Below are 53,769 nucleotides of genomic sequence, written 5' to 3'. Positions count from 1 at the left end.
GAACCTTCCTCATGAAGGAGAGGGCCCAAAGGGTGGCAAGGAACCCCAAAACCGGAGAGAAGGTTACCGTTCCTCCGAAGCTCGTTCCTGCCTTCAAGCCCGGTAAGGACCTCAAAGAAGCCACAGAACAAGAGCTCAAGAAGAAGAGGAAGAAGTAAACTTTCGGGGGCCTTAAAGGCTCCCCCTTACCTATCCTGCATGTCCATCGAGTCTATCTCGTCTTTGAGTCTCCTCTTCAGGGCCTCTTTGGAGAATATCTCCTCCACAAGTGCGTGGGCAACTGCGTCCCGAAGCTCCTCGTAGCTCATAGACTGGGCCCTTGAACGGAGCTCCCTGAAGAAGGGGTGCTTCCTCAAAAGGGCAAGGAGCTTCTCCTTAGAGTCGGCCTTCTTAAAGTCAAGGTACATCTCAAGGTGGTCTGCACAGAACTCCTCTGCCCGTTGTCTTAGAAGCTCGTCAAGGTATCGCTCACTCCTCCTATCCCTCATTCTCCACCTTCATCTGGTTCTATTAATTAAATTTAATTCACCAGTTTGAAAATTCTGTTAAAGCGTGGCACGTGCCTGTGGGGGTCCCAGGAGAAGAAGATGATGCGGGCTATACCGACAATCTCACTCCCCTTCACAAAGCCCCAGTAGCGGCTGTCATAGCTGTTGTTTCGGTTGTCGCCCATCATAAAGTACTCCCCCTTGGGGACAACGAAAACCGGCGTAAAGTCCCCTTGAGTCCCCGTTTTCAAGATTAGGTGCTTCTTCACGGTGCCGTTACGGCGGGGCAGGAACTCGTAAAAGAGCTTCCCCTCGTACTCAACGCCGTTTTCGTAGTAGGAGAAGCTCCCTGCAGGCCGGTACTTACAGGGCTTCCCGTTGATGTAGAGCTTGCCCTCTTTCACCTGTATCCTGTCGCCGGGAACGCCGACAATCCTCTTTACGTAGTAAACCTCCCTGTTGAGGGGAAAGTGGAAGACAACAACGTCACCCCTTTCGGGGGGCCTGAAGCGGTAGGTGACCTTATCCACCAGAATAAAGTCGCCTATCAGAAGGGTAGGAATCATGGAGCCGGAAGGTATGTGGAACGACTGGACTATGAAAGTCCGTATAATAAGTGCCAGCACCAGGGCAATCGCAAAGGACTTAAGGTTCTCCACGAGCTTGTTGTTCATGGCTTTCTCCGGCTAAAATTTGAAGCCAATTATACAAACGGAGAAACAGATGCGACTTCTCGTTTTACTAACATTTGTAGCCCTTACAGCAACGGCGGCTGCCCAGGAAAACGGCGTAACCCTCTCCTACAGTGAAACCTCCGGAAACTCAAACACCTCTACCCTCTCGGTATCCTACAGCTGGGAGAAAACCCTGGGCAAGTGGGACTTCAGCTCAAACGGAAACTTCCTCTACAAAAAGAGCTCCGGGAAGGAGACCGCAAACAGGCTCAACGCCCAGGCAAGCACCGGCAGGAAACTCAACAGGAAACTGTCGCTAACGGTTAACGGCTTCATCTACTCAGACCGGTTCGCCGGCTACGACTTCCGGGGAGGCATCGGTCCGGGAATCTCCTACCAGGTAACAGAGAGTCTCCTTTTAAGCTCCTCGGTTACCTACACCTACAACAACTACACTAACGGCTCAACCGACAGGTACGCCCAAGGTGAGGCTCAGGTGAAGTACAGCCGCCGGTTCAAGAACTTCACCCTCTCCCAAAGCCTCAACTACCAGGTCTCCTTTAAAAACTCCCAGGACTACTTCATCCACTCCGAGAGCACGGTTTCCGTGCCCCTCAACAGCCGGCTTGCTCTGAACGTCACCTACCTAATAGACTACCAGAACAAACTGCCCGACGGCGTTGAGTACCACACCGACAGGACTCTCCTTACGGGGGTTACCTATAGATTCTAAGAAGCTCCTGTGGGAAATCCTGAAAGGGGTCGGGAAGGAGGGCAGAACCGTTACCTACGGGGAGCTTGCCCGCAGGCTCAACCTGAAGGCCGGCAGGAGAGTAGTTCCAGAGAGAGGGCCGGGCCTGGGCAAGGAGCTGGGGAAGCTCCTGAGAGAGCTGTGCAGGTGGAGCTACAAGGAGTACGGCGTTCTGCCGGGCTCAACGGTTGTAAAACAAGACGGAAAACCGGGTAAGGGCTATTTTAAATTCTTAAGCTCCCTCGGAATCCCTCCGACAGAGCAGAGCTGGCAGTCGGAGCTTAACCGCTTTTTCAACTTCTGCAGAGGTGGAAATGGGAATAACACTTATGCTGATTATCCTCCTGATAGTGGTGGCCATCTTCCTGATAAAGGGTTCAAGGAAGGTGGCAACGAAGAGGGGCGTGGAAGTTAAAGGGCTCGACGGCTCAACGCTGCTATTCTCAGAGGAAGGGGTCTCCTACTTCAAAAACGGCGAGTTCACATTCCTTCGCCACGACCAGATAGAGAGCTTCTCCTTCGAGAAAAAGGGAGGCGAGATATACGAAGTTGTGATAACCGGAGCGGGAAAGGAGATAAGGGTTCCGGTTCGCAGGGCCGATATCAGCAGGCTGTTCAGAACCGCCCATACCGGTACTGTAGAGCCCGTTTTCCCGTGGCTCGGCCTGATTCTCGGAACTGCGGCCGCAGTGCTCGGAGCCGAGCTCCTGGGCCACGCATTAGCGTCGGAACTCGAGCAGAGCCACAACCAAAACGACCAACCCCAAGAGGAAGACAGAGACGAACTTCAGGACTTCAACCTGGCAACCCCAACGGAAGAGTTCGACTACTTCGACACCGGAGAGTGGAGTGACGACGACTTCGTATAAACCCCTCCTAACAGATGAGTTCCTCAGGGAGCTAAACAGGGTCAAAAAGCCGGCGGCGTACCTGCCGCTGGAGCTAAACCTCAGGGCCCCCAAGTTTGAAGAGCGGGAGGTTCGCTTTGTCATATCCTACCCTGACCTCTACGAGGTGGGCTCGGGCCACATAGGGGGAAAAATCCTCTACCACGTGATAAACAACCTCACCGACTTTGCCCTGATGCACAGGGCCTACCTGCCAAGGCCCGACATGCAGGCCCTAATGGAGGAGAGGGGAATACCCCTTTACACCATAGAGGAGCAGCGGCCCGTAAGGGACTACGACATGTGGGGGCTCTCGTTCTCGTCGGAGCTCACCTACACCAACGCCCTCAGGATAATGCAGCTTGCCCAAGTTCCAGTGTACAGCGGGGAGCGGCTCGAGAGGGAGGAGCTTCCCCTCATCTTCGCAGGGGGCCCGTGCACCTACAACCCGGTGCCCCTGTCGCCCTTCATAGACCTGTTCGCCATAGGCGACGGAGAGGAGACCTTAGTTGAGCTGGCCCGCCTCTACAGGGAGGTAAAGCGGCAGGGGGGCACCAAAAAGGACTTCCTCGCCGAGGCCAGGAAAGTTACGGGAGTTTGGGTTCCCCTATTTGGCAGGTATCCCGTTAAAAAGGCTGTATTCACAAGGGTGCCCGAGGGCTTCTACCACACGTCGCCCCCCGTTCCCACGGTGGAAACCGCCCAAGACCGCATAGCCGTAGAGGCGGCAAGGGGCTGCCTGAGGGGATGCCGCTTCTGTCAGGCCGGCTACATCTACAGGCCCTACAGGGAGAGGAGCGAGTCTAAAGTTAAAGAGCTGCTCCTTGAAACCTTTAGGAACACCGGCTACGAAGAGGCCTCCCTCTCTTCACTCTCCATATCCGACCACAGCCGCTTCAACAGGCTCGTTCCCGAGGTGATGGAGCTGTGCCACAGGGAGATGATATCCCTCTCGCTCCCGTCGATGAGGGTTAAAGGGTTCAACCCGGAGCTCGCCTCTCAAATAATGCAGGTAAAGAAAACCGGCTTCACCCTTGCGCCGGAAGTGGGCTCAGACAGGCTGAGGCGGATAATAAACAAAGACCTGACAAACGAAGACCTCTTCAAGGCCGCAGAAGGGCTCTTTGAGAGGGGTTGGAACAGGCTGAAGCTCTACTTCATGATAGGGCTACCCTTTGAGCTCCAAGAGGATATTGAAGCCCTCGTAGAGATGCTCTGGACGGTTTACAAGCTCGGCCGGAAGTACAGAGGGAAAAAACACCTTGCAGCCGGCATATCCATATTCGTTCCCAAGCCCTTCACCCCGTTCCAGTGGGAACCGTTTGCAGACCAAGAGAGCGTGAAAGAGAAAGTAGAGTTCATAAAGAGGAAAGCGCCCAGGGCCTTCATACTCCGATTTCACGACTACAGGCAGTCCCTCATAGAGGCAATCCTCACCAGGGGAGACGAAGAGGTGGCGAAGCTCCTGATAGAGGCAAACAAGCACGGCTGCCAGCTCGACGGCTGGGACGAGTACTTCAACTGGGAAGGCTGGCTCAAAGCCTTTGAAACAAGCGGCATAAACCTAAAAGAGCAGCTGGGAAGAAGGGAAACCTCCGACGAACTCCCCTGGGACTTCATAGAGGGCGTAGTCTCAAAGCGGTTCCTCCTCAGGGAGCTCGAAAAGGCCAAGAACCTCCAGTGGACACCCGACTGCCGCATAGTAGGATGCCACGCCTGCGGAGCCTGTACGCCCGAACAGATAAAAAAACTCAAAGAGTTTCCCATACCGGAAAAAATAGAGTTCTCGGTTCCGCCCAGACCAAAAAGGGAGTTCCCCCTTAAAAGGAAAGTGGCAATAACGTTTAAAAAGGTCGGTCCGGCAAAGTTCCTCTCGGTCCTCGACCTGACCCGGGCCTTCACCAGAACCTTCAGGAAGTTCAGAGTTCCCCTACGCTACTCCCAAGGGTTCAACCCCCACCCGAAGGTAAACGTCCTCTTCGGGCTGCCGGTAGGCGTTGAAGGGCTCGGAGAGGTGGTAGAGCTCGAGCTCTCGAAAGAGGAGTTCGACTTTGAAGCGCTCCTTCCCGAGGCAAACAGATTCCTGCCGGAAGGGCTCGAACTTACAGGGTGGCTTGAACTCCACCCGAAGGAGAGCGCAGCCGACCGCATAGAGCGCTTCACCTATAAAATTAAGCCGGCAAAAGAGTTCACCCTGGAACCCCTAAAAGGGGAAACGGCTACCGACCGTAAAGGGCGAAAAGTTAACCTAAAAGAGTGGATAGAGGAGCTCTACCGAGAAGGAGACACGGTCAAAATTACCGTAAAGGTTAAGGAAGGCAGAAGCTTAAACGTAGGCGACATACTAAACTGGATGGGGTTGGAGCTTAAAAGTGCAGACGTTACAAGGGAAGAACTCCTCGGGTAAGCAGATACTAATCAACTCCTCTACGAAAGAGGTAAGGATAGCCGTTCTTGAAGAGGGCGAGCTGGTTGAGTTCTACGTTGAGAGGAAGGGCAACAGGGGGCTCGTAGGGAACATCTACAAGGGAAAGGTTACGAAAATCGTCCCTGCCGTTCAGGCGGCGTTCGTAGATATCGGAGAGAGCCGCAGCGCCTTTTTATACGTGAAAGACGCCGTTAACCTTGAGCTGGACGAAGAGGAGCTGGAAGAGGAGGCGGAATTTGAACTTCCCCCGGTAGAGGAGGTGCTCTCGGTAGGCCAGGAGCTCCTGGTTCAGGTGGCAAAAGAACCCATAGGCACAAAGGGACCCAGGGTGACAACCAACATCACAATACCCGGCCACTACTTGGTTCTGCTGCCCACCATAAACAAGCTGGGGCTCTCCCGCAGAATCACCGACGAGGCAGAAAGGGAACGGCTAAAGGAGATTGCCTCCGAAATAAAGCCCCCCGAGTACGGCCTCATAGTGAGAACGGCCGCAGAGGGAGCCTCAAAAGAGGAGCTGGAGAAAGACCTAAACTACATACTTAAAGTATGGGAGGGGCTGAAGGAAAAGGCCCAGCGCAGACCTCCGCCGACGCTCCTCTACCAAGACCTTGAAATAGTTCCCAAAACCCTCCGAGACCTGCTAACAGAAGAGGTAACGGAAGTAATCATAGACTCCCGAAGCGAGTTTGAAAGGGCCCTCTCGTTCACGAAAGGGTTTATCCCGAAACTCGCCGACAGGATAAAGCTCTACGAGGGGAAAATACCGCTCTTTGAGAAGTTCCAAGTAGAGAAGGCAATAGAGAAGGCCCTATCCCGCAAGGTTTACCTGCCGGGCGGAGGCTACATCGTAATAGACGAAACCGAAGCCTTAGTATCCATAGACGTTAACAGCGGAAAGTTTAAAAAGAGCTCAACCCTTGAGGAGACGGCCCTGGAGATAAACCTCAAGGCGGCCAGGGAGATAGCACGGCAGCTGCGGCTGAGGGACATAGGCGGAATAATCGTCATCGACTTCATAGACATGAAAGAGCCCGAAAACAAGGAGCTCCTGCTTAAAACGCTGGAGGAGGAGCTCTCGAAGGACAGGGCGAGGACGAAAATCGTAAGCATGTCCGACCTGGGTCTGGTTGAGATGACGAGGAAAAGGGTAAAAAAGAGTCTCGGGAAAACCCTAACCGTTACCTGCCCCTACTGTGAAGGGCGCGGAAGGGTAAAGTCGCCAGAAACGGTGGCCTTCGAGATAGAGCGGGAGCTCCTCTCCTTCCTAAAGGGCGTAAGGGCCGGAAGGCCCGTAACGGTTTACGCAAACCCCTCGGTTGCCCAAAAACTGAAAAACGAAGAGAGTGAGATTCTGGAGCGGATAAAGGAGATGTTTAAAGTTCCGATAAAGGTTGTCCCCGTTCAAGACTACCACATAGAAAAGTTTACAATAAGTCTTAACTGAGAGCTCCTATCCGGAGGTTGAATGAAAAAACAGCTCGCCCTTGCTGCAGCCGCCCTGATGGTTGCAGCGTGCGCCAAAGTTCCCAGAACGGCCGAAGGCCAGTACAGGGAAGGAATAAAAGCAGCCGCCCAGGAGGACTGGGGTCGAACCATATTCCTGCTGAAAAAGGCCCTCCAGGGTAACCTGCCCCCCAAGGAGCAGGAATTTGCAAAAATCGCCCTGGCAGACGCCTACTTTAACGAAGGAGATTACGAAAACGCGGCCCTAAACTACGAGGAGTTCCTCCAGCTCTACCCCGCCTCTCCCAGGGCAAAAGACGCCCTCTTCAGGCTCGGCGTCTGCTACCTGAACCTGGTTAAAGGCCCCCAGTGGGACGTAACATTTGCCAAAAGGGCCTACAACATCTTCCAGAGGTTTATAAAAGAGTACCCCAACGACCCGAGAGTTAAGAAGGCAAAGCTCTACGCCGAGCTGGCACGGAAAATCCTCGCAGAGCATGAAATTTACATAGGGGGCACCTACGACATGCTCAGGAAGTTTACCGCTTCCATTCAGCGCTACACCGACGTTGAGAGGAAGTTTAAAGACGTTGAAGCCCCCGACAGGCTCCTCTACCTGCTGGGTAGGGCTTACTACTACACGCCCCTGCAGGCGAAGGAGGAGATAGAGAGACTAAAAGAGGAGAGCCGAAAAGACAGAGAGAGGCTGAAGAGCAAGGAGCCCGACGAGGTCAGGGTTGCCCGTTACAGGCTCAAGCTGGAGAAGGAGGAGATAGAGAAGTGGAAGAGCCTGGCCGAGAAGAATAGAAAGAAAGGCAGGGAGCTACTTGAACAGCTGATAAAACGCTACCCCAACTCCCCTTACGCCAGGAAGGCCCAAGAGATACTCAACGGCCACAGGCACTTAGAGGTGGAACCGGTTGAAAACCCGATAAAACACTCTATATGGTGGAAAATTAAAGAAACCCTATAAGGGAGGTTGAGACTTGGACAGTAGCGAAAAGCTCAAACTTGCACTCCAAACGGCCCTTGACAAAAAGGCCGAAGACCCGGTTGTGATAGACCTAAGGGGATTGACCTCAATAGCCGACTACTTCCTGATAGTGACCGCAAGCTCCGACACCCACGCAAGAACGATAGCCGAAGAGATTAAGAGGAAGCTGAAAGAGCAGGGAGTTCAGCCCGTAAGCGTTGAGGGTTTAGATAACGCAAGCTGGATACTGCTCGACTACGGCGACCTTATAGTCCACGTTTTCCGTCCGGAAACAAGGGAGCTCTACAGTATAGAGTCCCTCTGGATGGACGCTCCCCACATAAAACCCGAAGAGCTCCTGCCGCAACAGCAGTGAAAGCAAGAATAGTAGCAGTAGGGAAAATAGCCCCCTACCTTCTTGAGGCCCAGGAGCACTACCTAAAGAGGGTTAGGGGGCTTGAAGTTGTAGAGGTGAAAAAGGGAAAGAGCGTAGAGGAGGAGGGGAAGAAGCTCCTCTCAAAGGCTACCGGCTTTAAAGTAGTCCTTGATGAAAGGGGCAGGGAGATTACGTCAAGAGAACTTGCAAGACTCGTTGAAAAACACCCCAAGATAACGTTCATAATAGGGGGAGCAGACGGCCTCTCCAACCGGGTAAAGGAAGAGGCGGACCTCATACTCTCGCTTTCAAAGCTGACACTCCAACACGATATCGCCCGAATAGTCCTCTTGGAGCAGCTCTTTAGGGCGCAGGAGATTCTCAGAGGCTCCCCTTACCACAGGGATTAAAAGCGGTACTTTGCTCCCTGAAAGGTGTCCCGCTCTTCAAGCTCCTGCCTAATGAGCTGTATAACGCGGTTCTTGTAGCGGCCGGTGCACCAGTAAGGCCCTACAAGCAGCTCTTCGGGAGCTTCACCGGTAAGCCTCTGGATAACGGTCTCCTTCGGTAGCCGCTCAAGAAAATCAACGGCCAGCTCAACGTACTCATCAAGCTCAAGAAGCCTGAAGCGCTCCTCAAGGTATATCCTCTCAAGCTCCGTCCCCCTTATAACGTGAAGGGGGTGAATTTTCACGCCGTCTACTTTCAAGGCGGCAAGGAAGTCTGCAGTCTCGAGCATATCTTCCCTATCTTCGGTGGGAAGGCCCAAGATAACGTGAACGCACAGGTTCAGAGCCTTAAAACGCTTTATCCTTAAAACAGCGTCCACAAAGTCGGAAACCCCGTGCCCCCTGTTCATCCACCTCAAAGAGCGGTAGTGGGCACTCTCGAGCCCCAGCTCTACCCACACCAGGTAGTCGGAAGTGTAGGAGTGGAGGAGCTCCAAAACTGGGTCGGGAACGCAGTCGGGCCTGGTTCCCACTATAAGACCTACAACTTCGGGAAACTCCCTGATTGTGTCGTAAACGGACCTTAAAACCTCAAGAGGCCCGTAAGTGTTGGTGTAGGCCTGAAAGTAAACCAGGAACTTCTCCGCCTTGTACCTTCTGCGGACCCTTTCTATCCCCTGAGCAATCTGCTCCCTGACGCTCTTCCTTCTCTTCTCGGGGTCGTAATCTGAGCCCGAGAAACAGTAGATACACCCTCCTCTGCCCTTGGTACCATCGCGGTTGGGGCAGGTGAAGCCCGCGTCAACAGTTACCCTGTAAACCCTGGTGCCGAAGAGCTCCCTGAGGTAACGGGAGTAGGAGTAGTAGCGCTCCACTACTCCTGCTCCTCCTCAAACTCTATGCCTATGGGAACGAACTCTGCAACGTCAGAGAGCTTCCACTCCTCAAACTTCTCCTTCCCAAGGTCTTCACACTCTATAGGAACTACAAAGATGTAGCCCTCTCCGCTCCTCCTGCAGTGGTCGGCTATGGCCTGGGCTCTCTTCCTCGCCTCTTCGGTCTCCAGAGAGCGGCAATCCTCAACCTGAACTGCAACCTGTTGAACTTCGCCGTCTTCACCTTCAAAAACGGCTATGAAGTCTGGCAGGTACTCCTCACCTTCGGCCTGAGGCTCGTAAACCTCAAAACCTTCCTCTTCCATAAGTATCGCCATAATCTCCACAAGCTCTTCCTTTGAAAGGCCGTGCTCCATGTTCCCTCCGAAAATAAAAATCTAAAGTTAAATTAAGGCCTAAATGGCGTCCTTTAAAAGCTCTTCACACTTTTCAAGGGCGGAGCCGACCTCAGATTCAAGCCGTTTGAGCTCTATCTCCTCTTCGCCCGGAAGCACCATTATGAGGAAGAGCTTGTTCCTCCTTGCCAGGATAAACTTGTAAGAACCGTAGTAAACAACAACGAGCCTGCTCTTGTACTGGAGGATATCGGCAAGCTTTACGGCAGCCTCCAAGGAGAAGGACTCTTTAAGTTCCCTGTCGAAGAAGTCGAAAACCTTAAAGAGCCTCTGCAGGTAGTCGCCTTTAAAGAGAGCCTTAGGCTCGTAGGAGTAGAGCTGAAGGCCGTCTCCGTCAAGCAGAACAACCGCAAGGAAAGGTTCCCTCTCAAAGGGGGAGAGGACCTCCTCTATCTTATCCACAACGGTTGTAGATTTGTCCGAACGCCTGCCGAGCTTCAGCTTTTTTAAAAGGGAAAGCATTATCCCCCCTTAGGCTGCAGGTAGCGAGCCTAAATATAGTATAACCGCCGAGAAAGACAAAATTCACGGTAAGTTCATAAAAATTGTTAAACCAAAAACGGAAGGCGCCGTTATAAATTAGTCCTTAGAGGGCGGGAGGGAGACCTCTCCTGTATTCACGATTTTTTCACGCTCGCCCTCTAAAATTTTTAGGTAAAAAACATATAAGGGAAAATTTATTTAAATGAAAAACTAAAAGAACCCGGGGAGGGTTCACAGAGAGAAAGTTGAACCTATATTTACCGAGAACGGTTCTCAATAAAAGAACCTAACGCCCTGCGGTACAGGGGGAAAGCTTAAGGAGGATGCGATGGTAACGCCTAAGCAGGTAGAGGAGATTCTCACCCAGGTCGTTAAGGATAACGGCTTGGAAGGCGCCGTTGTTGCCGACTCCGAGGGGCTCCCGATTGCTTCCTACATTGTGGGAGACTACGACGAAGACGACATTGCAGCGGCTTCGGCGGCAATCCTGCTCATATCCGACTCCAAGCTCAGGGAGGCCGGCAAGGGGAGCATAAAGCAGGCCTCTATAGAGGGACAGGACGGCTACATGGTTGTTGCCCCTCTGGGGGAGGAGTTCGTTCTAACGGTAATAGCTCCCAAGAACTCCAAGCTGGGAATAGTTCTTGCGGCGGTTCGTTCCATAAACAGGAAACTCAACCTTTAAGGGGTAGCGGCAGATGGAGACCCTGGCTTTTGCCGAGGAGTTAAACAGGCTCGACGAGAAGAGGAAGAGGCGGGAGATAGATGCAGTTACCTACTACAAAAGCCTTTCGAGCCTCCTCTACCAAATCGAGGAGAGGATAGAGAACAAACAGCTGGGAGAGGAGCAGGTAAAGGAGCTGATTCCGCTCCTGAGACTGCTGGTTAAAGACCTCCTTAAGCGTTCCACCGAGTCTGAAATTGAGTAAACCTTAATTCAAAGAGGTGCTCTATGGGGGGATTCACGATAAACGACAGGCTCACGGTCGGAAATCTGGCGTTCGACATCCAAACGGAGCTAAAAAACGGCAAGGTAATAGGCGAGATTTTAAGCGGCGGAAAGGTGGTTAAAAGGGTAGAGCTTACCGCCAGCGGAAACACCGTTGAGGTGGTTCAGCAGACCCACACAAAGCTGAAGAGCTTCCTCATTGAGAAGCTGAAGAAGCTCGGCAAGAAGAGCAGACGCTCTGAGGAAACTGCTCCCGCAACCGGCATAAAGCTCAGGGAGCTGGTTGCCGAAATTACGGGGCTCCTGCCGGAGCAGGTAGAGGGAGCCTACTTTGCGGCCGACGGCTCGGAGATTGTTGAAGGAGAGTTCCTCAAGGAGCTCGTAGAGGCCTTAGAGGAGAAGTTCGGCAGGTACAAAACGAAAATCGTAAATAAGTGCAAAAATATAACAATAACAACAAGTTCCGGTACCGTTATAGGCGTGTCGTTCGGGAACGGGACCAGGTGTGCCGTTGCCGTAAACGGCGTTAAACCGGGTTTCGTCAGGAAGGTAACGGCAGTTGTAGGGGAAAAGGTGGCGGAGCAGCTCTCAAGAAGCTGACTTTTGTAGAATAATAACAAAATATCCGGAGCTAAATTGGCAATAATAAACCACGGAACCAGGGAGATTTCCCTAAAAATCGTTTACTGGGGAACCGGTTTCAGCGGAAAAACGGAGAACGTAGTTTGGCTCAGCAGGAGAATTCTCGGGGAGGACCCCCTCGTTCTTGCCACCCAGGAGGGGAGGACCCTCTTCTTCGACTTCAAGCCCCTTTCAAAAGAGCTTCCAAACGGCTACAAGGTAAGGTACTCGGTCTACACGGTCCCCGGCCAGGCCATCTACGCAGCCTCCAGAAGGCTCGTTGTAGAGGGGGCCGACGGCATAGTGTTCGTTGTTGACAGCCAGCGGGAGCGCTTCGAGAACAACCTGATGGCACTGGAAGAGCTCCTTTCCGTTGTAGGACCTGAGAACCTCGGCAGCCGCATACCGCTGGTGATTCAGTACAACAAGAGGGACCTTGAGAACATCTATCCGGTTGAGTTCTTAAGGGAAAAGCTCAACCGCTTCAGAGCCCCAGACTTTGAGGCGGTTGCCCTTAAAGGCATCGGCGTTGAGGAGACCTTCAACGCCATTGCCGAGCTGAGCCTTGAGAGGGTCCTCCAGAACGCCAAACTACAGGGAGAGGAGGCAAACCTCAACAGGTAGTAACCGGCCGAGCCTAATGCTATTATTTGGATAATCAAAAGGCAGGCGAGGGCCGGTGATAAGTTCCACTGGAATAAAAGAGAGAGCTCAGGAGCTACTGAAACCTTTTGCCCAGAGTATAGGGAACTTAGGCGTCTCCCCCAACGCCATAACCGTTTTCGGATTCATCCTTGCCCTTGTTGCAGGGGTTCTCATTGCAACCGAAAACCTGATAACGGCAGCAGCCGTTTACCTGCTGTCGGGCCTGTGCGATACGTTCGACGGCATAGTGGCAAGGATAACCGGGAAGAAGAGCAGGCTCGGCGCTTTCCTCGACTCCTTCCTCGACAGGTATGCAGATTTCTTTCCCCTTGCGGGGGTTGCATCGCTGGCCTTTAAACACCAAGACCAGCTACTCTTTGCCCTCACCCTCCTTGCAATTGCCGGCTCCTTTGCAACAAGTTACGCCAGGGCAAGGGCCGAGGCCCTCGGCGTTGAGTGTAAAGTGGGGATAATGGAAAGGCCCGAGAGGTTCGTTGTTCTGCTTGCCGGCGTTGCAACCGGCTACCTTTCGGTGGCGATGAGCGTTCTTGCGCTGCTGTCTAACGTTACGGCCTTTCAGCGGCTAATATGTGCGGTGGAAAGGTTGAGGTAAGGTGAAGAGGTTCCTTGCCGTAGTAATCTCTCTTTCTGTTCTGTTGGGAGCCGTAGCAGCCGGTTTTCTCTTCTACGCGAAGAGCCAGCTCTTCTCTAAAAGAAGCGTAAAGGTAGAGATTGAGGTCAAAAAGGGGGAGACCCTAAAGGGAGCCGCCGGGCAGGTGGCCGAGGTTTTCAAAGTGGACCCGAAGCTCCTCTACGCCTACGCAAGGTGGGCCGGACTTAAAGTTAAACAGGGGTGCTACAAGTTAAAGGGGGAGCTGAGCCCGGCGGAAGCTCTGAAAGAGCTGACAACAGGGAAACCCTGCCTCAAGAGCTTCACAATCCCCCCCGGAAGCGACCTCTTCCTGCTGGACAAACTCCTCTCACAGCAGGGAGTCTGCAAAAGAGGAGAGCTACTCGAGCTCTCCCGCTCAAAAGCCTTCCTGGAGAAGCTGGGGGTTCCCACCTTAGAAGGGTACCTCTTCCCCCAAACCTACTACATAAACAGAGAGGCCGGGTGCAAAAGGGCGGTAGAGGTTGCAGTCGGCGAGTTTAAAAGAGTAGTTCTGCCGCTGTTTCAGAACTACACCCCTCCACCGCTGGTAAAAAGGGCACTGAAGAAGGTGACCGTTGAGAAAGTGCTCACGGTAGCCTCCATAGTGGAAAAGGAGAGCTCCTACCCGCCGGAAAGACCGCTAATAGCGGCCGTTATCTACAACAGGCTCATACGGGGAATGAAAGTTCAGTGCGACCCCACCGTAATCTACGCCCTAAAACTTAAAGGAATCTTCAAAGAAAGGCTCCTCTACAGAGACCTCAAAACTCCTTCTCCCTACAACACCTACTACGTAAAGGGGTTACCTCCCGCCCCCATCTGCAACCCCTCCCTTAACTCCATAGAGGCGGCCCTCCACCCGGCAAACGTAAAGTACCTCTACTTCGTCTCAAACGGCCGGGGCAGGCACCTGTTCTCTAAGAGCTATAATGAACACCTCAAAAAGGTTAGAGCGCTGAGAAATGGCAAAGAAACTGGTAGTTGACAGCTCCGGCGAGAAGTATCCCTTCTCAAAAGGGGTTTTGGTTCGCTCACTCACAAAGGCCGGGCTCTCTGTTGAAGACGCCTACAAGATAGCAGACCTCGTCTCCGAACAGCTCAAAGGAACCGTTACAACCCAGGAGCTCACAGAACTCGTTTACAAGGTATTAAAGTCCCAGTTTGGCAGGAAAGTTGCAAACCGCTACAGGCGCCTTGTAAAGGAGAAGGAGGTTTTAGTTGCAGACGAAGAGGAGAAGAGCTTCGTCCCCTTCTCCCGGGGCATCCTCGCAACCTCCATCCGCTCTGCCGGAGTAGACGTTAAAGAGGCCTTCGACATAGCCCGGGAAGTTTACGAGAAGCTGGTTAAAAAGGGTAAGTTCAAGGTAAAGAGGTCCGAGCTCCGGGAGCTTACGGCAAAAACCTTAAAGAAGAAGCTGGGTGAAGAGGTTGCAAACAGGTACCTCCTGTGGAGGAAGGTGAAGGGCCTCGACAGGCCGGTGATAATCCTCATAGGAGGGGCAACCGGCGTAGGCAAATCTATGGTTGCCGCCGAGCTCACCAGAATCCTCGAAATAAACAGGCTCGCCTCAACCGACTCCCTCAGAGAGGTTATGAGGAAAATGGTCTCAAAGGAGCTCGTACCAACGCTCCACGTCTCCTCCTACGAGGCGGGCAAGTTCCTCCACCACATAGAGGGTATGGGAAAGGAGGAGAGAATCATCTACGGCTTCCTCGACCAGTCGGAGAAAGTTGCTACGGGGGTTGAGGCAGTTATAAACAGGGCAATAAAGGAGAACGTCAGCCTGGTTGTAGAGGGGATACACCTCATCCCGGGCATAGCAAACAAGTTCAAAGACAAAGCCCACATTGTTCACATCCTACTTACAACCCTCGACGAAGAGAGCCACAGGGGAAGGTTCAAAAGCAGGGAGAAGCGCTCACTCAGAACCAGCAAGAAGTACCTAAAGAACTTCCAGTCCATAAGGGTTATCCAGGACTTCCTCTACAGGAAGGCAAAGGAAGAGGGCATACCGGTGATAGACAACATAGATTTCGACCAGACAAGAGACAAGGTCCTTGAAGCCATAACCGACAAACTGGTTGAAGAGATAGGAGTGAAGGCATGATATACCTGTTTGTAGGCCTGGGAGGTTTCTTCGGAGCAATCTCAAGGTTCATAATAGCCGGCCTTGCCCAAAAGGCCGCCCAAACAACCTTTCCGGTCGGAACTCTAACGGTTAACGTCCTCGGCAGCCTGCTTATCGGGTTTCTCGTTCTCCTGTTCGAGGATATGATAGCCCCCCAGTGGAAGGCGTTTTTCATCACCGGCTTCCTCGGAGCCCTCACCACCTTCTCAACCTTCAGCTACGAAACCGTTACTCTCCTTATGGAGGGAGCCTACGGAAAGGCCCTCCTGAACGTTCTGCTGAACGTCGTCCTGTGCCTGTCTGCAACCTTTACCGGAATGTGGATATACAGGAGCCTCTTCAGACTCTAAAGGCAGCCCTCTCCCTCCGAAAGAACTTAAATTCAACCTTAGAAAAACCGCAAGGAGGGAGAGATGTTACTGTCACTTGAAGAGGGCAGTTTCCTCGTTAAGCTGGCCCGCACGGCCATAGAGAAGTTCCTAACCGAAGGTGTAAAAATAACGCCTCCGCCCCAAACCCCTCAGAGGCTCTTCGAGGAAAGGGGCGTTTTCGTAACCCTGAAGCGGTTTCCCTCGGGGGAGCTGAGGGGCTGCATAGGTTACCCCGAGCCCATAATGCCCCTCGTTCTCGCAACCATAGACGCGGCCATATCGGCTGCAACCAAAGACCCGAGGTTCTACCCCCTAACTCCCCAAGAGCTCGACAGCGTCACCGTGGAGGTTACAGTTCTGACCCCTCCAGAGCCGATAGACGTTCCTCCCCAGCAGCTGCCCCGGGCGATAAAGGTGGGAAGGGACGGCCTAATAGTCAGGTGCGGCCTTGCAAGCGGCCTCCTGCTCCCGCAGGTTCCCGTTGAATGGGGGTGGAACGAAGAGGAGTTCCTCTCCCAAACGTGCGTAAAGGCGGGGCTACCGCCCAACTGCTGGCTTGACCCCCGCTGCAAGTTCTACAAATTTCAGGGACAGATATTCACAGAAACCGAGCCCTACGGCCCGGTTGTAGAGGAGAAGATTTCGTAAAGGAGGTCGGTCTTGATTCAGGAGTGGATACTCTCCTTTCTCATATCGCTGCCTGCGGTTCTCTGGGCTATAACGGTTCACGAGTTCGCCCACGGCTACGTGGCCTACAAGCTGGGAGACCCAACGCCGAAGATAACCGGCAGGTTAACCCTCAACCCGTTGGCCCACCTGGACCTACTGGGATTCATAGCGCTGGTTCTGGTCCACTTCGGGTGGGCCAAGCCGGTTCTCATAAACCCCAGGAACTTCCGAAAAACCGACCCGAGAACGGGAGAGATACTGGTTGCCTTCGCCGGACCGGCAGCAAACTTCGTAAGCGCCCTGCTCTCGGCACTGGCCCTTAAATACCTGCCGTTTTACTCACTCCCTCCGGGTATAGGCGAGCCGCTCTTCCTGATGCTCAAGTACAGCCTGTTTATAAACACCGCCTTCGGAGTGTTTAACCTGCTCCCGATTCCTCCCTTAGACGGTGCAAAGATACTCGAAGCCCTGCTTCCCCCTCCGCTGTGGCAGAAGTACAAGGCGATAGAGCCCTACGGCCCGATTATTCTCATAATCCTGGTTATAAGCCCTGTGCTAAACTGGATACTGATACCGATAGTAAACGGTATGGTAAGGGCAATGCTCACTTTAACCTGATTCAGAGGCCGAGGTGATATTTAAGGAGCTGATAAAGAAGAAGAGAGACGGGGGGAAGCTCTCCCGCTCCGAAGTTGAGTTTGTGGTTGAGTCCTACACGAAAGGAGAAACTCCAGACTACCAGATGGCCGCATTCCTCATGGCCGTTTTCTTCAGGGGGCTCGACCACCAAGAGACCCTGGCCTTTACAGACGCAATGCTCCGCTCAGGGGAAAGGGTAAATGTTGAGGTAGAGGGAACCATAGTAGACAAACACAGCACCGGAGGGATAGGAGATAAGGTCTCCCTCGTTATAGCCCCTACCCTGGCAGAGCTCGGCTTTAAAGCCCCGCTCCTTGCCGGAAGGGCCCTCGGGTTCACCGGGGGAACGATAGATAAGCTCGAAAGCACGGGGATGAAGGTTGAGCTGAACCCCCAGGAGATTACGGAGGTCACAAGGAGGTTCGGCTTCTCCATTTCGGCCCAAACAGAAGAGATAGCACCGGCCGACCGGAAGATTTACGCTTTAAGGGACGCAACTTCTACAGTTGAGAGCATACCGCTGATAGTTTCGAGCATCCTGAGCAAGAAGCTTGCGGTTAACACAGACGCCATAGTGTTCGATGTAAAGGTGGGAACCGGAGCCTTTATGAAAAGGATGGAAGAGGCAGAGGAGCTGGCAGAGGGGCTCGTAGAGGTCTCCAAACTCTACGGGAAAAGGGCCGGTGCCCTCATAACGGAGATGAGCCAACCGCTGGGGAGGTTCGCCGGAAACGCCCTCGAGGTTAAAGAGGCGATAGAGGCCCTCGGCGGGAAACCTCAGGAAGACCTCCTTGAGGTAACCTCCTCCCTTGTCGGGCTGCTCTTCCAGCTCACCGGCAGAGGCGGGTTCGAAGAGGGTAAAGAGAAGGCCATAGAAGTTATAACGTCGGGGAGGGCGCTCAAGCGCTTTCTTAGCTGGATAGAGTTCCTGGGAGGAGACCCCGACGTTAAGGTTGCCGAGAAGGTTGTGCAGGTAAAGGCCCCCGTAAGCGGCTACGTAGCGCAGATTAACGGCGAGGCCTTGGGTTACCTGATAATAGAGCTGGGAGGCGGAAGGAAGAGGGCAGGCGAGCCGATAGACTACTCGGTGGGGCTGGGATTCAGGAAGAAGATAGGAGAGAGAGTGGAGAAGGGAGAGGTTATAGGTGAGATTTACTACTCTAAGGGGAGCCCGGAGGAGTTCGTAGAGAAGTTCTTAAAGGCTTTCACCTTTACCGAGGGTGAAGTTGAAAGGCCGAAGCTCATTAAAAAGAGGGTTGTTTAACCGAGTATCTCCTCTACTCTCTCTGCGGCCCGTTCCATCTCTATCTCTAAAAGCCCGATAAAGGCGCCCTCCCTTACAACAACAACCAGAATCGCCTTTGGGCCCGCCTGCTTTATGTAGAAGAGCTCCCCTTCGAGTTTTACCGTTGCCTCCTGGGCCGCCCCGGCCTCAACGAGCTTCCCCATCTTCTTCGCAGTTGCAAGTATGGTTGCCCCCATGGCGGCAAAGCGGTTGCCCTTTACGCTGGTCCTCCCGGTTACCGAGGTAATCAGCTTCCCCTCCGGCGTTGCAAGCACCGCTGCAACAACTTCTCCCCCCATTGAATCAACCAACTCGTTTAAAACAGCTTCCAGCTGCTCCTTCCTGGTCATGGCTAAACCTCCTGGATAAGGTCGTCGAGAACCTCCTGAATGGGCGACTCCTCGTAGAGGAGGTCGGTTCCGCACTTTAGGGTTCTCAGGAACTCAAAGGCGTCTGCCACCAACTCCTTGGGTATTATGGAACCGTGTTGGGGGGCTATGGCCTCTACGGGGAAGTCCTTTACCTTGTTTACGAAAAAGCGAAGCGCCTTGTTGGAGGCCATGTAGTAGATGTGGAAGTAGGACATCTCTATCTGGTGCCTCTTCCAGTTGGAGACGACAAGCTCCCACTTTTTCTGAATGGCGGCGAAGATGTCGCCCGAGAAGAGGATTTTTGAGCGGGTATCGTAGGTAACGAAGGCGTCGGGGAAGTGGAGGAAAGGTGCCGAGATGAAAAGGGCCCTTCCGCCTGCGGGCAGTTTAATCGTGGTATCGTCGAGGGTGCTTACGTCGAGCCACTTAACCCGGGCGGGGTCTATGCTGTAGTAGGGGAGGAGAACCTTCGTCCTGGGGGTTGTTACGATAACGGCGTCGGGGTTTATCTCCAGCCAGCGGGACACAGAGCCTGCAACGTCGGGGTCTTGGTGGTGGAAGACCAGGTGGGTAACTTTTGACGGGTCTCCAAGGAGTCGTTCAACCCTTTTAACAACCTGCTCAAAGTGCTGGTTCCCTCCGGCATCTAAAAGGAGGTGAACCTCTTCGGAGCCGGAAACTGAGGAGATAAGGTATGCGTTACACCTGAACATCGTCTCTTCGGCACTGCCCACCCAGGCGACTCTATGGCCGCCCTCCTCGTAGAGGATAACAGGAGAGGAGAGGTCGGGGAGTTTGCCGATGTAGTTGTTTATGTAGTAGGGCATGGCTCCTCCTTACCCTTCTATGGTCCTTATGAGCATGAGGCGGGCAAAGCCCACGTTTCCCTGGGAGTTCATACGGACCGCCCCCCACTCTTCGGTTGCGGGAAAGAGCCTTATGAGCAGGTACTCTCCGTCGGTGGAGACGAGTATCTCTTTCGGAAGGCCTATCTCGAGGTCTCCCATGGCCCTGTAGTAGTTGAGGTAGTTCTCTACAAATTTCTTTGCAGATTCGGCAACTTCGTCTGCCCTGTCGCCTTCTTTGTGGGTCACTTCACCGGAAAAGGTGCCCCTTACGAAGGTTTTGCTGAAGGGAATGAGCTCCAGAATGGACTCGGCTTCCATTTAGACCTCCCGAAGCTGGTCTCTACAGAGTTCAAGCTCTTCAAATCCTTTACGGGAAAGTAGGAGAAGCTCTCCCGCAGGATGGTTGAAGGAGAGGACTTTTCGGCTGAAGTCTATGTGGCCGGTGCCGGCGGGAAGCTCTTCAAGGAGGGAAAGGAGCTTCCCGACTCTGTCGGCGGTTAAGGTTGAGAAGAGGGTCCTTCCGGCCCTGACAAAAAGGAAGAGCTCCCTGTAGGGGAGGAGGGAGAGGAGCTTCTCCACCAGACTCAACTCCCGGGTTTCCACCCCGGAAACGGGCAAGTTAGCCCCGGTGCGCCTGTTGAAGAGCTTCACCCCGAAGGGGGTAACGTTCCTCTGAGGTTCAAACCGCCTCTTCCTGCCGAGCCCGAGGGTGAACTTTGAGGAGTTCTCGGCAAGGAAGAGGAGGGCGGCGTCGCCTGCCAACCTCTCCCCATCGAAGTAGAGGTAGGCGGCCAGAACCTCTTTGCGTCCTAAAAAGATAAAGCCTTCAAAGGAGCTTCCCCGAACCTGAAGCTCCCACAAGGAGGAGCTCCTTGCAAGGAGTTCAAGGTCTGCTAAAACAGAGTAACCCTTAACCATTCCTCTCTCTCAAAGCCCTGTCGAGGCCGTTTAAAAAGGAGGTGGCCCGCTTTACAGCGCGCTCGGCAGAGGAGAAGAGAAACCACCCCTTCTCTACTGCGTAGAGAACGCTGACCCTGCCAACGGGGGTCTTCTTTGAAACCAGAACAACGTTGAACTCCGGGTAGGAGAGGACAACCGCCTGAGGTTCCCTGCCGGAGCGGGAACCGAACTTCACAGCCTCGAGGCCTGCGGCAAGCAGGTAGGGAAACGAGCGAAGCGGGGAGTTGGGGGCGGAAGCTCTCTCCTCCTCATACAGCGGCCTTCCCGACTCGTTGTAAACACCAACGGCGAGGAAGGAAAAGCCCCGAAGCTTTTTAACGTTTTCCCTTATGTAGGAAAGCAGAGAGAGGCTACCGGAGCGGCTACTTTCCAACTTAACCTCTACAGACAAAGGGGTATGGGCGGTTCCCTCAATTTACACCATAAAAATTAGTTAATGTTTTCACCTTTTCAACCCCGCCCTTGTAACCGCACTTAAGAGACTTTAGATTAATCAACTACACAACCGATTTGGAGGAGAGATGTCTGCAGAAGTTATCAAGAAGGCAACCGAGCTGGCACAGGCTATAGCCCAATCTGAAGAGCTTGCAAACCTAAGGGCTGCAGAGGCCAAGCTGATGATGGACCAAGAGGCAAGCAAGCTCCTGCAAGAGGTTCAGAGGCTCCAGCAGATGGCCCAGATGTCTGGCTCCCCCGAGGCGATGCAGCAGCTTGAAGAGGCATTCAACAAGTTTGCCCAGAACCCGGTAGGGAAAGAGTACCTCGAGGCCAACCAGAAGTTCAGCCAGATGCTCGAAACGGTTAACTCCCTACTCCAAGAGGCAATAGAGGGACTCAAACACCACGGACACGGCTGCTCCGGCTGTTCCGGCTGCAGCATGTAACCAAACGGCGGGGCCTAAGCTCCGCCGTTAACCCTCTCGAGAATCTCCACAACCTCACGGTCGGGCGTCTGAGAGAAGTCCTCGTAGAACTGACCCACCGCCTGAAAGAACTCAGGAGCGTAGAGCACAACCAGGTCATCTACGAGCCCTTTAAACTCCTCCAACCTGTCGAGGGGCATAACCGGAACCGCAAGTATTATTCTGTTGGGGTTCTCCCTCCTCAGGGAGGCTATTGCAGCCTTTACCGTTAAACCGGTTGCTATGCCGTCGTCTACCAGTATAACGTCGCGCCCCGTAAGGGGAATCCTCCGCCTGCCGCCGGTGTAAAGGAGCTTCCGCCGCCTTATCTCCTCAATCTCCTCAAGGGCCTTCCTCTTCAGGTACTCCTCCGTAACCCCGAGCCTCGAGAGGGCATCCGGGGAAAGGTCGGGGTTTAGAATGAGGGTTCCGTCTTCGGTAACGGCGGCAACGGCAAACTCCGGGTTAAAGGGGGCTCCCACCTTCCTCGGAATAACGAGCTCAAGGGGAGCAGAGAGCTGAAGGGCTATGGGCTCTGCAACCACTACCCCTCCCCTCGGAATGGCAACAACAACGGGGTCTTTCAGAGTGCCGTTAAAGCGCTCAACAATTGCACGGGCAAGGAGCTTCCCGGCCTCTCTCCTATCTTTAAAAACCATCTCTCCCTCCCAACTCCTTACACTTTAAAGGTATGCACCTACTCTACAAGGGAGTAGAGTAGCTCTATCTCGTAGGGCCACAGGCTCGGGTCTATCGTCTCCAAAATCAGGGGAATACCGTCGAGCCGAGGGTCGTTCATTATGAACCTGAAGGCGTCGAGCCCTATGTTCCCCTTGCCTATGGAGTGGTGCCTATCGACCCTGCTGCCCAATCCGGATTTTGCGTCGTTAAGGTGCATACCCTTTAGGTACTTAAAGCCCACAACCTTTTCAAACTCCTCCATAGTCCTCTCGTAAGAGCTTCTATCCCTTATGTCGTAGCCTGCGGCAAAGAGGTGGCAGGTATCCAGGCAGACCCCTATGCGGGACTTGTCGTTAACGAGCTCTACTATGCGGGCTATGTGCTCAAACCTGTAGCCCACGTTCGAGCCCTGACCCGCCGTGTTCTCTACTACGAAAACAACACCCTTAGTCCGCTCCATCGCCTCATTCAGGGAGAGGGCAACGAGCTCCAAGCACTCCTCTTCGCTTATCTGCCTAAGGTGGCTGCCCGGGTGAAAGTTCAGGTACTTTAGGCCAAGGGCACTACAGCGCTCCGCCTCGTCTATAAAAGCCTCCAGGGAGCGGCGCCTCTTTTCCGGCTCGGGGTGGCCCAAGTTTATGAGGTAGCTGTCGTGGGGAAGAACGTGGTCGGGGGAGATTCCAACCCGGCGGAGGTTCTCTTTAAACCGCCCGATAACTTCCTCGGTTAGGGGCTTTGCCCGCCACTGCCGCTGGTTCTTGGTGAAGAGAGCAAAAGCCCTCGCCCCTATCTCCTGGGCGTTAAGGGGGGCGTTGTGAACACCTCCGGCGGCGCTTACGTGGGCACCTACAAACTTGGCCAAGATAACCTCCTAAGATTGCGAATTTCGCATTTAAAGTGTATGACAAAGTGCCGATAATTTTGGTATAGAGGAAAATAATTTTAAAAAGAAGAAGCGACGGTCGGAGGAGAAGATGGAGAACTTCATCCAGGTAATAACAACAACACCCACAAAGGGGGAGGCTGAGAAGATAGGGAAGGTGCTCCTGGAAGGGCTGCTTGCCGCGTGCATCCAGATTTTGGGCCCCGTAGAGAGCTGCTACTGGTGGGAGGGAAGGCTCGAAAAGAGCAAGGAGTGGTTCCTGATAGTGAAAACGCAAAAAAGGCTCTACCCCCGGGTGGAGCAAATCATAAAGCGGCTACACAGCTACAAGGTTCCCGAAATAATAGCGATTCCGATAGTTGCAGGCTACAAACCCTACCTAAACTGGGTTCACAGTGAGCTCAGGTAGAATTAGCTCCACACTGCAACCGGAGCCGTTTTGTGGAGCTGATATACGGAGTTCTGTTTACCGTCGGAATTGCGGCGGGCTTTGTGGCAGGCCTCTTCGGCATAGGCGGAGGGGTGATACTGGTACCCCTCTTCTGGTTCTTCTTCCAGAAGATAGGGGTGCCCCAGGAGCTGAGCTTCAAGCTGGCAGTTGCAACGAGCCTCTCGGTTATAGCCGTCTCTACGCTCTTTTCCACCGTATCCCACATACTAAAGGGGAGCTACCCTTTAAAGGAGGCGGCCAAGCTCTTAATATTTTCCCTTCCGGGAGTTCTGGCCGGGGTGCTGCTTGCCCACTACCTGCCTGTTAAAGCGCTGAAGAACATCTTCGGCATCTTCCTCGTTATAACAGGAGTAAAGCTGCTGCTGAGCGGCAGGGGCAGCCGCAAGCTGAGGGTGAAAGAGAGGGTAATTGTTCCTCTAACGGTTGTCCTCTCGGGCTTTTTAAGCTCCCTGCTGGGGATAGGTGGGGGCGTAGTGGTAAACTCCATACTCTTTTCGGTCGAGGGGATAAAGGTCGAGAGAACGGTAGCCATAGCCTCTGCCGCCTCTTTCCTGAACGCCCTTTTAGGGGCGGCACTCTACCTAATGGTGCCGGCAGAGAAGGTGCTGTGCTGTCAGGTAGGGCTGGTTTACGTTCCCGGAGCCGTGCTCGTTGCCTGTGGCTCCCTGATAGGGGTGAAGCTGGGGCTGAGGGTTTTAAGGGGCCTCAATCAGCACCACCTGAAGAAGCTCTTTGCAGTTATGCTCCTTGTGATTGCAGCAAAGATACTCCTGCTGTAAGAGTGAAGGGAGGAACCCCTTAGAAGGTTCCTCCGTGGGTATGACACTGGCTGCAGACTTGGTCGGGGTTCATATGGGTCTTTATGTCTATGGGGAGGCCGAGGCCGTTGGCAGGAGCGTAGCTGTAGGTTCCGTCGTGACAGGCGGCACAGAGCGAAGCCTGGTTCTCCCTTGTCTCAAGCACTGTAGCCCCTTGGGTGTAGTTCACCGGAAGGTTCACGTACTCCTGGAGCTGGGTTGCGTTTGAGAGGTCATAAGTTGCGTTAACGCTTGTAACGTTGCCCTCGAAGTAGAGGTCTTTGAAGTAGTTTTGGGAGCGGGGGTCAACAACCACATACTCGAGAACGGAGGTGTTGTCCTGCTGGACAACGGCTTTATCGGCAAGGAGGGTTTCACCTACCTTTTCTATTATGAGGTTGTCGTTGTTTGAAGCGTGGGGGTTGTGGCACTGGGAGCACTCTAAGGGAGCGTGCTGAACGTGGAAGAGGAGCTGACCGGAGAGGTCGATGGGTTTGAAGCTCTTCTCACCGGTTGTGTAGTCGTTCTGGCCGTGCCAGTCTCCGCTCCACAGGGAGGCAACGTTCGGCGGAGCTTCCTTCGGAGAAACGGCCGCATCGGCCTTGCCGTCGCCGTTCGTATCGGCAAGGGGCTCACCCGAGAGGGCTCCCCAGGTGTTGGAGTGGCAAGTTAAGCAGAGGTCCTGAACGTTTTTGTAAGAAATGCCGTTAAAGTGGGCAAAGTCGGTGCCCGGCTCCACAAGGCCGTCCATATCGGGCTGCCAATGGCAAACGGTACAGTCGAAATCGTCTATGCGGCCGTTGCCGTTAAAGTCGTGTAGGGCATGAGTCCTCTGGGACGTTCCCCTGTAGAAGTGGATGAGGTTTCCCATCTGGTCGTGGCAGACTAAACACTGCCTCTGAACACCCGAAACGCCGTTGGTTCCGTGACAGGCCGAGCACACCCCTATGGCGTTGCCAACGCCAACGGCATTAACTGCGTCGTCTATGAGTTTCTGGTACTGGTCTACCGAAAGATCAACGGTGGCCATGGTGTGTTTAAAGTTCTGGTGACACCCTAAACAGTCGCTCTGCCCCCAGCCGTCGGGGTGGTTCTCCGGGGTCAGGTAGGTTCCGCCCTTTTCGGCGTAATCCGCTCCGAAGTCGGTATAGTGAACGCTGGTGGAGCCCAGTCCGCTACAGCCGGCAACAAAGAGAAGCCCTCCCAAAGCCAAGAAAAGCCTTTTCACCTCGTTCCTCCCAAATCACTTAGCACACCTGAAAAGATAAATAATTCAAAATCCTATTATAGTGGATTTATCCGTTTAAGTGGTAAACGGTCGCCATTCCCCCCATAAGGGGCCTGTAACTTCCCCCTTTAAAGCCAACGGAAACGGCAAGCTCTATCAGGCTATCGTAGTGGGGAAATTCAACTATTGTGGTGAAGAGGTGCCTGGTAACATCGGCCTTCGACCTCAGCCTTCCCAAAGGGAGCATCACGTACTTAAGGAACGAGGTGAAGAGCTTCCCGGCCACCGGATTCCTCGGAATGGAGACTTCGAGAATCCTCGCAACGCCCCCGGGCTTCAAAACCCGCCTTATCTCCCTAAGCCCCCCTTCCGGGTCTTCAAAGTGGCGAAGCCCCAAAGAGACCAAAACCGTATCGAAAACGGCGCTTTTAAAGGGAGTTTTGAGGGCGTCTCCCCTTACCCACAGGAGCTCCGGATGTTTCTCCTTGGCCACCTGCAGCATGGGGAGGGAGTAGTCTAAGCCCACCGTCAGCTCCGCCTTGGGTGCAACAAGGGCTGCAACCTGTCCGGTTCCGCAGGCGAGGTCGAGGACCACGCCGGGAGAGTTAAGGCCCTTAACGAGCTCCCGCTGCCACCTCTTTATAATTCCAAGCGACAGAAAGCCCGATATCGAGTCGTACTTCCTGGCTATACGGTCGAAAATCTCAACGCCTACGGGCTGCTTTCCCAAACTTCACCTCGCTTGAGAAAAGGCTTAAATAGAATTCTATTTCAAAAGGGTCAGGAGAAGGTTATGGTTCCGGTCGGAGTGGATACGGGAGGAACGTTTACCGATTTCGTGTTCGTTGAAGGGGGCAGGCTTAAAGTTCTGAAGCTCCTCTCTACGCCCGACAACCCAGCAAGGGCCGTTATAGAGGGGCTCAAGGCGATAGCCCCCAACAGGGCACGGAGGATAATCCACGGAACAACCGTGGCAACAAACGCCCTACTTGAAAGGAAAGGGGCAAGAACCGCCTTTATAACGAATAAAGGCTTTGAGGAGCTCCTCTTCATAGGGAGGCAGAACAGAGAAAAACTGTACGACCCTGCTGCAAAAAAGCCCGAGCCGCTGGTGGAAAGGGAGCTGTGCTTCGGGCTCAACTGCAGGGTAAACAGTAAAGGCGAGGTAGTTGAACCTTTAAAAGAGGAGGAGCTTCAAAACCTAATATCCAAACTGAAAGAGCTTCAAGTCCAGTCGGCCGCCGTCTGCTTCCTCTTCTCGTTCCTGAACCCCCGCCACGAACTGGAAGTCAAAGAAGCCCTCGAGAGGGCCGGCATACCAGCCTCCGTTTCGAGCGAGATAGTCCCGGAGTTCAGGGAGTTTGAGAGGGCGTCAACCACAACGGTGAACGCCTTTGTGCTGCCGAAAGTGTCGGGCTACATAGAGCACCTTGAAAGGGCGATAAAGCCCGAAGACACCCTCAAGATAATGCAGTCGAACGGCGGAATAATAAGCTCTGCCACGGCAAAGAGGGAGCCGGTAAGAACGGTCCTGTCGGGGCCGGCCGGGGGCGTTGTAGGCGCCTGGAGAGTGGGCAAGGAAGCGGGTTTCGAGAAGCTCATAACCTTCGACATGGGCGGAACCTCAACCGACGTTTCGCTCATAGACGGCAGGCCCGCCGTAACAACCGAGGCGAAGATATCGGGAATCCCCGTAAAGGTTCCTGTAATAGAGATACATACCGTTGGCGCCGGCGGAGGCTCAATAGCCTGGATAGACGCCGGCGGTGCCCTAAGGGTAGGCCCTCAGAGCGCGGGGGCAGACCCGGGCCCCATATGTTACGGTAGGGGAGAGCAGATAACGGTTACAGACGCAAACCTCTTCCTGGGAAGGCTCGACCCCGAGAACTTCTTGGGCGGGGGGATGAGGCTCTACCCGGAAAGGCTCAAACCCTTCTTTGAAGAAATGGCGAAGAGGCTCAACATTGAGCCCGTTGAGCTTGCAGAGGGAATCGTAGAGGTTGCAAACGCCCAGATGGAAAGGGCCGTAAAGGTAATCTCGGTCGAAAGGGGCTACGACCCCCAAGACTTCACCCTCGTCTCGTTCGGAGGTGCCGGAGGCCTCCACGCGGCCTTCCTGGCCCAGAGCCTCAAGATACCGAGAGTTCTGATTCCGACGAACCCGGGCGTTCTCTCCGCCTTCGGCATGATAAGCGCCGACGTTGTTAAAGACTTCTCAAAAACAGTAATGGTGAAAGCGGAAGAGGTAGAGAAGGTGGAAGAGGCCCTGTCTGAACTCCAGAGCCGCGCCCTGAAGGCAATGGAGGAAGAGGGCTTTAGCGAAGGAGACGTGGCGGTTGAGAAGCTCGTTGACGCAAGGTATAAGGGCCAGTCCTTTGAAATCACCGTTCCCTATTGCAGGAACTTTAAGGAGAAGTTTGAAGAGAGCCACCGGAAGCTCTTTGGCTACACCCACGAGGCTGAAGTGGAGGTTGTAACTGCAAGGGTCAGGGCCGTAGGGATAACCGAGAAACCGAAACTTCCCGCCTTCGAGGAGGGGTCCGAAAACCCGCCGCCCGGTGCCCTGCTGAAGGAGAAGCCGGTCTACTTCAAAGGGGAGTGGATAAAAACTCCCGTGTACAGCCGGGAGGAACTGCTACCCGGCAACAAAATAACCGGACCGGCAGTAATAGTAGAGTACAGCGCCACAACGGTAGTTCCCCCGGGCGCAAAGCTGAAAGTGGACCGGTTCAAAAACCTGATAGTAGAGGTGAACCTTGATTAACCCGATAAAACTGGAGCTCTTCAAACACGCCTTCTCGGCAGTTGCCGAGGAGATGGGAGCGGTTCTACAGAGAAGCTCGTTCTCTCCCAACATAAAAGAGCGCAGAGATTTCTCCTGTGCACTCTTCAACCGGAAAGGCGAGCTCGTTGCCCAGGCGGCACACATTCCGGTTCACCTGGGCTCAATGCCGCTTTCCGTAAGGGCCGTTCTGAAGAAAATCGACCTAAAAGAGGGAGAAGTGGCGGCCATAAACGCCCCCTACAGCGGGGGAACCCACCTACCCGACATAACGGTTGTGGCTCCGGTCTACCTCAACGGAGAGCTCCTATTCTACGTTGCAAACAGGGCCCACCACGCCGACGTTGGGGGCACAACACCCGGCTCAATGCCCCTCTCTACCTCCATATACCAGGAAGGGCTCATAATCCCGCCGGTGAAGGTGGCCTCCAACTGGGAGCCGGACCCGAACTTCTTAGAGCTGCTCAAGGCAAACTCGAGAACCCCCAAGGAGAGAGAAGGAGACTTCAAAGCACAGCTTACCGCCCTTAAACTCGGAGTGAAAAGAATCAAAGAGCTTGCCCAAAAGTACTCCCCCGAGCTTCTCCAAATCTACGCAAATGCACTCCTTGACTACGCCGAGAAAATCACCCGCAACTTCATAGAGTCGATACCCGACGGCGTTTACACATTCGGCGACTTCATGGACGGCGACGGAATAGCAGACACCCCCGTAAGGGTACGGGCCGTTGTGAAGATAGAGGGAGATACGGCAATGGTAGACTTTTCGGGCTCCGACCTTCAAACCAAAGGGCCGATAAACACCGTAGAGTCCATAGCCCTTTCTGTAACCCTCTACTCCTTCAGGCTACTGATGGAGCACGACGTTCCCACAAACGAAGGGATAATGCGCCCCGTTAAAGTCGTAACCCGAAAAGGCACGGTTGTAGATGCCCTGCCCCCGGCACCGGTCTCGGCCGGCAACACCGAAACGAGCCAAAGGCTGGTAGACGTTCTGCTGGGAGCGCTCTCAAAAGCCCTTCCCAAAAAAGTTCCCGCCGCAAGCCAGGGCACCATGAACAACCTTACGCTCGGCGGAACAGACCTTGAAGGCAACCCCTTCGCCTACTACGAAACAATCGGCGGCGGAGCCGGGGCGACCCCGAAAGAAAACGGAGAGAGCGGCGTTCACACCCACATGACAAATACCCTAAACACTCCGGTAGAGGCCCTCGAGTTCAAGCTGCCCGTGATGGTTACAGAGTACGGCCTGAGAAAGAGCTCCGGCGGAGAGGGGAAGTTCAGAGGGGGAGAGGGCATAGTGAGAGAACTCCTCTTCCTCTCGGAAACCCAGGTAACCCTGATATCCGAAAGGCGAAAGTTCAGCCCCTACGGTCTCTTCGGCGGAAAACCGGGAAAGCCAGGACGCGCCGTTGAGTTAACGCCGGAAGGAAAGGAGATAGAGCTTCCCCCCAAGTTCACAAAAACCTTCAAGCCGGGCCACAAACTCAGAGTAGAGACCCCCGGCGGCGGCGGCTGGGGAGAAAGGTAACCCCGCCCTTTCAAAAAGAGAACTTTTCCACTATATTACTCCAGCGAAAACTCACCGGGCCAGACTCGGGGAGGGGTGCCCGTTTCGGGTTCTCCCCGAGGAGGAAGGCCCGGGAGGAAAAACCCCAAAAGGAGGAGAAACATGAGCGAAGAGCTCAAAGAGAACCAGCAGCAAGAGCAGCAGCAGGAAGCTCAAACCCAAACCCAACAGCAGGAAGAGGTAAAGGAGCAGGAGACCTTTAAGCCCAGGCCTCCCGGCCAAAGGGTAACAATGAAGGAGCTCCTGGAAGCCGGCGTTCACTTCGGCCACCAGAAGGAGCGCTGGAACCCCAAGATGAAGAAGTTCATCTTCACCGAGCGTAACGGCATCCACATTATCGACCTCCAGCAGACTATCAAGTACTTCGAGCAGGCCTACGACTACATTGCAGACCTGGTGGCAAACGGCGGTAAAGTGCTCTTCGTGTGCACAAAGAAACAGGGGCAAGACATCGTTAAAGAAGAGGCCGAGCGCTGCGGCATGTACTACGTTAACAAGAGGTGGCTCGGCGGAACCCTTACAAACTTCCAGACAATCAGGAAGTCGGTCTTCAAGCTCAAAATGCTCAAGAAGATGGAAGAAGAGGGAGTCTTCGACCAGCTTCCCAAGAAAGAGGCCGTAAGGCTCCGCAGGAAGAAAGAGAAACTCGAGCGTTACATCGGCGGTATAGAGAACATGAACCGCCTGCCCGACGCCCTCTTCATCGTTGACATCGTAAGGGAAGAGAACGCCGTTAGAGAGGCAAGGAAAGCCGGCATACCGATAGTTGCCCTGGTAGACACAAACGCAGACCCCGACCTTGTAGACATTCCCATCCCTGCAAACGACGACGCAATCAGGGCTATAAGGCTCCTCACCTCCAGGATTGCAGACGCCGTTCTGGAAGGCAAAATGAGGAGGGAAGCTCTGGCCCTTGCTGAAGGCAAAGAGGAAGAAGAAGTAGACTTCAATCCCGAAGAAGAGTAAACTCCGGCGGGGGGGCCTCCCCGCCCTTTAACAAGAATCAGGGAGGTTAAAATGGCCGAGATTACAACCCAGATGATAAAAGAGCTTCGCGAGAAAACCGGAGCAGGCATCGTAGACTGCAAAAAAGCCCTTCAGGAAGCCGGCGGCGACATAGAGAAGGCCGTTGAAATCCTCAGGAAGAAAGGTGCGGCCAAAGCGGCCAAAAAAGCCGAAAGGGCAACTGCAGAGGGAGCCGTCTTCTCCTACATCCACGCAGGCGGCAAAGTAGGCGTTCTCGTAGAACTCAACTGCGAAACCGACTTCGTTGCAAGGAACGAAACCTTCAAAGAACTCGGACACGAAATCGCAATGCAGATTGCCGCAATGGCGCCTGAATTCGTCAGCCGCGAAGACGTTCCCGCAGAGCTGGTAGAAAAAGAGAAAGAGATACTCAAGCAGCAGGCACTTGCAGAAGGCAAGCCCGAGCACATCGTAGAGAAAATCGTTGAAGGAAGACTCAACAAGTTCTACTCCGAAAAGTGCCTCCTCGAACAGCCCTGGATAAAAGACGACAGCAAAACCATCAAAGACCTCATCACCGACTACATCACCAAACTGGGAGAGAACATAAAGGTTCGCCGCTTCGCAAGGTTCGAAGTGGGCAAGTAACCTACCGGGGGGTTCCTCCCCCCTTTTCGCTATAATACAGAACAACCTTTAATCAGGCAGGGACGATGGGGCTTAAGTACAAGCGGATACTCCTAAAACTGAGCGGAGAGGCCCTCCAGGGCAACAAAAACTACGGTATAGACCCAGAGTTCCTCAGACGGCTCGCCCAGGAAATAAAAAAAGTAAAAGACCTCGGCGTTGAAATAGCCATAGTAATCGGCGGCGGCAACATCTTCAGGGGAGTCTCCGGTGCCACCCAAGGAATGGACAGGGCAACCGCCGACTACATGGGAATGCTGGCAACCGTCATAAACGCCCTCGCCCTACAAGACGCCCTCGAAAAAGAGGGAATGCAGACGAGAGTCCTCACCGCAATAGAGATGAAGGAGATAGCCGAACCCTACATAAGGCGCAGGGCCATCAGACACCTCGAAAAAGGCAGAGTAGTGATATTCGGTGCTGGAACGGGCAACCCCTTCTTCACAACAGACACGGCAGCCGCACTGAGGGCTGCCGAAATAAACGCAGACGTTCTACTAAAAGCCACAAAAGTAGACGGCATCTACACCGCCGACCCTACAAAAGATGCTAATGCCAAAAAACTTGACAAATTATCATATAAAGATGTAATTACAAATGGTATAAAGGTTATGGACTCTGCAGCCGTAAGCCTCTGTATGGAAAACAACATACCTATAGTAGTATTTGACGTTAGGAAACCCGGAAACCTGGAGAAAGTTGTAAAGGGAGAAGCAGTAGGATCACTGGTAGAAGGAGAGGGGCTATGATTGGAGAACTGCTGAAAGATGCAGACAAGAGGATGAAAAAGGCTGTAGAGGTATTAAAAGCCGACTTTGCCGGCCTCAGAACCGGCAGAGCCTCAACCGTTTTAGTAGAAGACATAAAAGTGGACTACTACGGCTCAACCATGACCATAAAACAAATTGCCCAGATATCGGTTCCCGAGGCCAACCAGATAGTTATACAGCCCTGGGACGCCTCCGTAGTTCCCAACGTAGAGAAGGCCATAAGGGAGTCCGACTTGGGAGTTCAACCCCAAAGAGACGGCAACATCATAAGGGTAATCCTCCCTCCGCTCACCGAAGAGAGGAGGAAAGAGCTGGTTAAAAAGGCCGGAAAAATGGCCGAGCAGGCGAGAATAGCCATAAGGAACATCCGCCACGAGATAATGAAAGAACTTGACAAACTCAAGAAAGAAGGCGGATACTCAGAAGACGACATAAAGAGGGCTAAAGACGAACTCCAGAAAATTACAGATAAATACACAAAAGAGGTAGATAACCTCCTCCAGAAGAAAGAGGAGGAAATTCTCACCATCTAAAGGAGGTAGAAAATGGCTCACAAGATTGACCCTGAACTCTGCATTGGGTGCGGTGCGTGTGCATCTGTATGCCCCACAAACTGCATCCACCCCACAGACGACGGAAAGTACGAAATCGTAGCAGAAGACTGCATCGACTGCGGCGCCTGCGTAGAGGTCTGCCCGACAAACGCAATTTCCCAAGAGTAAGACTCAGATGGCGGCGGGCCTTCGGCCCGCCGCTTCCCATTTAGTCCATTTAAATTAAAAGTTAAATACCCTCCCTGCGCTTTCAAGTTCAGTTAATTAACCCAGTAACGTTCCTGTTTCAGCTCTGTTATTAACACATTTAAAAAATCTCCGGTAGATATCTATTAACATTTTAAAGAACCAAAACGAAACCTGGAGGGAGGGGTGAAAAAAAGAATATCTGTTCTCATCACTGCTGCAGCGTGTTTAATCGGCATAAACCTTACCTCCTGTGCAACAGCACAAAGGGAGGTAACGGTTCACCTGCACAGCTCTTTCAACCCGAAAGAGGTAGCGTGGTTCAAAAAGAAGGGGAACAACACCCTTACAGGTCAAGCGTTCCTTAGAACTATGGGAGGCCAAGTCATAACCTGTGCCGGCCAAGATGTCTATTTAATTCCGGTCTCAAAGTACTCTTCAGAAAGGATAAAAGCGATTTACGGAAACACTACCAAAGCTTTTGTAGATATTCTAAGCTACAGAAACAAAAATATAAAGTTCATACCGGACAGCAAAGAGTACTTTAAGTTCATCAAGAAAACCATATGCGACGCAAACGGCAGGTTCAAGTTCACCAACTTACCGGGCGGCGAGTACTTCCTATTTACTCAAGTTGTCTGGACGGTACCAGTTCTCGGTCCCCAGGGAGGGGTGCTGATGCAGAAGGTTCGCCTGTCGGGAGGGGAGAAGAGGGAAGTCATACTGACCTACTGAGCCCACTGAAAACCTAAAGCCCACTCCGAGCCTTACCGAGGCACACAAGTCCTTTGAGTTTTTTTGATTTTGTGTGCCCGTTCGTACGCTTTTTATCCAATTCTTTCGCTATTTGCACATTCCACAGCCAATATCAATTTAATCTACTGTTTGAAATTCAACTCTGCAGGTCTTTTTTGAACTTTCGGGCTATCGAATGTTTAAGGCTTCACGGTTAAACTTTTTCCCAGCGGAAGTTAAAGGCAGTTAAAAGCTTTTTATAGCCTACAAGGCTACTATTTACAGTGAATCGGAATTCAAAAGGAACGGGAAGAAGCGGGCGGCTTACCCCTCAGGTGGCTTTTAGTCCCCCCTAAAGTCCCCTCCCAGAGCCTGCTTCGGCAGGCTCTCTTTTTACTCTTTACCAAATTTAATGTTTACTTAATTAGAGAGTTGTATATTGGTAAAAAGAAATCGGTTAAGAGGGGGAAATGGATAAGGGTCTCCTCCTTCTGCTGATACTCTTTTTAAGCGGTATTCTCTCCCTCAAGAAGTAACCGGCTCCCGCTGCAACGCTTCAAACGAGACTCCTATTACCTTGGAGATGCCCGGAACCTCCATTGTAACGCCGTAGATAACGTCGGCCGCCTCCATGGTCAGCTTGTTGTGGGTGATAATTATCACCTGGGTTTCGTTGGCCATCTCTTTGAGGAGTTCGGTAAACCTGAGGGTGTTGGCGTCGTCTAAGGCGGCGTCTACCTCGTCGAGTACTACGAAGGGAGCCGGCCTTACCCTGTAGAGGGCGTAGAGAAATGCAAGGGCAACCAGGGTTTTCTCGCCGCCCGAGAGTAGGTTTATGCTTCCGTGCCGTTTGCCCGGAGGCTTAACCTCTATTTCAAGGCCGGCCTCTGAGAGGTCTTGAGATGTAAGAATGAGCCTGCCGCTCCCGCCGCCGAACACTTTTTTAACGGTTGCCCTAAAGGAGCGGTCCACCTGTCTGAATGTTTCGAAGAAGCGTTTCTCTATCTCTTGGTCCAGTTTCTTTATGGCCTCTTTTAGGTTTTTTATGGACTCTACCAGGTCTTTCTCCTGTTCAAGTATGAAGCCGTAGCGCTCTTTTACTTTCTCGTACTCTTCTATGGCCAGCAGGTTAACTGCTCCCAGGCGGCTTATACGCTCTTTAAGGTTTATGAGCTCCCTTTTAAGCTCCTCTTGGTCTTCCACCTCCGAGGCTAAGGAGAGGGCTTCAGTAGGCGTGGAGTCGAGGTCGAGGATTTTCTTCAGGAGCTCCTCTTCCTGAACCGAGAGCTTGGCGAGTTTAATTTCGCTCTCTTTGAGGTTCTTTGAAACGGCCGCAAGGTCGGCTTTTTTCTGTTTCAGGGCGGCCTCTTTTTCCCTTATAACCGCGTAGAGCTCCTCCCTGCGGCCCTTTAAAGAGTTTATGTCGGCCTTTATCTCTTCTATGGTTTCGTCTACCCCCGAAAGGAGCTGAACTGCCCTTTCTCTCGCAGAGATGGCCTTTTCAAGGTCTTTTTTGAGCTGTTCAACTCTTCTTTCGGCCTCCTCTATTTCCCTCTGAACGGTTCTGAGGAAGCGCTCTTTGGCCTCTCTCTTCTCTTTTACGGCCTTCAGCTTCTCTAAAAGGGTCGCCCTCTGGGTGCGAAGTTCGGAGAGCTCACCTTTAAGGGCATCGAGCCTCTCTTGAAGGCGCATCAGTTCGCTTTTGAGCTCTTCCTGTTCGGAAAGGAGCTTCTTGCGCTCTTTTGTAAGTTCCTGCAGCTTGTTCTCGAACAGGGCCTTTCGGCGGTTGAAGCTCTCTACGTTCTCTTGAGCCCGCTCTCGGCGGGCGAGAAGCTCCTCTTTCCTCTTTTCAACTTCTCCCAACCTTTTCTTGAACTCTTTAAGGGAGGTTTCCCTTTTGAAGAGCTCCATTTTTGCCGCAGAGAGCTCCTCCTTCAGCTCCTCTATGGAGTCTTCAAGGTAGAGAAGCTCCTGCTTGAGGGGTTCTATTCCCTTTTCGAGCTCTTTAAGCTCCCGCTGAAGGATTTTAAGGAGCTCCTCTTTCTCCTTGAGCCTCCTCTCGAGCTCAAGGAGGGAGCTTCCTTTAAAGTTCCCCACAAGGCACCCCTTCGCCGAGTATATGCTGCCCCCTTCGTCTATGAAGAGGCAGTCGGGATGTTCTTCGGCAAGCTGGGCGGCCCTGCCGGGAGCGTAGTAAACGTTGTGAAAGAGGTTTAATAGCAAGGGCTTTAGGCCCTCCTCTTTCGGTTTTACTACAGCGGATAGGGGTGTAGCCCCCTCGATTTCTTTTGTTTTAAGTCCTTTCACACTTTTCGGGAAGAGCCAAACCCTGCCGTTCCCCTTTATCTTTGAGCCTATCCAGCTTACGGTTTTGAAGTTGTCTACCACTATGCCGGCCCCGAAGCGGGAGAGGTAGTTCTCAACCACCTTCTCGTACCCGGGCTCAACTTCTATCAGGTTTATAAGGAGGCCGACAAAGCCCTTAACTTTGCCTTTTTTGGCGCTTTCAACGATTTTGGCCTCGAGCTTACCCAGGTCTATGGAGGAGAGTATGTTCTTTGTGTTCTCTATTTCTGCCTTCAGCTTTAGGACCTGCCGCCTTTTCTCTTCGAGGCGTTCTCTCTCTTCGTCGAGGCGGAGGAGAAGCTCTTCCCTCTCCTGCTTTTTCAGGTTCAGTTTCTCCTGAAGCTCTTCAACTTTTGCTTTAAACTGCTCAACTTCCCCTTCAACCCTTTCCACCTGGGAAAGGTAGTAAGAGAGCTCCCTCTCGAGGGTTTCGAGCTCTTTGGGGAAGCGGTCGAGGAAGTTTTTGAAGGAGTTGAACCTCTCCTCCTCACGGGCAAGGTCGGTTTTGAGCTTGGTCTCCTGAGCGTTCAGGGCCGACAGTTTTCGCCCAAGCTCAACCTCCCGGGACTGGAGTTTTTTAACCTCGGCCTCCAGTTTTTTAACCTCTTCTAAAAGCTGACGCTCTTTCTCTTCAAATCCTGCAAGTTCCCTTTTTAAGGAGCCTTCAAGGGAGCGGAGCTCTTCAATTTCGGCCGCCACAAGGGAGAGCTTTTTGAGCTTCTGCTCTTTCTCGAAGGAGCGCTCCTCTATTTCGCTTTTCAGCCGCTTTATCTCTTTTTCAAGGAAATCCCGCTTAACGGCTGCCTCTTTTTTGCTCTTCTCAACTTCGTGGAGCTCTTTTGTGGTTTCCTCAAGCTCCTGTGAGAGCTGTTCCAGCTGGGAGCGGAGCTCTTGAAGCTCAACTTCAATCCTCGAGACCTCCCTCTCGAGGGAGGCCCTGTCTTCCTGGAGAACCTTTATGGAGCCCTCCAGGCGGGCCTTCTCCTCCTGAACGGCCTTAAGCTGACAGCCGAGGAGGGCAAGTTCCAGGCGGCGCTCGCGGGTGCGAAGCTCTTGGAATTTTTGAGCTTTCTCCGCTTGGTTTTTAAGGGCCCTCAGGTTCTTTGCAACCTCATCTATCACCCCCCTTACGCTCTCTAAGTTGGCCTGCGCTTCCCCGAGCTGTTTAAGGGTCTCTTCCCTCTTCTCCTTAAAAGGGGTAATGCCGGCAGCCTCATCTATGAGGGCCCGTCTTTCGGCGGGCCTCATCCTGAGAACCCTGTCTACCTGGCCCTGTTCAAAGAAGGCGTAGTCCCTATTGGAGAGGCCCAAGTTGGTGAAGAGCTCCTGGATATCCTTTAACCTTACCTTTTTCCCGTTTATGAAGAACTGGCTGTCGCCGTCGGCGGTAACGCGCCTTTTGACTTCGGTCTCTAAAGAGGCGGCACTGAAAAGGTCTTCAGCGGCAACGGTTACCGCTACTTCTGCACTCCTTGCCGGCCGCCTACCTTGAGCCCCTTTGAAGATAACGTCTTTTATAGAGTCGGCCCTCATACCTTTTGGAGAGGTTCCGCCGACAACCCACTTCAGGGCGTCGACTATGTTGCTCTTGCCGCAGCCGTTGGGGCCCACTATGCAGTTTATTCCCTCTGAAAAGCGAATTTCCGTTTCGTCGGCAAACGACTTGAAACCCTTAAGCTTCAAACTCCTAATCATAAACCGCTCCCGAATTGGTAAGATTGGCGAAAGCAGTCCAATCGGCTATAAAGTTAGCAGAAGGGGCGATAGATGAGAAGTGTTTTACTTACAGGAGCAGCCGGCTTCATAGGCTACAGAACCGCAAAACTGTTGCTCGAAAAGGGCTACAAAGTTATAGGCGTTGACAACCTTAACAACTACTACGACCCTAAACTGAAAGAGTACCGGCTGAACCTTCTGAAGGAGAACAGAAACTTCAAGTTCTACAGGCTCGACATAGAGAACTTTGAAGCCCTAAAGGTTGTGTTTGAAGAGAACAGCTTCGAAGGCATTATAAACCTTGCTGCCAGGGCGGGAGTCAGGTACAGCATAGAGAACCCCTTCGTTTACGAAACTACGAACTCCTTGGGGACCCTTAACCTACTTGAGCTAATGAAGGAGTTTGGGCTCAAGAAGTTCGTTCTGGCCTCTACCTCTTCCCTATACGCCGGCCAACCTATGCCGTTTAAAGAGGACTTGCCGGTTAATACACCTATATCTCCCTACGCCGCAAGCAAAAAGGCGGCCGAGGTGATGTCCTACACCTACCACTACCTCTACGGCTTCGACGTTACGGTGGTCCGCTACTTCACCGTTTACGGCCCTGCCGGAAGGCCCGATATGTCCATATTCAGGTTTATAAAGTGGATAGACGAGGGCAGACCCGTAGAGGTTTACGGCGACGGAACCCAGAGCAGGGATTTTACCTACGTTGACGACATTGCAGAGGGAACGATTAGAGCCTACGAAACGGAAACCGGGTACCAGATAATCAACCTCGGCGGGAACCGCCCCCACCAGCTCAAAGAGGTGATTAGGCTGATAGAGGAGTACTTGGGGAAAAAGGCCGAGATTATCTACAAACCCTTCCACAAAGCAGACCTTAAAGCAACCTGGGCCGATATAACAAAGGCAAGGGAGATTTTAGGCTGGGAGCCGAAAGTTCCCTTAGAGGAAGGCTTAAGGAGAACCGTAGAGTGGCACAAGGAGAACAGGGACTTTTTAAGAGAAATTACTCTACCTTAAGGCTGGAAAGTATAGAGGAGGTTAAAAACTTTATCGGGGAGCTTTTTAAAGGTAAGGGGGTTAGGGTTTACCTTTTTGGCTCAAGGGCCAGAGGCGACTTTACCGAAAGGAGCGATTACGACCTTGCTTTTTTAAGCGACGAGGATATCTCCTTGGAGCTCTCAATCCTCTCCGAAGTTCTGGAGGAGTCCTACATTCCCCAACGGTTCGACCTGGTTAACCTGAAGTTTGCCGGCAGAGACCTCCGCCGCACAGTTGAAAAGGAGAGAATTTTATGGGTGGAAACAGGCGAAGAGGGGAGTTCAGAGAAACCTTAAAGAGGCTTAAAGAGGCCTATTCCCTTGCACTTTTCCATAGGGAGGATGAACTCTTCCCCTTTTTGAGGGATTCTGTTATCCAGAGGTTCGAAATAGCTGTTGAGCTTATGTGGAAGGCTGTAAGGGAAAGGTTAATCGAAGAGGGCATTGAGTGCCGCTCCCCAAAGGGATGCGTCAGGGCTTTTTTTGAAGGGGGTTTCGTTGATGGGGAAACGGCGGGGAAGCTCCTTAAGTTGATAGACCTGAGAAACCTAACCTCCCGCACCTACAATCAGGAGGTTGCTCAGGAGCTCTTTGAAGAAGTCGGCAGGTTTTTAAAAGCTCTGGAACAGGCAGAGGAGTTAATTAATAAGTCCTCTCAACTATAAAGTCGGCAACTTCAAAGAGGGCTTTCTTTAAGGGACTCTCTTTGAAGATTTCCAAACTCTCCTTTGCCCTTTTAACGAAATCCCTTGCGAGCTCAAAGGTCGCCTTCTCTCCGCCCTTTTCAAGGACAAAGTTCCTGACCAGCTCAATCTCCTCTTTTGTGGGGCTGGGGTTGTTTAGTACTCTCTCTACCGCCTCTCTCTCCTCTTCAGTTGCCCTTTTCAGTGCCCACAGGAGTGGGTAGGTTACTTTCCCCTCCCGGATGTCGTTTCCGGCGGGCTTACCGATTGTTTTCTCATCGGAGATGTAGTCGAAGGCGTCATCTACAAGCTGAAAGGCATAGCCTATGTAAGTGCCGTAGTCTTTGAGGGCCTTCCGCTCTTTTTCCGAAGCTCCGCCGACTATAGCTCCACACTCACAGCAGGTTGAGAGAAGGGAGGCCGTTTTCCTGTAGATTATGTCGAAGTACTCCTCTTCGGTCAGGTTGATGTCTCCGATTTTTTCAAGCTGGAGGAGCTCTCCCTCGGCCATATCTTGAACGGTTTTGGCCGCAGTTTTAAGGACTTCCGGACCTCCGTAAACGGCGAGAACGTAAATTGCCTTCGCAAACATGTAGTCGCCGACCAAAACGGCCACGTCGTTCCCGAAAACGGCATTTACCGAAGGGCGCCCCCTCCTGAGCTTCGCTCCGTCTACTATATCGTCGTGAAGGAGGGTCGCAGTGTGCATATACTCCATAACGGTTGCAACGGGTATGAGCCTGTCGAGGGGAGCTTCAACGAGCTTCCCCGCTATAACCGTAAGCCCGGGCCTTACCCGTTTGCCTCCGCTATCGAGAATGTAGCCGCCGGCCCGAAGGACAAGACTCACCTTTGAGGAGAGGAGCTCCCTTGAAAACTCCTCTACGCTTAAAAGCTCCTCCCTAACAACCTCAAACGGCTTGAAAATCTTCATCACCCTACCTTACGGGAATGTTTCTGCTGCCGGGCTTAACCAGCGGGAGTTTACCTTCCTTACAGATTGGACAGCTCTCGGGGCTGTAAACGGGAACCTCCAACCTCCAGAGGCTTGCAAAGGGAACGCCGAAATCCACCTTACCACCGCTCCTATCGACAAGGCTGCCAACGGCTACAACCTTACCGCCGTGGGCCTTTACAACCTCTATAGTCTCTTTCGTAGATTTACCGGTGGTTACAACGTCTTCAACAACAACGGCCCGCTCTCCGGGCTTTATCTCAAAGCCTCTGCGGAGCGTGAGCTCGCCGTTAACCCTCTCGGCAAATATGCCCCTGACCTTAAGGTGGCGGGCGGTCTCGTAAGAGACTATTATTCCGCCTATGGCGGGAGCTATAACGAGGTCGAACTCCACCCCGAACTCCCTTATGCGCCTTGCAAGCTCCCTACAGAGGAGCTCGGCGTAATCGGGGTACTGGAGAACCTTTGCACACTGCAGGTAGTAGGGACTGTGGAGTCCGCTTGAGAGGAGGAAGTGGCCCTCGAGGAATGCGTCGGCTTTGAGGAATATCTCCTTTATCTGCTCCTCGGACAGCATCTAAACCTCCAGCGGTTGGTAGGGTTATTTTAATTTTGAAACGGCTGCAGTTCAAGGAAGGAGAGGGAAAAGTGGAAGAGCTAAAAGAGCTGATTCTCCGTTCTTCCCTGGAGATTAAAGAGGAGCTCATCCGGTGGAGACGCCACATCCACATGTACCCTGAGCTTTCGGGCAGAGAGTTCAACACCGCCGAGTTTGTGGCCGAAAAACTCAAGAACTTCGGAGTAGACGAAGTCATAGAGAACTTTGCAGGCTCAACGGCCGTTGTGGCCACCGTAAAAGGAGAAAAACCGGGAGGGTGCGTCGCCCTAAGGGCCGATATGGATGCACTGCCCACAGAGGAAAAAACCGGAAAGCCTTACGCTTCAAGGATTAAAGGCGTTATGCACTCCTGCGGACACGACGCCCACACGGCCATGCTCCTCGGGGCCGCCAAGGTGCTATGTAAGCTGAGGAAGGAGTTTAAGGGGAGCGTGAAGCTCATCTTCCAACCGTGCGAGGAGAGACACGACTGCAAAGGCGCCCAGTGGCTCGTTGAACACGGAGTCCTCGAAAACCCCAGAGTTGAAGCGATATTTGCCCTCCACGTATACCCCGAACTGCCTACCGGATACGTAGGTACCCGCTTCGGCCCCATGCTCGCATCTGCAGACGTCTTTAAAGTGGTGGTTAAGGGAAAAAGCACCCACGCGTCCCGCCCCCACCAGGGAATAGACCCCGTTCTCATAGCAGCCCAAACGGTTAACACACTCCACCACGTAGTAAGCAGGTATGTAGACCCTCTGGAGCCGGCCGTCCTAACAGTAGGGAAAATAAGGGGCGGGTTTGCAGAAAACATCATTCCCGACGAAGTAGAGTTTGAAGGCACCGTAAGAACGCTCTCCCACCAGGTAAGGGACCGTATTCCAAAGCAGATGGAGCAGGCCGTAAAGGGAATCGCAGCCGCCTACGGCGGAGAGTGTGAGTTTGAGTTTCAGTGGGGAACACCGCCTCTGATAAACGATAAAGAGACAACCGCATTCGCAGTTGAGAAGATGAAAGAGCTCTTGGGGGACGAGCGGGTTGTAATCTTAGAAAAGCCCTCCATGGGAGGAGAGGACTTCTCGGTTTACCTAAAGGAGGTTCCGGGAACTTTCATAAGGCTCGGAGTGCGGAACGAAGAGAAGGACACCGTTTACCCGCTACACAACTCCCGATTCGACATAGACGAAGACGCCCTACCGATAGGAACAGCGGTAGAAGCTTACCTTGCAATAGCTTGGCTGAACCGCTCCCCAAAATTGGGGAAATAGATGCGCGAAAACAGACTTAGAATAGATTTTCAAACCAGAAGAGGGGAGGTAAGAAAAATGGAGATTAGCAGCGTAAAAATACCTACACCTCACATCGAGGAGGGAGCCGCCCAGATAGACATTCCAAAGCCGGAACTCCTGGAAAGGCTGTCGAACCAGATTTTAGGAGCCGAAAGGCTCGGCCAAGAAGTGGAAATAAAGCTTCCTCTGAGAGAGTTCATAGCCATACTCAACATCTTCGGCCTTGAAAATAGCAAAATAGCCGGTGCAGAGTCTACCGTAACGGGCCAAATGGTAGACGAGCAGCTGGAGAAGTACGCCCAGCACGTAAAAAACTCGGGCCTCAAAGACAAATTCTACTCCATGGTTAAAGAGGTTACGGTTAAAGTTTTAGAGAACGAAGTTGCCGTTAAGCTCGACCCCAACGGAGAAAACAGCAAGATTGAACTCAAAGTTCAAATACTGCCGGCTCCCATAGGGAGTGAATCCCTTCCGTCTAAGGAGGTTTCCCCGTCTTCCCTCGGCTTAGAGCTCTACAGCTTGGTCAACCTGCTAACAGAGGAGGTCGACGGCTCCCTTTACAGGTATCCGCTGGCCTCAAGGCGTGAGAGGAGCCACGGAACCATCTCGTTCCTCACTGAAGACAGCGTAGTCGAAATACTGTCGAACATCAGGAACCAAGCAGAGAGGAAAACCTACATCCTCAGAGAGCTCTTCGAAATAGAATCTTCCAACGAGAGTAACGGCTCCCAAGTTACGTTCAGCAACCTCTCAAGCGGACCGAAAGAGTGTTTAGAGAACCAGAAAATGGAGTACTGTGTCTCCCTTCTGTCCTTAGAGCCCTTTAAGGAAAGCGAAGAGGGAGTTAAGCTTCAAAACTTCGACGTTATAGTGGGAGGAAGAAAACTGAGCAACAAACTGAAGCTCAAGGCAGCCGTGGTTTACAACGAGAATGGGGAATCGAAAAACCTCAAGCTCGAGAAGAGGCTCGTTGCCATTAAACCCAAGGTAGAGCGGATTAAAGAGCTCTGTATAACAGACTCCTCGTTCCGAGATGCCTTCACAGGCGGGAAGGATATAAACACATTAAGTGACGAAGAAATCAGAAAAAAAGCCGCAGCTCTTGCAGTTACAATGTTCATACTCCCCAGGAATCTTCAAACGCTGATGAAGGGCCTTGAGAAAAACGGAGACTTACCAAAGCGCGTTCTAAAAACCGATATAGAGATATACGAGAAAACGCTCCCCATCCTAATAAAAGCGGGAGAGTCCCTAATAGACAGGCTCAGAGAGGGTAAAAACGTTTTAAATACTGTAATTTCTGCAATCGACGAGAAGAACGAAAAACAATAAAAACGGGGACCTCTCTCCTTCCCGTTCCCACCGTGCCCTTCTTAGGGGGGAGTGAAGCTCCCCCTCTTTTCTAATTGAAAACCGTTCCTAATAAATATAGAATTAATCAAGCCGCGGGGGTGGAGCTGGGCTCCTGAGACTCGCCCAGGTCGGGCGGGAACCCCTGGAACCTGAACCGGGTAATACCGGCGTAGGGAGCGGCAAGAGTCTCTACTCTTCCCCTCCTTACAGCCTCCCCCACGGTAAAACACTCTAACAGGAGGCAAACCGTGCAGAACCTGAGTGAAGTTGTAATCTCCGAAGCCATCATAACGGCGTTTATGGAGAAGCTGAAATCCCACCTTGAGACCGACGTTGCAATAGTCGGAGGTGGGCCGTCCGGACTCGTCGCCGGATACTACCTTGCTAAAAAGGGCTACAGAGTTGCCATCTTTGAAAGAAGGCTCTCCATAGGCGGCGGAATGTGGGCAGGCGCAATGTTCTTTAACGAAATAGTGGTTCAAGAGATGGGAAGGGAAATTCTCGACGAGTTCGGCGTTAACTACAGGGAGTTCAAACCGGGATACTACCTTGCAGATGCGGTAGAGGCCACAACAACCATAGCCTCCAAGGCCGTAAAGGCCGGAGCTACCGTTTTCAACGGCGTAACTGCAGAAGATGTGGTTCTAAAACAGGTAAACGGCCAGTACAGAGTATGCGGCCTCGTAATAAACTGGACCACAGTTGAACTCAACCACCTGATGGTAGACCCCCTCGTGATAACTGCAAAGTACGTTGTAGACGCCACAGGCCACGACGCAAGCGTAGTTTCAACCCTACAGAGAAAAGCCGGAATAAAACTGAACACAGAAACCGGCTGCGTTGTAGGAGAGAAACCCCTTTGGGCATCTGTGGGTGAAGAGGATACAGTCAAAAACTCCAAGGAGGTATTCCCGGGAATCTACGTTAGCGGAATGGCGGCAAACGCAACCTGCGGAAGCCACAGGATGGGACCCGTTTTCGGCGGAATGCTCATGAGCGGCAAAAAAGTTGCCGAAGAGATTGCCGCCAAGCTAAACCAGAATAAGGAGGCGTAATGGCCACTTTAGTTGAGCTCGTTAAAAGGGGAGAAATCCCGAAGGAAGTTGAATACTGTGCCCGCTACGAAAAAAGGGACGTTGACTACATAGTCCAAGGGCTAATAGAGGGAACGATAGTAATTCCGGCAAACATCTACCACAGAGCAAGGGAAGACTTCACTCCGAGAGCTATAGGAAAGGGACTTAAAACCAAGGTTAACGCAAACATCGGAACCAGCGGAGACATCGAAAACATCGAGCTTGAGCTTGAAAAGCTGAGGGTTGCCGTTAAGTACGGCGCAGACGCCGTAATGGACCTCTCAACCGGAAAGTTCATAGACGAAACGAGAAAAGCCATAGTAAACAACTCTCCGGTAATGGTGGGAACCGTTCCCATCTATCAAGCGGCCAAAGAGGCAGCCGAGAAACACGGCTTTATAGGAAAAATGACCGTTGATGAGCTTTTCGACGTTATAGAGCGCCACTGTAAAGACGGAGTAGACTTCATAACCGTCCACTGCGGAGTAACCTTAAGTGCCCTCGAAAGGCTAAGGAAAGAGGGCAGGATTATGAACATAGTCTCAAGGGGCGGAGCCCTAATGGCCGAGTGGATGGTTTATAACGAAAAGGAGAACCCGCTCTACGAGCACTACGACCGCCTTCTTGAGATTGCCAAAAAGTACGACGTTACCCTTTCGCTTGGTGACGGAATGAGGCCGGGCTGCATAGCCGACGCAACCGACAGGTGTCAGATTGAAGAACTGATTACCCTTGGGGAGCTTGTTGACAGGGCCAGAGAGGCCGACGTTCAAGCTATGGTGGAAGGTCCGGGTCACGTTCCGCTCGACCAAGTAGAGGCAAACATACTCCTTCAAAAGAGGCTCTGCCACGGCGCACCCTTTTACGTTTTAGGACCGATAGTTACAGACATTGCCCCCGGCTACGACCACATTACCGGAGCAATAGGCGGGGCAATTGCGGCCAAAGCCGGAGCCGACTTCCTCTGCTACCTTACCCCTGCTGAGCACCTTGCCCTTCCCGACGTTAACGACGTTAAAGTGGGAGTAATAGCCGCAAGGATTGCAGGCCACGCCGCCGACATAGTTAAGGGCGTTCCCGGTGCAGTAGAGTGGGACATCGAAATGGCAAAGGCGAGGGAAGCCCTTGACTGGGAGAGGCAGTTTGAGCTCGCCATAGACCCCGAAATCGCAAGGAAGTACAGGGAAGAGAGGGCTCCTCAGGAAGACGAGAAAACCTGTACAATGTGCGGCAAGCTCTGCTCAATTAAAAGGGTTGAGGAGTATCTGAACCCCAAGAAGGAGAAGTAAAGAGGCGGAGGCTTATCTCCGCCTTTCCCCCCTTATAATTCTCTCAACCATCCCTTCGGGAGAGAACAATGCTTGCAAAGAGGATTATTCCCTGTCTCGACGTTAAAGACGGAAGGGTAGTTAAAGGCGTTAACTTCGTTAACCTGATAGATGCAGGAGACCCCGTTGAAAACGCAAAGGTTTACGACGAACAAGGGGCCGACGAGCTCGTATTTTTGGATATAACCGCCAGCTACGAAAAAAGGGCAATAATGCTCGACGTTGTGAAAAGAACCGCAGAACAGGTATTCATGCCCCTTACAGTTGGGGGAGGGGTCAGAACGGTTGAAGATATAAGAAACCTTTTGAACGCCGGAGCAGATAAAGTTTCGATTAATACCGCCGCTGTAAAGAATCCGCAACTTATAACGGAAGGGGCAAAGCTTTTCGGCTCTCAGTGCATAGTGGTTGCAATAGATGCAAAGAGAGTTGCCCCGGGAAAGTGGGAAGTTTTCATTCACGGCGGTAGAACTCCAACCGGAATAGACGCAGTTAAGTGGGCAAAAGAGGTGGTTGACAGAGGAGCCGGTGAAATCCTGTTAACCTCAATGGACCGAGACGGGACAAAAGCCGGGTACGACATTGAGTTAACCAGAGCAATTTCCGAGGCCGTTAGCGTTCCCGTAATAGCCTCGGGAGGTGCCGGAAAGAAGGAGCACTTCTACGAGGGGCTCGTAGAGGGGAAAGCAGACGCGGTTTTAGCGGCTTCTGTTTTCCACTTTAAGGAAATTTCAATCCCAGAACTCAAAGCCTACTTGAAGGAGAGAGGAGTGTGGGTAAGGGTTTAATACTGTTAAAATCAAATAATCAAAATCTTTTAAGGAGGTAGAGATGCTCCTCTCTTTCGGAGAAGTACAAGAGCCACACGAGATAGTGAACATCGCCTATGCCTTTGCCCAGCAAAAGCAGAGCCAGTGGTTTAACGGTGAGCTCCCGATAGACCCGGTTATGAGGGTTGTATCTATGCTTGAGCAGCAAGCCCAGCAGCTTAAAGCAGACGGCGTTAAGAACATCCAGATTAAAATCTTAGAGGGAACCGACAGAGACGGCGATAAGGTGATAAACGTGTGGGGAATGGGAACAATCATAAAGCTCAAGGGAAACTTAAAGCTCGAAAAGGGGGAATAGGATGAAAATAGGAGTAATAGGCGGAAGCGGCCTTTACGACATAGAGGGGCTTTCTGATGTAAAGGAGGTAAGGCTTGAAACTCCTTTCGGAGAGCCCTCCGATGCCTACATATACGGAAAGTTGGGGGATAAAGAGGTTTACTTCCTGCCCCGCCACGGCAGAGGCCACGTTTACCTGCCATCGGAGGTTCCCTACAGGGCAAATATTTACGGTTTTAAGATGCTCGGCGTAGACTGCATCATCTCCGTTAGCGCAGTGGGCTCCATGAAAGAGGAGATAAAGCCCGGCGATTTCGTGATAGTCACCCAGTACTTCGACAGAACAAAGAACAGACCTTCTACCTTCTTCGGGAACGGTATAGTTGCCCACATTCCCTTCGACACACCTACCTGCCCGCTTCTCAACGAAATCGTTTACAAGGCGTGTGTGGAAGAGGGAATCCCGGTCCACAAGGAGGGAACCTACATCTGCATAGAGGGGCCCCAGTTCTCTACAAAAGCCGAATCTAAGATTTACAGAAGCTGGGGAGTTGACGTTATAGGAATGACAAACATTCCCGAAGCCAAGCTGGCAAGGGAAGCAGAAATTCCCTACTCTGCAGTGGCCCTTGCAACCGACTACGATGTGTGGAAAGAAGGGGAAGAGGTTAACGTAAAGAAAGTGCTGGCAACCATGGCAAGGAACGTTGAGAACGCAAAGAGAATGCTCAAGCGCGTTATAGAAACCATAAGGCCGGAAGATATTGAGAACTCACCTGCAAAGACCGCCCTTGTTGGGGCAATTCAGACAAAGCCGGAGTACATAAGCGAAGAGGTTAAAAAGAGGCTCTGGCTGCTGTTGAAAGACAGGATTTAATTTAATAATGTAATCGGGGGAGCTTCCGCTCCCCCGTAACGTAAACAACATCCGAGGGAAGGGGTGGATACCGAAATCTGGCTGCTCTCGGCCCGCGACGTAGTTCCCAACCTGATTTTTACCCTTTACAGGAAGCCGAAAAAGGTGAGAGTCTTTTACACAGAATGGGAGGTGTCAAAAGAGCGAGCGCAAGGGCAGAAGCTCGTTTTCGAACGATACGGAATAAACTGCTCAACGATAGAGATAAAAACCTACGACCACGAAAACATTACAGAAACCCTAAACTCACTACAAGTTAACCCGGAAAAGGTTGAATTCCTCGCGAATGTAGCAACAAAATACACCGTTGAAGTTATCCACAGATGGCTAACGGAACGGGGAGGTAAAAGCCTATACTACATGCCCGACGGAACAGTTGCCCTGTTCGGCGGTGAAAAACTCTACCAAATAAAAGAAAAAGTCCTTAAAACCGAAGACTTCTTTAACGTTGCCGGCCTAAATATAGAAAGCGTGAGACCCTTCAAAGAGATGTTGGGAGAGAGGTATCAAGCCGCCTACAGTTTTTACAAAAACACAGCCCTTGCCGGCAGGCTAAACGACTTAAGGAAAAATTCCGAAATCCACAGGATTGAGGCGTCCCTGTTCAAAAAACTATCCAAAGAAGAGATGAAAATAGTAAAGAAGAAAGGCTGGATTTTAGAGTTCCTAACCTACGCAGTCCTTGAGCAAAGCGGCCTGTTCCACGAGGTTCTCTCGGAGATAGAGATAAACTACGGCATCGGAGAAAAGAGGGAGTTAAAAAACGAGATAGACATTACCGCCGTTAGGAATAACACCCTCTACTACTTTTCCTGTAAGTCGGGAAAGCTAACAAACCTCAACCTGGAAGACCACGCCTTCCGCGTGGGAAGCCTTGCAAGGCGCATAGGAGGCAGGTTCACCGTTCCCATACTGGTTACTTCAAAGGAGTTACCACAGAAAAAGAAGGAAAAGGTAAAGCTGTTCGGAGTAGTCCCGCTAACAATAAAGGAGCTTTTGGAGTTGGAAAACAACCCTTCAAAGCTCGAAGAGTGGGAGAAAATCGCCCACTCTTACAGGTAAGCCTTAAACTACCACCTCTCTACGGAGTTCTTCGGGCAGTAAAGAGAGGGCCCGGTGCTTCAACAGAGCTTCCCTTTCCCTTATACCGTTAACGTTAACAACCACTATACGGCCAAAACCCCTACCGTAGTAGTTTGCAAAGTCGTAAATGGCGCCTATAACGGCAAGCCTGTTCCGCCTTATCAGGAGTCCGTACCTCTCAAGGGCCACCCTTACCTGCCAGTGAACGTTCGACTCAACGGCTTCCCTCCAGGCAACTTCAAAGTTACCCTCTCCCTTAAAGGGAGAAACGGGAATACAGAGGTGGTTGAGCTCGTTCCTTATAAAGGGAGATTCATCGGCGTAGCCCTTGAGGAAAGCCTTAACAGCACCGCAGTTAACGTGGCCGAGAATCAGCAGAACGGGCGTTTGAAGGTGGATTACGCCGTAATCCACCGAACCTGCAGAGCTCTCTATCTGGTTGCCGATGTTCCTGATTACGAAAACTCTGTCGATGAGCTTCTCGGAGAAAACCGTCGGGTGGACCCTCGAATCGGAACAGGTCACAAGGGTTATAACCGGGCTCTGAGCCTCAATGTGGGCCTCAAAGAACTCCCTCCCCTTTGCCCGGGCGAACTTTTCGTTGTCGAAGAAAATCTCCCTGACTACCTCTTCAGGCGTTTTCCTCTTCACTGTTCCCCCCTTCGTAGGGGCAAACCTTAGAGATGTCCACCGACTTGAGCCTCTCTATATCCTCGTCGAACTCATCGGAAGTTCTAAGGTACTGAAGCACTCCCTCCAAAACGAGCTTCAAACACGGGTCGGGAGGCTCAGCCAGCGAGTACATCACCTTTTGCCCCTCTTTTCTATCCTTAACAAAGCCGAACTGCTTCAACTTAGAGAAGTGAACAGAAACGGTAGGCGTGGAAAGGCCCAAAACCGCAGAGGCCTCACACACGAAAACGGGCCTTTCCATGAGAAGGCGAATGAGCCTTAAACGGGTTCTATCGCCGAGTATCTTTACAGCCTCGGAGAATCTTTCAAACTTCACCCTACCCCCTCAATTTCTTTACAAAGCCGGGTTTAAGAGCGTCTACGATATCGGAAGGAGAAGCGGCAAGCACTTTTACGTTCTTAAACCCTTCCCCTACAAGAAAAGCGTAAGCTATAGCTGCCCTTATTTTACCAGGACAGACTGTACAGACCAGCTTATCGGTAGGAATCTCTGATTTACGGTCGGGAAGCTGGTTGAGGGGGATATTTATGCCGAAGCTGCCGAGGCTAACGAGCTGAGCCTCTTCTTCCGTTCTAACGTCGAGCAAAATGGCCTCTCCGCTCTTCCACTTCTCGAGGAAGGCCTCGAGGGAGATTTTGTGGTTACTCTCGCTGAGCCAGTTGATGTCCATCTGCCTCAGAACATCTGCAAGGGCCATACTCACCTCCTTTAAAGGAACTTTGTAGCAAACTTAATACCGAGGATAAAGAAAATAATACCTAAAATCCTTTTAACCTGAGCGGCGGTAAGGAAGCGGTGGGTAACGAAAGCTCCCAGGTAACCGGCAAAAAGGGCCGGCAGGGCAACGGCAAGCGTAACCTTCCAGTCGACGCTGCCGAGCTTCAAGTAGGCCAAAAAGGCCGAAACCGAAGAGAAAACAACGGCAAAAGCTGTAACCGGAGCAACCTTCTTAGGGCTATAGCCCGCAATCACGAGCATAGGAGAGATGAGAGCTCCTCCGCCTATCCCGAGGAGCCCCGATATAAAGCCGGCAAGGGCCCCAACAAGGGGCGGATACCACCTGTAACCGGTTGCATCAAACAGCTCTCTCTTTGGAACGTAAACCATTAAACCGGCAAAGAAGAGAAACAGGGTGAAAACCGCACCCACCACCCTCTCGGGTAAAACGGTAGAGGCGTAAGCCCCAACCGGAGAGAGAAGAACTGCCGGCAGGAGTATGGGAATCGCAAGGGAGAAATCTACGAGCCCCGCCCTGAGGTTGTGAACCGTTGCAGAAAAGGTAGAGATGAAGTTTGCGAAAAGGCCTGCGGGCCTTGCAACCGGGAAGGGGACCCCGAGGAAAACGAGGGTTGGTATCAGGGCGGCGGCAGAGCCGAGCCCGCCGAGGGCAAAGACAAAGGTGAGAAAGAAAGAGACTCCCGATACCTCAAGCAGGTTCAACACAACCCCCGGCCGTTGACATTTCTCAATGTGCAACTGTGGTGGTTATTTTAAACTTAAATGAGAGATTTATCCAGATATTAGAATTTAGTTAAGTATAATAAAAACCGAATAGTTTCGGAGAGGCAATGCTAAAAACGCTCCTCCTTTTTTTCCTTTTAACACCTGCGGCCTTCGGCATAACCCTGAAGGAGGCCGAAAGGCTTGCAGAGCTTGAACACCCCCTCGTAAAAGAGCTCGAGCAAACGCAGGAGAGCCTTAAACTCCAACAAAAAACGGTTGAAAGGCAGAGGTGGGGAACAGTTGAGTTAAACGGAGGCTACTCAACCTACAACAGGAACTACATGCTGGTTCCCCTCTCCCACCTTCCGACTCCCCTCAATCAACCCCCCTTCGACAGCAGAAAGGCCTTCTACGGGCTCTCCCTGAGGGTTCCCCTATACACGGGAGGCTCAATACCGGCCCGGGTGAAGGTTTTAAAGGCGAGAAAACTCGCCCTGAAGTCTTTGAAGAGGGCAACCAAGTGGCAACTGAAGTTTAACGTTGACTCGGTTTACCTCTCTGTGCTTGCCCTTAAAGCCCAAGAGGCGGCCCTTGAAGACTACAGGAGAAGCCTTCTAAAGCTCAGGGAGGACACAGAGGCGGGAGTTAAAGTCGGAAAGTTTGCAAAGGTGGACCTTCTAAAAGTTGAGTACAGGCTGAAGGAGGTGGAGGGAGAGCTTGAGTCTGTAAGGGCCAGAAAGGAAGCACTGATTGAGGCCCTCTCGGCCCTTGTCGGAAGAAAAGTTAAAGGGGTAGAAGAGGTGAAGTTTACCTACCGGCCCGAAAGGCCGAGTATTGAAAAGCTCTATAGAGAAGCCGTTAGAAGGAACAGCCGGATAGAGTCTCTGAGAAGGGAGGTTTCGGCGGCAAGGGCCGAAAGGGGAGTTGTTGAAGCCAAGTTCGGAGTGAAGCTATCGTTAGAGGCCAAGTACCTGAGGAACTACGGGCTGGACTCGGGGGAGAACGAAGGTTACGGAGAGGCCTCGGTGGTTGTGAGCTTCCCCGTTTTTACCGCAGGTAGAAAGGGGCTCGAGCTTCTACAAAACGGCAGAGAAGTTTTACAAAAGCTCTACAGGCTGAAGGCGGCAGAGCGCGACCTTAAAAGGGAAATAGCAGACGCAGTTTCGGAGCTTAAAAAGCTCCAATCCCAGATAGAGGCAGACAGGAAGAAGCTCACGCTGGCGAAAGAAGTGGAGCGGATAGAGCAGTTAAAGTACAAAAGCGGCAAGGGGGATATGGACCACTTGCTCCTTGCCAAGTCGGAGCGGTTTTTAACCGAGGCTCAGCTAAAGTCCCTCTACTACAGGTGGCTCATAGCAAAAAGGCGGATAGAAGCGATTCTGGAGGTAAACGATGAGCGGTAAGAGGGCCCTTGCCGTTTTACTGATTCTGGTGGCGTTAGGTTTAATAGCCGGGAAAATCCTGATAGAGAAGAGGAAAAGGGAGCTCCTGAGCTATCAACCGCCCAAGAGCTATCCCGTGCCCGCCGAGTACGCGGTTGTGGAAAAGGGGAAGCTCTGCCCCGAAGTTGAGTTCATAGGGAAGGTGGTTCCCCGGGAGTTTGCCCAGATTTCCACCAAGGTGGCAGGAACCGTTCTCAAGGTGACAAAAAGGGAAGGAGAGAGCTTCAAAAAAGGGGAGCTGCTCGTTCTGCTGGACTCTTCGGAGCTTACAAATAAACTCCTCTCGGTAGAAAGGCAGGCACAGGCGAAGGAGTCGCTGCTGAAAGGCCTGGAGGCTCAACTGGCAGCTGCAAGAACCGCCCTAAAGAACGCAGAGGCGGAATACAGAAGGGAGCTATTCCTCTACAAGAGGGGGGCGGTTCCGAAAGAGGCGGTAGAAAAAGCAGAAAACGCCTATTCGAGGGCCAAAGCCCAGGTGAAGGAGGCAGAGTCGAAGATTAAGGAGCTGAAGCTCTCTGTAAAGGCTCTGAGAAGGGAGGCCCTCTCCATCAGGAGCTCCCTGAACTACACCAAGGTGAGGGCCGTTAAAGACGGAGTAGTTGAGAAAGTCTACCTGTGGCCAGGCTCCGTTGCGGTTCCCGGAAGGCCGATTATGGAGGTTTTCTACCCCGAAAGCGGCCTGAAGGTGCTCGTTAACCTGCCGCCAGAAGAGGCAAGGTTTGTAGTTAAGGGAGGAACCGTTGAGGTTAACGGAAAGCCGCTTGGCACGGTTGCGAAGCTCTACCCGGCGGCAGAGCCCAAAAGCGGACTCTACACCGTAGAGGTAGCGCTTAAAGAAAATTCCCGGCTAAAGCCCAACCAGCTCGTTAAGGTGAAACTCCCCTTGAGGCCCTCCGAAGGGTTCATCGTTCCGGTGTGGGCTCTGCTCCACTTAAAGGGGGAAACGGTTGTCCTCGTTTTCACAGGTGACAAGGTGGAGCCCGTTAAGGTTAAAGTGGTTCAGCTGGAAAACGGCAAAGCCGTTGTCCTGGGGAAACTCAGAGAGGGCCAGAAAGTTGCGGTGGGCAGGGAGAGTAAGCTGCTGAAGCTCTACAGGCTGGGAAGAGGATACCCT

Annotated in this window: 65 protein-coding genes and 1 riboswitch (2 of these 66 running past the window's edge); of the genes, 44 read left to right on the top strand and 21 right to left on the bottom strand. The window is 52.4% G+C overall.

Annotated elements, in window-relative coordinates; all coding sequences use genetic code 11:
* Window positions 1-158 carry the 3' portion of an HU family DNA-binding protein gene (locus THEAM_RS00650; protein WP_013536889.1) on the top strand. The gene continues 142 nt to the left of window position 1, outside the view, so only the last 158 of its 300 coding nucleotides appear in the window; the start codon falls outside the window, past its left edge; its stop codon occupies window positions 156-158.
* 27 nt (window positions 159-185) lie between these two features.
* On the opposite strand, the gene THEAM_RS00645 is transcribed toward THEAM_RS00650, so the two are convergent.
* Both THEAM_RS00645 and lepB read right to left on the bottom strand, forming a co-directional pair.
* Window positions 186-488 (bottom strand): hypothetical protein, encoded by a 303-nt coding sequence (locus tag THEAM_RS00645; protein WP_013536888.1) that lies wholly within the window; start codon window positions 486-488, stop codon window positions 186-188.
* A 32-nt stretch (window positions 489-520) separates the two neighbouring features.
* On the bottom strand, window positions 521-1,162 hold the full coding sequence (lepB, locus tag THEAM_RS00640; protein ID WP_013536887.1) for a signal peptidase I: 642 nt from the start codon (window positions 1,160-1,162) through the stop codon (window positions 521-523).
* A 49-nt stretch (window positions 1,163-1,211) separates the two neighbouring features.
* Here lepB and THEAM_RS00635 point away from each other — a divergent pair, with 49 nt between their 5' ends.
* The 8 genes from THEAM_RS00635 to THEAM_RS00605 are packed head-to-tail and all read left to right on the top strand — an operon-like array spanning window position 1,212 to window position 8,433.
* A complete protein-coding gene (locus THEAM_RS00635) occupies window positions 1,212-1,895 on the top strand; it encodes a DUF481 domain-containing protein (protein WP_013536886.1) in 684 nt (227 codons plus the stop codon).
* Complete coding sequence (locus THEAM_RS09705; protein ID WP_198005517.1) at window positions 1,843-2,328, top strand: MGMT family protein; 486 nt, start codon at window positions 1,843-1,845, stop codon at window positions 2,326-2,328. The genes THEAM_RS00635 and THEAM_RS09705 overlap by 53 nt, the downstream gene beginning before the upstream one ends.
* Window positions 2,228-2,782 carry a hypothetical protein gene (locus tag THEAM_RS00630; RefSeq protein WP_013536885.1) on the top strand — a complete coding sequence of 185 codons (555 nt, stop codon included), beginning with the start codon at window positions 2,228-2,230 and terminating at the stop codon, window positions 2,780-2,782. Before THEAM_RS09705 ends, THEAM_RS00630 begins: the two co-directional genes overlap by 101 nt.
* Window positions 2,763-5,207, top strand: a complete 2,445-nt coding sequence (locus THEAM_RS00625; protein WP_013536884.1) for a TIGR03936 family radical SAM-associated protein — start codon at window positions 2,763-2,765, stop codon at window positions 5,205-5,207. The genes THEAM_RS00630 and THEAM_RS00625 overlap by 20 nt, the downstream gene beginning before the upstream one ends.
* Window positions 5,173-6,675, top strand: coding sequence for an Rne/Rng family ribonuclease (locus tag THEAM_RS00620; RefSeq protein ID WP_013536883.1), 1,503 nt, complete (start codon window positions 5,173-5,175; stop codon window positions 6,673-6,675). The genes THEAM_RS00625 and THEAM_RS00620 overlap by 35 nt, the downstream gene beginning before the upstream one ends.
* 21 nt (window positions 6,676-6,696) lie before the next feature.
* Window positions 6,697-7,647: an outer membrane protein assembly factor BamD gene (locus tag THEAM_RS00615; protein ID WP_013536882.1), complete on the top strand. Its 951-nt coding sequence runs from the start codon at window positions 6,697-6,699 to the stop codon at window positions 7,645-7,647.
* Between the two features lie 13 nt (window positions 7,648-7,660).
* The gene (gene rsfS, locus THEAM_RS00610) at window positions 7,661-8,023 is read left to right on the top strand and encodes a ribosome silencing factor (RefSeq protein ID WP_013536881.1); all 363 of its coding nucleotides are present in this window, start codon (window positions 7,661-7,663) and stop codon (window positions 8,021-8,023) included.
* Window positions 8,020-8,433 carry a 23S rRNA (pseudouridine(1915)-N(3))-methyltransferase RlmH gene (locus THEAM_RS00605; protein ID WP_013536880.1) on the top strand — a complete coding sequence of 138 codons (414 nt, stop codon included), beginning with the start codon at window positions 8,020-8,022 and terminating at the stop codon, window positions 8,431-8,433. The genes rsfS and THEAM_RS00605 overlap by 4 nt, the downstream gene beginning before the upstream one ends.
* Here THEAM_RS00605 and mnmL read toward each other — a convergent pair.
* The 3 genes from mnmL to THEAM_RS00590 are packed head-to-tail and all read right to left on the bottom strand — an operon-like array spanning window position 8,430 to window position 10,225.
* Window positions 8,430-9,347 (bottom strand): tRNA modification radical SAM protein MnmL/YtqA, encoded by a 918-nt coding sequence (gene mnmL / locus THEAM_RS00600; protein WP_013536879.1) that lies wholly within the window; start codon window positions 9,345-9,347, stop codon window positions 8,430-8,432. The genes THEAM_RS00605 and mnmL overlap by 4 nt on opposite strands.
* Window positions 9,347-9,724 carry a hypothetical protein gene (locus THEAM_RS00595; RefSeq protein WP_013536878.1) on the bottom strand — a complete coding sequence of 126 codons (378 nt, stop codon included), beginning with the start codon at window positions 9,722-9,724 and terminating at the stop codon, window positions 9,347-9,349. The genes mnmL and THEAM_RS00595 overlap by 1 nt, the downstream gene beginning before the upstream one ends.
* A 39-nt stretch (window positions 9,725-9,763) precedes the next feature.
* Window positions 9,764-10,225, bottom strand: a complete 462-nt coding sequence (locus THEAM_RS00590; RefSeq protein ID WP_013536877.1) for a hypothetical protein — start codon at window positions 10,223-10,225, stop codon at window positions 9,764-9,766.
* A 349-nt stretch (window positions 10,226-10,574) separates the two neighbouring features.
* Here THEAM_RS00590 and THEAM_RS00585 point away from each other — a divergent pair, with 349 nt between their 5' ends.
* The 11 genes from THEAM_RS00585 (at window position 10,575) to THEAM_RS00535 (ending at window position 18,185) form a co-directional block, all read left to right on the top strand.
* Window positions 10,575-10,931 (top strand): roadblock/LC7 domain-containing protein, encoded by a 357-nt coding sequence (locus THEAM_RS00585; protein ID WP_013536876.1) that lies wholly within the window; start codon window positions 10,575-10,577, stop codon window positions 10,929-10,931.
* 13 nt (window positions 10,932-10,944) lie between these two features.
* Window positions 10,945-11,175, top strand: coding sequence for a hypothetical protein (locus tag THEAM_RS00580; protein ID WP_013536875.1), 231 nt, complete (start codon window positions 10,945-10,947; stop codon window positions 11,173-11,175).
* Window positions 11,176-11,198: 23 nt separating this feature from the next.
* Window positions 11,199-11,795, top strand: a complete 597-nt coding sequence (locus tag THEAM_RS00575; RefSeq protein ID WP_013536874.1) for a hypothetical protein — start codon at window positions 11,199-11,201, stop codon at window positions 11,793-11,795.
* 36 nt (window positions 11,796-11,831) lie between these two features.
* Window positions 11,832-12,440 (top strand): GTP-binding protein, encoded by a 609-nt coding sequence (locus THEAM_RS00570; RefSeq protein ID WP_013536873.1) that lies wholly within the window; start codon window positions 11,832-11,834, stop codon window positions 12,438-12,440.
* Window positions 12,441-12,495: 55 nt separating this feature from the next.
* Window positions 12,496-13,074, top strand: coding sequence for a CDP-alcohol phosphatidyltransferase family protein (locus tag THEAM_RS00565; protein WP_013536872.1), 579 nt, complete (start codon window positions 12,496-12,498; stop codon window positions 13,072-13,074).
* Between the two features lies 1 nt (window position 13,075).
* A complete protein-coding gene (mltG, locus tag THEAM_RS00560) occupies window positions 13,076-14,098 on the top strand; it encodes an endolytic transglycosylase MltG (RefSeq protein ID WP_013536871.1) in 1,023 nt (340 codons plus the stop codon).
* A complete protein-coding gene (locus THEAM_RS00555) occupies window positions 14,076-15,221 on the top strand; it encodes an ATP cone domain-containing protein (protein ID WP_013536870.1) in 1,146 nt (381 codons plus the stop codon). Before mltG ends, THEAM_RS00555 begins: the two co-directional genes overlap by 23 nt.
* Window positions 15,218-15,592, top strand: coding sequence for a fluoride efflux transporter CrcB (crcB, locus tag THEAM_RS00550; protein WP_013536869.1), 375 nt, complete (start codon window positions 15,218-15,220; stop codon window positions 15,590-15,592). The genes THEAM_RS00555 and crcB overlap by 4 nt, the downstream gene beginning before the upstream one ends.
* Window positions 15,593-15,655: 63 nt before the next feature.
* Window positions 15,656-16,261 (top strand): TIGR00296 family protein, encoded by a 606-nt coding sequence (locus tag THEAM_RS00545; protein ID WP_013536868.1) that lies wholly within the window; start codon window positions 15,656-15,658, stop codon window positions 16,259-16,261.
* 12 nt (window positions 16,262-16,273) lie between these two features.
* Window positions 16,274-16,900: a site-2 protease family protein gene (locus THEAM_RS00540; protein WP_013536867.1), complete on the top strand. Its 627-nt coding sequence runs from the start codon at window positions 16,274-16,276 to the stop codon at window positions 16,898-16,900.
* Between the two features lie 13 nt (window positions 16,901-16,913).
* A complete protein-coding gene (locus tag THEAM_RS00535) occupies window positions 16,914-18,185 on the top strand; it encodes a thymidine phosphorylase (protein WP_013536866.1) in 1,272 nt (423 codons plus the stop codon).
* Here THEAM_RS00535 and THEAM_RS00530 read toward each other — a convergent pair.
* From THEAM_RS00530 to THEAM_RS00510, 5 genes are read right to left on the bottom strand one after another with little or no spacing between them, the layout of a single operon-like run.
* Entirely contained in the window at window positions 18,182-18,556 is a 375-nt protein-coding gene (locus THEAM_RS00530) for a roadblock/LC7 domain-containing protein (RefSeq protein ID WP_013536865.1), read from the bottom strand. The two genes, THEAM_RS00535 and THEAM_RS00530, sit on opposite strands and share 4 nt — an antisense overlap.
* A gap of 2 nt (window positions 18,557-18,558) precedes the next feature.
* On the bottom strand, window positions 18,559-19,404 hold the full coding sequence (locus THEAM_RS00525) for an oxygen-binding di-iron domain-containing protein (protein ID WP_013536864.1): 846 nt from the start codon (window positions 19,402-19,404) through the stop codon (window positions 18,559-18,561).
* Window positions 19,405-19,413: 9 nt separating this feature from the next.
* Window positions 19,414-19,743 carry a hypothetical protein gene (locus THEAM_RS00520; RefSeq protein WP_013536863.1) on the bottom strand — a complete coding sequence of 110 codons (330 nt, stop codon included), beginning with the start codon at window positions 19,741-19,743 and terminating at the stop codon, window positions 19,414-19,416.
* Window positions 19,744-20,343, bottom strand: coding sequence for a hypothetical protein (locus THEAM_RS00515; protein WP_013536862.1), 600 nt, complete (start codon window positions 20,341-20,343; stop codon window positions 19,744-19,746).
* Window positions 20,336-20,758, bottom strand: coding sequence for a hypothetical protein (locus tag THEAM_RS00510; protein WP_013536861.1), 423 nt, complete (start codon window positions 20,756-20,758; stop codon window positions 20,336-20,338). Before THEAM_RS00510 ends, THEAM_RS00515 begins: the two co-directional genes overlap by 8 nt.
* A 148-nt stretch (window positions 20,759-20,906) precedes the next feature.
* Here THEAM_RS00510 and THEAM_RS00505 point away from each other — a divergent pair, with 148 nt between their 5' ends.
* Window positions 20,907-21,269: a YlbF/YmcA family competence regulator gene (locus THEAM_RS00505; protein WP_013536860.1), complete on the top strand. Its 363-nt coding sequence runs from the start codon at window positions 20,907-20,909 to the stop codon at window positions 21,267-21,269.
* 14 nt (window positions 21,270-21,283) lie between these two features.
* Here THEAM_RS00505 and THEAM_RS00500 read toward each other — a convergent pair whose 3' ends face one another.
* Together THEAM_RS00500 and nfo are read right to left on the bottom strand one after the other, a co-directional pair.
* A complete protein-coding gene (locus THEAM_RS00500) occupies window positions 21,284-21,946 on the bottom strand; it encodes a phosphoribosyltransferase (protein WP_013536859.1) in 663 nt (220 codons plus the stop codon).
* A gap of 38 nt (window positions 21,947-21,984) precedes the next feature.
* Window positions 21,985-22,830 (bottom strand): deoxyribonuclease IV, encoded by an 846-nt coding sequence (nfo, locus tag THEAM_RS00495; RefSeq protein ID WP_013536858.1) that lies wholly within the window; start codon window positions 22,828-22,830, stop codon window positions 21,985-21,987.
* Between the two features lie 112 nt (window positions 22,831-22,942).
* Between nfo and cutA the strand changes: the two genes are divergently transcribed.
* Both cutA and THEAM_RS00485 read left to right on the top strand, forming a co-directional pair.
* A complete protein-coding gene (cutA, locus tag THEAM_RS00490) occupies window positions 22,943-23,260 on the top strand; it encodes a divalent-cation tolerance protein CutA (RefSeq protein WP_013536857.1) in 318 nt (105 codons plus the stop codon).
* 32 nt (window positions 23,261-23,292) lie between these two features.
* On the top strand, window positions 23,293-24,081 hold the full coding sequence (locus THEAM_RS00485; protein ID WP_013536856.1) for a sulfite exporter TauE/SafE family protein: 789 nt from the start codon (window positions 23,293-23,295) through the stop codon (window positions 24,079-24,081).
* Between the two features lie 19 nt (window positions 24,082-24,100).
* On the opposite strand, the gene THEAM_RS00480 is transcribed toward THEAM_RS00485, so the two are convergent.
* Together THEAM_RS00480 and THEAM_RS00475 are read right to left on the bottom strand one after the other, a co-directional pair.
* Window positions 24,101-25,327, bottom strand: a complete 1,227-nt coding sequence (locus tag THEAM_RS00480) for a cytochrome c3 family protein (RefSeq protein WP_013536855.1) — start codon at window positions 25,325-25,327, stop codon at window positions 24,101-24,103.
* A 67-nt stretch (window positions 25,328-25,394) separates the two neighbouring features.
* Complete coding sequence (locus THEAM_RS00475) at window positions 25,395-26,057, bottom strand: ubiquinone/menaquinone biosynthesis methyltransferase (RefSeq protein ID WP_013536854.1); 663 nt, start codon at window positions 26,055-26,057, stop codon at window positions 25,395-25,397.
* Between the two features lie 63 nt (window positions 26,058-26,120).
* Between THEAM_RS00475 and THEAM_RS00470 the strand changes: the two genes are divergently transcribed.
* The 8 genes from THEAM_RS00470 (at window position 26,121) to THEAM_RS00435 (ending at window position 33,577) form a co-directional block, all read left to right on the top strand.
* Window positions 26,121-28,091, top strand: coding sequence for a hydantoinase/oxoprolinase family protein (locus tag THEAM_RS00470; protein WP_013536853.1), 1,971 nt, complete (start codon window positions 26,121-26,123; stop codon window positions 28,089-28,091).
* Complete coding sequence (locus THEAM_RS00465) at window positions 28,084-29,640, top strand: hydantoinase B/oxoprolinase family protein (RefSeq protein WP_013536852.1); 1,557 nt, start codon at window positions 28,084-28,086, stop codon at window positions 29,638-29,640. The genes THEAM_RS00470 and THEAM_RS00465 overlap by 8 nt, the downstream gene beginning before the upstream one ends.
* Window positions 29,641-29,910: 270 nt before the next feature.
* Window positions 29,911-30,645, top strand: a complete 735-nt coding sequence (gene rpsB, locus THEAM_RS00460) for a 30S ribosomal protein S2 (protein WP_041439645.1) — start codon at window positions 29,911-29,913, stop codon at window positions 30,643-30,645.
* A gap of 51 nt (window positions 30,646-30,696) precedes the next feature.
* The gene (gene tsf, locus THEAM_RS00455; protein WP_013536850.1) at window positions 30,697-31,293 is read left to right on the top strand and encodes a translation elongation factor Ts; all 597 of its coding nucleotides are present in this window, start codon (window positions 30,697-30,699) and stop codon (window positions 31,291-31,293) included.
* A gap of 65 nt (window positions 31,294-31,358) precedes the next feature.
* Window positions 31,359-32,081 (top strand): UMP kinase, encoded by a 723-nt coding sequence (gene pyrH / locus THEAM_RS00450; RefSeq protein WP_013536849.1) that lies wholly within the window; start codon window positions 31,359-31,361, stop codon window positions 32,079-32,081.
* Window positions 32,078-32,635 carry a ribosome recycling factor gene (gene frr, locus THEAM_RS00445; RefSeq protein ID WP_013536848.1) on the top strand — a complete coding sequence of 186 codons (558 nt, stop codon included), beginning with the start codon at window positions 32,078-32,080 and terminating at the stop codon, window positions 32,633-32,635. Before pyrH ends, frr begins: the two co-directional genes overlap by 4 nt.
* Before the next feature lie 12 nt (window positions 32,636-32,647).
* Window positions 32,648-32,824, top strand: coding sequence for an ATP-binding protein (locus tag THEAM_RS00440; RefSeq protein WP_013536847.1), 177 nt, complete (start codon window positions 32,648-32,650; stop codon window positions 32,822-32,824).
* A 204-nt stretch (window positions 32,825-33,028) separates the two neighbouring features.
* Entirely contained in the window at window positions 33,029-33,577 is a 549-nt protein-coding gene (locus THEAM_RS00435) for a hypothetical protein (protein WP_013536846.1), read from the top strand.
* Window positions 33,578-34,102: 525 nt separating this feature from the next.
* Here the strand turns inward: THEAM_RS00435 and smc are convergent.
* Entirely contained in the window at window positions 34,103-37,618 is a 3,516-nt protein-coding gene (gene smc / locus THEAM_RS00430; protein WP_013536845.1) for a chromosome segregation protein SMC, read from the bottom strand.
* Between the two features lie 72 nt (window positions 37,619-37,690).
* Here smc and THEAM_RS00425 point away from each other — a divergent pair, with 72 nt between their 5' ends.
* The 3 genes from THEAM_RS00425 to THEAM_RS00415 are packed head-to-tail and all read left to right on the top strand — an operon-like array spanning window position 37,691 to window position 39,350.
* On the top strand, window positions 37,691-38,665 hold the full coding sequence (locus THEAM_RS00425; RefSeq protein WP_013536844.1) for a GDP-mannose 4,6-dehydratase: 975 nt from the start codon (window positions 37,691-37,693) through the stop codon (window positions 38,663-38,665).
* On the top strand, window positions 38,617-38,982 hold the full coding sequence (locus THEAM_RS00420; protein ID WP_013536843.1) for a nucleotidyltransferase family protein: 366 nt from the start codon (window positions 38,617-38,619) through the stop codon (window positions 38,980-38,982). The genes THEAM_RS00425 and THEAM_RS00420 overlap by 49 nt, the downstream gene beginning before the upstream one ends.
* Window positions 38,940-39,350: an HI0074 family nucleotidyltransferase substrate-binding subunit gene (locus tag THEAM_RS00415; protein ID WP_013536842.1), complete on the top strand. Its 411-nt coding sequence runs from the start codon at window positions 38,940-38,942 to the stop codon at window positions 39,348-39,350. The genes THEAM_RS00420 and THEAM_RS00415 overlap by 43 nt, the downstream gene beginning before the upstream one ends.
* On the opposite strand, the gene THEAM_RS00410 is transcribed toward THEAM_RS00415, so the two are convergent.
* The gene (locus tag THEAM_RS00410; protein ID WP_013536841.1) at window positions 39,328-40,302 is read right to left on the bottom strand and encodes a polyprenyl synthetase family protein; all 975 of its coding nucleotides are present in this window, start codon (window positions 40,300-40,302) and stop codon (window positions 39,328-39,330) included. The genes THEAM_RS00415 and THEAM_RS00410 overlap by 23 nt on opposite strands.
* A gap of 4 nt (window positions 40,303-40,306) precedes the next feature.
* Window positions 40,307-40,900, bottom strand: a complete 594-nt coding sequence (gene pyrE / locus THEAM_RS00405; RefSeq protein ID WP_013536840.1) for an orotate phosphoribosyltransferase — start codon at window positions 40,898-40,900, stop codon at window positions 40,307-40,309.
* Window positions 40,901-40,971: 71 nt separating this feature from the next.
* On the opposite strand from pyrE, the gene THEAM_RS00400 reads away from it, so the two are divergent.
* The 8 genes from THEAM_RS00400 to THEAM_RS00365 all read left to right on the top strand — a co-directional run bounded on the left by THEAM_RS00400 (window position 40,972) and on the right by THEAM_RS00365 (window position 49,055).
* Complete coding sequence (locus THEAM_RS00400; RefSeq protein ID WP_013536839.1) at window positions 40,972-42,192, top strand: M20 metallopeptidase family protein; 1,221 nt, start codon at window positions 40,972-40,974, stop codon at window positions 42,190-42,192.
* 57 nt (window positions 42,193-42,249) lie between these two features.
* The gene (locus THEAM_RS00395) at window positions 42,250-43,545 is read left to right on the top strand and encodes a hypothetical protein (protein WP_013536838.1); all 1,296 of its coding nucleotides are present in this window, start codon (window positions 42,250-42,252) and stop codon (window positions 43,543-43,545) included.
* 105 nt (window positions 43,546-43,650) lie between these two features.
* Window positions 43,651-43,759: riboswitch (TPP riboswitch) on the top strand.
* A 55-nt stretch (window positions 43,760-43,814) separates the two neighbouring features.
* Complete coding sequence (locus THEAM_RS00390; protein ID WP_013536837.1) at window positions 43,815-44,621, top strand: sulfide-dependent adenosine diphosphate thiazole synthase; 807 nt, start codon at window positions 43,815-43,817, stop codon at window positions 44,619-44,621.
* Window positions 44,621-45,931 (top strand): phosphomethylpyrimidine synthase ThiC, encoded by a 1,311-nt coding sequence (gene thiC, locus THEAM_RS00385; RefSeq protein ID WP_013536836.1) that lies wholly within the window; start codon window positions 44,621-44,623, stop codon window positions 45,929-45,931. The genes THEAM_RS00390 and thiC overlap by 1 nt, the downstream gene beginning before the upstream one ends.
* 68 nt (window positions 45,932-45,999) lie before the next feature.
* Window positions 46,000-46,758 carry an imidazole glycerol phosphate synthase subunit HisF gene (hisF, locus tag THEAM_RS00380; RefSeq protein WP_013536835.1) on the top strand — a complete coding sequence of 253 codons (759 nt, stop codon included), beginning with the start codon at window positions 46,000-46,002 and terminating at the stop codon, window positions 46,756-46,758.
* 43 nt (window positions 46,759-46,801) lie between these two features.
* Window positions 46,802-47,098, top strand: a complete 297-nt coding sequence (locus THEAM_RS00375) for a hypothetical protein (RefSeq protein WP_013536834.1) — start codon at window positions 46,802-46,804, stop codon at window positions 47,096-47,098.
* Between the two features lies 1 nt (window position 47,099).
* Window positions 47,100-47,954: an S-methyl-5'-thioadenosine phosphorylase gene (gene mtnP, locus THEAM_RS00370; RefSeq protein ID WP_013536833.1), complete on the top strand. Its 855-nt coding sequence runs from the start codon at window positions 47,100-47,102 to the stop codon at window positions 47,952-47,954.
* A gap of 63 nt (window positions 47,955-48,017) precedes the next feature.
* On the top strand, window positions 48,018-49,055 hold the full coding sequence (locus tag THEAM_RS00365; RefSeq protein WP_013536832.1) for a Card1-like endonuclease domain-containing protein: 1,038 nt from the start codon (window positions 48,018-48,020) through the stop codon (window positions 49,053-49,055).
* A gap of 3 nt (window positions 49,056-49,058) precedes the next feature.
* On the opposite strand, the gene THEAM_RS00360 is transcribed toward THEAM_RS00365, so the two are convergent.
* Genes THEAM_RS00360 through THEAM_RS00345 form a run of 4 tightly spaced genes read right to left on the bottom strand, consistent with a single transcriptional unit; the run spans window position 49,059 to window position 51,213 of the window.
* Complete coding sequence (locus THEAM_RS00360) at window positions 49,059-49,727, bottom strand: carbonic anhydrase (RefSeq protein ID WP_013536831.1); 669 nt, start codon at window positions 49,725-49,727, stop codon at window positions 49,059-49,061.
* Window positions 49,708-50,085, bottom strand: coding sequence for an ArsR/SmtB family transcription factor (locus THEAM_RS09345; RefSeq protein ID WP_013536830.1), 378 nt, complete (start codon window positions 50,083-50,085; stop codon window positions 49,708-49,710). Before THEAM_RS09345 ends, THEAM_RS00360 begins: the two co-directional genes overlap by 20 nt.
* Before the next feature lies 1 nt (window position 50,086).
* On the bottom strand, window positions 50,087-50,467 hold the full coding sequence (locus THEAM_RS00350) for a rhodanese-like domain-containing protein (RefSeq protein WP_013536829.1): 381 nt from the start codon (window positions 50,465-50,467) through the stop codon (window positions 50,087-50,089).
* Between the two features lie 11 nt (window positions 50,468-50,478).
* Entirely contained in the window at window positions 50,479-51,213 is a 735-nt protein-coding gene (locus THEAM_RS00345) for a sulfite exporter TauE/SafE family protein (protein ID WP_157629596.1), read from the bottom strand.
* Window positions 51,214-51,338: 125 nt separating this feature from the next.
* Here THEAM_RS00345 and THEAM_RS00340 point away from each other — a divergent pair, with 125 nt between their 5' ends.
* Entirely contained in the window at window positions 51,339-52,616 is a 1,278-nt protein-coding gene (locus tag THEAM_RS00340; protein ID WP_013536827.1) for a TolC family protein, read from the top strand.
* Window positions 52,606-53,769, top strand: the 5' portion of a protein-coding gene (locus THEAM_RS00335) for an efflux RND transporter periplasmic adaptor subunit (protein ID WP_013536826.1). It continues 21 nt past the right edge of the window; only the first 1,164 of its 1,185 coding nucleotides appear in the window; it begins with the start codon at window positions 52,606-52,608; the stop codon falls past the right edge of the window. Before THEAM_RS00340 ends, THEAM_RS00335 begins: the two co-directional genes overlap by 11 nt.

Origin of the sequence: Thermovibrio ammonificans HB-1, assembly GCF_000185805.1 — a bacterium.
In the GTDB taxonomy this organism is placed as follows: Bacteria; Aquificota; Aquificia; order Desulfurobacteriales; family Desulfurobacteriaceae; genus Thermovibrio; species Thermovibrio ammonificans.
The sequence above is the reverse complement of the archived record's forward strand: the minus strand, read 5'-3'. Positions and strand labels throughout refer to the sequence as shown.

What these genes read in the sequence shown, in the direction of transcription:
- THEAM_RS00645 (WP_013536888.1), bottom strand. Translation starts at nt 488, where the DNA reads ATGAGGGATAGGAGGAGTGAGCGATACCTTGACGAGCTTCTAAGACAA.
- lepB (WP_013536887.1), bottom strand. Translation starts at nt 1,162, where the DNA reads ATGAACAACAAGCTCGTGGAGAACCTTAAGTCCTTTGCGATTGCCCTG.
- THEAM_RS00635 (WP_013536886.1), top strand. Translation starts at nt 1,212, where the DNA reads ATGCGACTTCTCGTTTTACTAACATTTGTAGCCCTTACAGCAACGGCG.
- THEAM_RS00630 (WP_013536885.1), top strand. Translation starts at nt 2,228, where the DNA reads ATGGGAATAACACTTATGCTGATTATCCTCCTGATAGTGGTGGCCATC.
- THEAM_RS00615 (WP_013536882.1), top strand. Translation starts at nt 6,697, where the DNA reads ATGAAAAAACAGCTCGCCCTTGCTGCAGCCGCCCTGATGGTTGCAGCG.
- THEAM_RS00595 (WP_013536878.1), bottom strand. Translation starts at nt 9,724, where the DNA reads ATGGAGCACGGCCTTTCAAAGGAAGAGCTTGTGGAGATTATGGCGATA.
- THEAM_RS00590 (WP_013536877.1), bottom strand. Translation starts at nt 10,225, where the DNA reads ATGCTTTCCCTTTTAAAAAAGCTGAAGCTCGGCAGGCGTTCGGACAAA.
- THEAM_RS00585 (WP_013536876.1), top strand. Translation starts at nt 10,575, where the DNA reads ATGGTAACGCCTAAGCAGGTAGAGGAGATTCTCACCCAGGTCGTTAAG.
- THEAM_RS00580 (WP_013536875.1), top strand. Translation starts at nt 10,945, where the DNA reads ATGGAGACCCTGGCTTTTGCCGAGGAGTTAAACAGGCTCGACGAGAAG.
- THEAM_RS00575 (WP_013536874.1), top strand. Translation starts at nt 11,199, where the DNA reads ATGGGGGGATTCACGATAAACGACAGGCTCACGGTCGGAAATCTGGCG.
- THEAM_RS00555 (WP_013536870.1), top strand. Translation starts at nt 14,076, where the DNA reads ATGGCAAAGAAACTGGTAGTTGACAGCTCCGGCGAGAAGTATCCCTTC.
- crcB (WP_013536869.1), top strand. Translation starts at nt 15,218, where the DNA reads ATGATATACCTGTTTGTAGGCCTGGGAGGTTTCTTCGGAGCAATCTCA.
- THEAM_RS00545 (WP_013536868.1), top strand. Translation starts at nt 15,656, where the DNA reads ATGTTACTGTCACTTGAAGAGGGCAGTTTCCTCGTTAAGCTGGCCCGC.
- THEAM_RS00530 (WP_013536865.1), bottom strand. Translation starts at nt 18,556, where the DNA reads ATGACCAGGAAGGAGCAGCTGGAAGCTGTTTTAAACGAGTTGGTTGAT.
- THEAM_RS00525 (WP_013536864.1), bottom strand. Translation starts at nt 19,404, where the DNA reads ATGCCCTACTACATAAACAACTACATCGGCAAACTCCCCGACCTCTCC.
- THEAM_RS00520 (WP_013536863.1), bottom strand. Translation starts at nt 19,743, where the DNA reads ATGGAAGCCGAGTCCATTCTGGAGCTCATTCCCTTCAGCAAAACCTTC.
- THEAM_RS00515 (WP_013536862.1), bottom strand. Translation starts at nt 20,343, where the DNA reads ATGGTTAAGGGTTACTCTGTTTTAGCAGACCTTGAACTCCTTGCAAGG.
- THEAM_RS00505 (WP_013536860.1), top strand. Translation starts at nt 20,907, where the DNA reads ATGTCTGCAGAAGTTATCAAGAAGGCAACCGAGCTGGCACAGGCTATA.
- THEAM_RS00500 (WP_013536859.1), bottom strand. Translation starts at nt 21,946, where the DNA reads ATGGTTTTTAAAGATAGGAGAGAGGCCGGGAAGCTCCTTGCCCGTGCA.
- cutA (WP_013536857.1), top strand. Translation starts at nt 22,943, where the DNA reads ATGGAGAACTTCATCCAGGTAATAACAACAACACCCACAAAGGGGGAG.
- THEAM_RS00470 (WP_013536853.1), top strand. Translation starts at nt 26,121, where the DNA reads ATGGTTCCGGTCGGAGTGGATACGGGAGGAACGTTTACCGATTTCGTG.
- rpsB (WP_041439645.1), top strand. Translation starts at nt 29,911, where the DNA reads ATGAAGGAGCTCCTGGAAGCCGGCGTTCACTTCGGCCACCAGAAGGAG.
- tsf (WP_013536850.1), top strand. Translation starts at nt 30,697, where the DNA reads ATGGCCGAGATTACAACCCAGATGATAAAAGAGCTTCGCGAGAAAACC.
- pyrH (WP_013536849.1), top strand. Translation starts at nt 31,359, where the DNA reads ATGGGGCTTAAGTACAAGCGGATACTCCTAAAACTGAGCGGAGAGGCC.
- frr (WP_013536848.1), top strand. Translation starts at nt 32,078, where the DNA reads ATGATTGGAGAACTGCTGAAAGATGCAGACAAGAGGATGAAAAAGGCT.
- THEAM_RS00440 (WP_013536847.1), top strand. Translation starts at nt 32,648, where the DNA reads ATGGCTCACAAGATTGACCCTGAACTCTGCATTGGGTGCGGTGCGTGT.
- smc (WP_013536845.1), bottom strand. Translation starts at nt 37,618, where the DNA reads ATGATTAGGAGTTTGAAGCTTAAGGGTTTCAAGTCGTTTGCCGACGAA.
- THEAM_RS00425 (WP_013536844.1), top strand. Translation starts at nt 37,691, where the DNA reads ATGAGAAGTGTTTTACTTACAGGAGCAGCCGGCTTCATAGGCTACAGA.
- THEAM_RS00415 (WP_013536842.1), top strand. Translation starts at nt 38,940, where the DNA reads ATGGGTGGAAACAGGCGAAGAGGGGAGTTCAGAGAAACCTTAAAGAGG.
- THEAM_RS00410 (WP_013536841.1), bottom strand. Translation starts at nt 40,302, where the DNA reads ATGAAGATTTTCAAGCCGTTTGAGGTTGTTAGGGAGGAGCTTTTAAGC.
- pyrE (WP_013536840.1), bottom strand. Translation starts at nt 40,900, where the DNA reads ATGCTGTCCGAGGAGCAGATAAAGGAGATATTCCTCAAAGCCGACGCA.
- THEAM_RS00395 (WP_013536838.1), top strand. Translation starts at nt 42,250, where the DNA reads ATGGAGATTAGCAGCGTAAAAATACCTACACCTCACATCGAGGAGGGA.
- thiC (WP_013536836.1), top strand. Translation starts at nt 44,621, where the DNA reads ATGGCCACTTTAGTTGAGCTCGTTAAAAGGGGAGAAATCCCGAAGGAA.
- hisF (WP_013536835.1), top strand. Translation starts at nt 46,000, where the DNA reads ATGCTTGCAAAGAGGATTATTCCCTGTCTCGACGTTAAAGACGGAAGG.
- THEAM_RS00375 (WP_013536834.1), top strand. Translation starts at nt 46,802, where the DNA reads ATGCTCCTCTCTTTCGGAGAAGTACAAGAGCCACACGAGATAGTGAAC.
- mtnP (WP_013536833.1), top strand. Translation starts at nt 47,100, where the DNA reads ATGAAAATAGGAGTAATAGGCGGAAGCGGCCTTTACGACATAGAGGGG.
- THEAM_RS00350 (WP_013536829.1), bottom strand. Translation starts at nt 50,467, where the DNA reads ATGGCCCTTGCAGATGTTCTGAGGCAGATGGACATCAACTGGCTCAGC.
- THEAM_RS00340 (WP_013536827.1), top strand. Translation starts at nt 51,339, where the DNA reads ATGCTAAAAACGCTCCTCCTTTTTTTCCTTTTAACACCTGCGGCCTTC.